The sequence below is a fragment of the Prosthecobacter sp. genome (assembly GCF_049294395.1).
Lineage (GTDB): Bacteria > Verrucomicrobiota > Verrucomicrobiia > Verrucomicrobiales > Verrucomicrobiaceae > Prosthecobacter.
Genome location: NZ_JBAQCR010000042.1, coordinates 1 through 51,221, shown reverse-complemented (window position 1 = coordinate 51,221; position 51,221 = coordinate 1). Strand labels below are relative to the sequence as shown.

The 51,221-nt window shown below is 60.0% G+C and carries 57 protein-coding genes; 27 read left to right on the top strand and 30 right to left on the bottom strand.

Annotation, left to right across the window (positions count from 1 at the left end; all coding sequences use genetic code 11):
• Both WAW39_RS02870 and WAW39_RS02865 read right to left on the bottom strand, forming a co-directional pair.
• On the bottom strand, positions 1–3,206 hold a 3,206-nt coding region (locus WAW39_RS02870; RefSeq protein WP_422315579.1), incomplete at its 3' end, for a beta strand repeat-containing protein.
• Between the two features lie 9 nt (positions 3,207–3,215).
• The gene (locus WAW39_RS02865; protein ID WP_422315577.1) at positions 3,216–3,938 is read right to left on the bottom strand and encodes a PEP-CTERM sorting domain-containing protein; all 723 of its coding nucleotides are present in this window, start codon (positions 3,936–3,938) and stop codon (positions 3,216–3,218) included.
• A 353-nt stretch (positions 3,939–4,291) separates the two neighbouring features.
• Here WAW39_RS02865 and WAW39_RS02860 point away from each other — a divergent pair, with 353 nt between their 5' ends.
• A complete protein-coding gene (locus WAW39_RS02860) occupies positions 4,292–4,957 on the top strand; it encodes a hypothetical protein (RefSeq protein ID WP_422315575.1) in 666 nt (221 codons plus the stop codon).
• Between the two features lie 3 nt (positions 4,958–4,960).
• Here WAW39_RS02860 and WAW39_RS02855 read toward each other — a convergent pair whose 3' ends face one another.
• The 5 genes from WAW39_RS02855 to WAW39_RS02835 all read right to left on the bottom strand — a co-directional run bounded on the left by WAW39_RS02855 (position 4,961) and on the right by WAW39_RS02835 (position 9,478).
• Positions 4,961–6,043 (bottom strand): SAM-dependent methyltransferase, encoded by a 1,083-nt coding sequence (locus WAW39_RS02855; protein ID WP_422315573.1) that lies wholly within the window; start codon positions 6,041–6,043, stop codon positions 4,961–4,963.
• Between the two features lie 61 nt (positions 6,044–6,104).
• Entirely contained in the window at positions 6,105–6,806 is a 702-nt protein-coding gene (locus WAW39_RS02850; protein WP_422315571.1) for a response regulator transcription factor, read from the bottom strand.
• Positions 6,803–8,212: a PAS domain-containing sensor histidine kinase gene (locus tag WAW39_RS02845; protein WP_422315569.1), complete on the bottom strand. Its 1,410-nt coding sequence runs from the start codon at positions 8,210–8,212 to the stop codon at positions 6,803–6,805. Before WAW39_RS02845 ends, WAW39_RS02850 begins: the two co-directional genes overlap by 4 nt.
• A gap of 9 nt (positions 8,213–8,221) precedes the next feature.
• A complete protein-coding gene (locus WAW39_RS02840) occupies positions 8,222–8,818 on the bottom strand; it encodes a hypothetical protein (protein WP_422315567.1) in 597 nt (198 codons plus the stop codon).
• A 360-nt stretch (positions 8,819–9,178) separates the two neighbouring features.
• Entirely contained in the window at positions 9,179–9,478 is a 300-nt protein-coding gene (locus WAW39_RS02835) for a DUF2934 domain-containing protein (protein WP_422315565.1), read from the bottom strand.
• Between the two features lie 254 nt (positions 9,479–9,732).
• Between WAW39_RS02835 and WAW39_RS02830 the strand changes: the two genes are divergently transcribed.
• Positions 9,733–10,800, top strand: coding sequence for a nucleoid-associated protein (locus tag WAW39_RS02830; RefSeq protein WP_422315563.1), 1,068 nt, complete (start codon positions 9,733–9,735; stop codon positions 10,798–10,800).
• 30 nt (positions 10,801–10,830) lie between these two features.
• Here the strand turns inward: WAW39_RS02830 and WAW39_RS02825 are convergent, their stop codons facing one another.
• Both WAW39_RS02825 and WAW39_RS02820 read right to left on the bottom strand, forming a co-directional pair.
• Positions 10,831–11,160: a type II toxin-antitoxin system RelE/ParE family toxin gene (locus WAW39_RS02825; protein WP_422315561.1), complete on the bottom strand. Its 330-nt coding sequence runs from the start codon at positions 11,158–11,160 to the stop codon at positions 10,831–10,833.
• Positions 11,157–11,387 carry a type II toxin-antitoxin system ParD family antitoxin gene (locus tag WAW39_RS02820; protein ID WP_422315559.1) on the bottom strand — a complete coding sequence of 77 codons (231 nt, stop codon included), beginning with the start codon at positions 11,385–11,387 and terminating at the stop codon, positions 11,157–11,159. Before WAW39_RS02820 ends, WAW39_RS02825 begins: the two co-directional genes overlap by 4 nt.
• Before the next feature lie 118 nt (positions 11,388–11,505).
• Between WAW39_RS02820 and WAW39_RS02815 the strand changes: the two genes are divergently transcribed.
• Positions 11,506–11,793, top strand: a complete 288-nt coding sequence (locus WAW39_RS02815; RefSeq protein ID WP_422315557.1) for a translation initiation factor — start codon at positions 11,506–11,508, stop codon at positions 11,791–11,793.
• On the opposite strand, the gene WAW39_RS02810 is transcribed toward WAW39_RS02815, so the two are convergent.
• Positions 11,794–12,558, bottom strand: coding sequence for a class I SAM-dependent methyltransferase (locus tag WAW39_RS02810; RefSeq protein WP_422315555.1), 765 nt, complete (start codon positions 12,556–12,558; stop codon positions 11,794–11,796).
• A 79-nt stretch (positions 12,559–12,637) separates the two neighbouring features.
• Here WAW39_RS02810 and fabV point away from each other — a divergent pair, with 79 nt between their 5' ends.
• Together fabV and WAW39_RS02800 are read left to right on the top strand one after the other, a co-directional pair.
• Positions 12,638–13,831, top strand: a complete 1,194-nt coding sequence (gene fabV, locus WAW39_RS02805) for an enoyl-ACP reductase FabV (protein ID WP_422315553.1) — start codon at positions 12,638–12,640, stop codon at positions 13,829–13,831.
• A 9-nt stretch (positions 13,832–13,840) separates the two neighbouring features.
• The gene (locus tag WAW39_RS02800) at positions 13,841–14,428 is read left to right on the top strand and encodes a TMEM175 family protein (RefSeq protein ID WP_422315551.1); all 588 of its coding nucleotides are present in this window, start codon (positions 13,841–13,843) and stop codon (positions 14,426–14,428) included.
• Positions 14,429–14,437: 9 nt separating this feature from the next.
• On the opposite strand, the gene WAW39_RS02795 is transcribed toward WAW39_RS02800, so the two are convergent.
• The 3 genes from WAW39_RS02795 to WAW39_RS02785 all read right to left on the bottom strand — a co-directional run bounded on the left by WAW39_RS02795 (position 14,438) and on the right by WAW39_RS02785 (position 18,815).
• A complete protein-coding gene (locus tag WAW39_RS02795) occupies positions 14,438–15,691 on the bottom strand; it encodes a lactonase family protein (RefSeq protein WP_422315549.1) in 1,254 nt (417 codons plus the stop codon).
• A 12-nt stretch (positions 15,692–15,703) separates the two neighbouring features.
• Positions 15,704–17,350 (bottom strand): CocE/NonD family hydrolase, encoded by a 1,647-nt coding sequence (locus WAW39_RS02790; protein ID WP_422315547.1) that lies wholly within the window; start codon positions 17,348–17,350, stop codon positions 15,704–15,706.
• Positions 17,351–17,420: 70 nt separating this feature from the next.
• Positions 17,421–18,815, bottom strand: a complete 1,395-nt coding sequence (locus WAW39_RS02785) for a sugar transferase (protein WP_422315545.1) — start codon at positions 18,813–18,815, stop codon at positions 17,421–17,423.
• Positions 18,816–18,875: 60 nt separating this feature from the next.
• Between WAW39_RS02785 and WAW39_RS02780 the strand changes: the two genes are divergently transcribed.
• Genes WAW39_RS02780 through WAW39_RS02765 form a run of 4 tightly spaced genes read left to right on the top strand, consistent with a single transcriptional unit; the run spans position 18,876 to position 23,972 of the window.
• Positions 18,876–19,586, top strand: a complete 711-nt coding sequence (locus WAW39_RS02780; protein WP_422315543.1) for a type I 3-dehydroquinate dehydratase — start codon at positions 18,876–18,878, stop codon at positions 19,584–19,586.
• 1 nt (position 19,587) lies between these two features.
• Complete coding sequence (locus tag WAW39_RS02775; protein WP_422315541.1) at positions 19,588–20,655, top strand: D-alanyl-D-alanine carboxypeptidase family protein; 1,068 nt, start codon at positions 19,588–19,590, stop codon at positions 20,653–20,655.
• A 58-nt stretch (positions 20,656–20,713) separates the two neighbouring features.
• Entirely contained in the window at positions 20,714–21,457 is a 744-nt protein-coding gene (locus WAW39_RS02770; protein ID WP_422315539.1) for a platelet-activating factor acetylhydrolase IB subunit, read from the top strand.
• 37 nt (positions 21,458–21,494) lie between these two features.
• A complete protein-coding gene (locus WAW39_RS02765; protein WP_422315537.1) occupies positions 21,495–23,972 on the top strand; it encodes a c-type cytochrome in 2,478 nt (825 codons plus the stop codon).
• Between the two features lie 98 nt (positions 23,973–24,070).
• Here the strand turns inward: WAW39_RS02765 and WAW39_RS02760 are convergent, their stop codons facing one another.
• The 5 genes from WAW39_RS02760 to WAW39_RS02740 all read right to left on the bottom strand — a co-directional run bounded on the left by WAW39_RS02760 (position 24,071) and on the right by WAW39_RS02740 (position 29,040).
• The gene (locus WAW39_RS02760) at positions 24,071–24,325 is read right to left on the bottom strand and encodes a hypothetical protein (protein ID WP_422315535.1); all 255 of its coding nucleotides are present in this window, start codon (positions 24,323–24,325) and stop codon (positions 24,071–24,073) included.
• A gap of 91 nt (positions 24,326–24,416) precedes the next feature.
• Entirely contained in the window at positions 24,417–25,685 is a 1,269-nt protein-coding gene (locus tag WAW39_RS02755) for a Gfo/Idh/MocA family protein (RefSeq protein ID WP_422315533.1), read from the bottom strand.
• 194 nt (positions 25,686–25,879) lie between these two features.
• Positions 25,880–26,365: a 50S ribosomal protein L17 gene (gene rplQ, locus WAW39_RS02750; RefSeq protein WP_422315531.1), complete on the bottom strand. Its 486-nt coding sequence runs from the start codon at positions 26,363–26,365 to the stop codon at positions 25,880–25,882.
• A gap of 36 nt (positions 26,366–26,401) precedes the next feature.
• Positions 26,402–27,523 (bottom strand): DNA-directed RNA polymerase subunit alpha, encoded by a 1,122-nt coding sequence (locus WAW39_RS02745; RefSeq protein WP_395734463.1) that lies wholly within the window; start codon positions 27,521–27,523, stop codon positions 26,402–26,404.
• A 200-nt stretch (positions 27,524–27,723) separates the two neighbouring features.
• Entirely contained in the window at positions 27,724–29,040 is a 1,317-nt protein-coding gene (locus tag WAW39_RS02740) for a Trx7/PDZ domain-containing (seleno)protein (protein ID WP_422315528.1), read from the bottom strand.
• Positions 29,041–29,163: 123 nt separating this feature from the next.
• Here WAW39_RS02740 and WAW39_RS02735 point away from each other — a divergent pair, with 123 nt between their 5' ends.
• The 8 genes from WAW39_RS02735 (at position 29,164) to WAW39_RS02700 (ending at position 35,366) form a co-directional block, all read left to right on the top strand.
• Positions 29,164–30,234, top strand: a complete 1,071-nt coding sequence (locus WAW39_RS02735) for a zinc ribbon domain-containing protein (protein WP_422315526.1) — start codon at positions 29,164–29,166, stop codon at positions 30,232–30,234.
• A gap of 6 nt (positions 30,235–30,240) precedes the next feature.
• Positions 30,241–31,365: a sugar ABC transporter permease gene (locus WAW39_RS02730; RefSeq protein ID WP_422315524.1), complete on the top strand. Its 1,125-nt coding sequence runs from the start codon at positions 30,241–30,243 to the stop codon at positions 31,363–31,365.
• 80 nt (positions 31,366–31,445) lie between these two features.
• Positions 31,446–31,685 (top strand): hypothetical protein, encoded by a 240-nt coding sequence (locus tag WAW39_RS02725; protein ID WP_422315522.1) that lies wholly within the window; start codon positions 31,446–31,448, stop codon positions 31,683–31,685.
• Positions 31,685–32,095 (top strand): type II toxin-antitoxin system VapC family toxin, encoded by a 411-nt coding sequence (locus tag WAW39_RS02720; protein ID WP_422315520.1) that lies wholly within the window; start codon positions 31,685–31,687, stop codon positions 32,093–32,095. Before WAW39_RS02725 ends, WAW39_RS02720 begins: the two co-directional genes overlap by 1 nt.
• 80 nt (positions 32,096–32,175) lie before the next feature.
• Complete coding sequence (locus tag WAW39_RS02715; RefSeq protein ID WP_422315518.1) at positions 32,176–33,057, top strand: uracil-DNA glycosylase; 882 nt, start codon at positions 32,176–32,178, stop codon at positions 33,055–33,057.
• A gap of 15 nt (positions 33,058–33,072) precedes the next feature.
• On the top strand, positions 33,073–33,696 hold the full coding sequence (locus WAW39_RS02710; protein WP_422315516.1) for a hypothetical protein: 624 nt from the start codon (positions 33,073–33,075) through the stop codon (positions 33,694–33,696).
• Positions 33,697–33,737: 41 nt separating this feature from the next.
• Positions 33,738–34,961, top strand: coding sequence for a molybdopterin-dependent oxidoreductase (locus WAW39_RS02705; RefSeq protein WP_422315514.1), 1,224 nt, complete (start codon positions 33,738–33,740; stop codon positions 34,959–34,961).
• 78 nt (positions 34,962–35,039) lie between these two features.
• Entirely contained in the window at positions 35,040–35,366 is a 327-nt protein-coding gene (locus WAW39_RS02700; protein ID WP_422315512.1) for an H-type lectin domain-containing protein, read from the top strand.
• Here WAW39_RS02700 and WAW39_RS02695 read toward each other — a convergent pair whose 3' ends face one another.
• A complete protein-coding gene (locus WAW39_RS02695) occupies positions 35,367–36,164 on the bottom strand; it encodes a phthiotriol/phenolphthiotriol dimycocerosates methyltransferase (RefSeq protein WP_422315510.1) in 798 nt (265 codons plus the stop codon).
• Between the two features lie 117 nt (positions 36,165–36,281).
• Here WAW39_RS02695 and msrP point away from each other — a divergent pair, with 117 nt between their 5' ends.
• Both msrP and WAW39_RS02685 read left to right on the top strand, forming a co-directional pair.
• Positions 36,282–37,247 carry a protein-methionine-sulfoxide reductase catalytic subunit MsrP gene (msrP, locus tag WAW39_RS02690; RefSeq protein WP_422315508.1) on the top strand — a complete coding sequence of 322 codons (966 nt, stop codon included), beginning with the start codon at positions 36,282–36,284 and terminating at the stop codon, positions 37,245–37,247.
• Positions 37,248–37,252: 5 nt separating this feature from the next.
• Positions 37,253–37,870 carry a sulfite oxidase heme-binding subunit YedZ gene (locus WAW39_RS02685; RefSeq protein WP_422315506.1) on the top strand — a complete coding sequence of 206 codons (618 nt, stop codon included), beginning with the start codon at positions 37,253–37,255 and terminating at the stop codon, positions 37,868–37,870.
• Positions 37,871–37,886: 16 nt separating this feature from the next.
• On the opposite strand, the gene WAW39_RS02680 is transcribed toward WAW39_RS02685, so the two are convergent.
• Positions 37,887–38,636 carry a hypothetical protein gene (locus WAW39_RS02680; RefSeq protein ID WP_422315504.1) on the bottom strand — a complete coding sequence of 250 codons (750 nt, stop codon included), beginning with the start codon at positions 38,634–38,636 and terminating at the stop codon, positions 37,887–37,889.
• Between the two features lie 102 nt (positions 38,637–38,738).
• Here WAW39_RS02680 and WAW39_RS02675 point away from each other — a divergent pair, with 102 nt between their 5' ends.
• Complete coding sequence (locus tag WAW39_RS02675) at positions 38,739–39,080, top strand: zinc ribbon domain-containing protein YjdM (RefSeq protein WP_422315502.1); 342 nt, start codon at positions 38,739–38,741, stop codon at positions 39,078–39,080.
• Here the strand turns inward: WAW39_RS02675 and WAW39_RS02670 are convergent.
• A complete protein-coding gene (locus WAW39_RS02670; protein ID WP_422315500.1) occupies positions 39,077–40,144 on the bottom strand; it encodes a fatty acid desaturase in 1,068 nt (355 codons plus the stop codon). The genes WAW39_RS02675 and WAW39_RS02670 overlap by 4 nt on opposite strands.
• A gap of 210 nt (positions 40,145–40,354) precedes the next feature.
• Between WAW39_RS02670 and WAW39_RS02665 the strand changes: the two genes are divergently transcribed.
• Positions 40,355–41,371, top strand: coding sequence for a methyltransferase (locus WAW39_RS02665; RefSeq protein ID WP_422315498.1), 1,017 nt, complete (start codon positions 40,355–40,357; stop codon positions 41,369–41,371).
• A 6-nt stretch (positions 41,372–41,377) separates the two neighbouring features.
• On the opposite strand, the gene WAW39_RS02660 is transcribed toward WAW39_RS02665, so the two are convergent.
• On the bottom strand, positions 41,378–41,836 hold the full coding sequence (locus tag WAW39_RS02660; RefSeq protein ID WP_422315496.1) for a DUF5069 domain-containing protein: 459 nt from the start codon (positions 41,834–41,836) through the stop codon (positions 41,378–41,380).
• 108 nt (positions 41,837–41,944) lie between these two features.
• Between WAW39_RS02660 and WAW39_RS02655 the strand changes: the two genes are divergently transcribed.
• The 4 genes from WAW39_RS02655 to WAW39_RS02640 are packed head-to-tail and all read left to right on the top strand — an operon-like array spanning position 41,945 to position 43,318.
• The gene (locus WAW39_RS02655; RefSeq protein ID WP_422315494.1) at positions 41,945–42,121 is read left to right on the top strand and encodes a hypothetical protein; all 177 of its coding nucleotides are present in this window, start codon (positions 41,945–41,947) and stop codon (positions 42,119–42,121) included.
• Between the two features lie 12 nt (positions 42,122–42,133).
• A complete protein-coding gene (locus WAW39_RS02650) occupies positions 42,134–42,382 on the top strand; it encodes a hypothetical protein (RefSeq protein ID WP_422315492.1) in 249 nt (82 codons plus the stop codon).
• 60 nt (positions 42,383–42,442) lie between these two features.
• The gene (locus WAW39_RS02645) at positions 42,443–42,655 is read left to right on the top strand and encodes a hypothetical protein (protein WP_422315490.1); all 213 of its coding nucleotides are present in this window, start codon (positions 42,443–42,445) and stop codon (positions 42,653–42,655) included.
• 12 nt (positions 42,656–42,667) lie between these two features.
• On the top strand, positions 42,668–43,318 hold the full coding sequence (locus tag WAW39_RS02640; protein WP_422315488.1) for an SGNH/GDSL hydrolase family protein: 651 nt from the start codon (positions 42,668–42,670) through the stop codon (positions 43,316–43,318).
• A gap of 227 nt (positions 43,319–43,545) precedes the next feature.
• On the opposite strand, the gene WAW39_RS02635 is transcribed toward WAW39_RS02640, so the two are convergent.
• A complete protein-coding gene (locus WAW39_RS02635; RefSeq protein WP_422315486.1) occupies positions 43,546–44,442 on the bottom strand; it encodes a class I SAM-dependent methyltransferase in 897 nt (298 codons plus the stop codon).
• A gap of 239 nt (positions 44,443–44,681) precedes the next feature.
• On the opposite strand from WAW39_RS02635, the gene WAW39_RS02630 reads away from it, so the two are divergent.
• Positions 44,682–45,320 (top strand): SMI1/KNR4 family protein, encoded by a 639-nt coding sequence (locus WAW39_RS02630; RefSeq protein WP_422315484.1) that lies wholly within the window; start codon positions 44,682–44,684, stop codon positions 45,318–45,320.
• Positions 45,321–45,376: 56 nt separating this feature from the next.
• On the opposite strand, the gene WAW39_RS02625 is transcribed toward WAW39_RS02630, so the two are convergent.
• From WAW39_RS02625 to WAW39_RS02600, 6 genes are read right to left on the bottom strand one after another with little or no spacing between them, the layout of a single operon-like run.
• Complete coding sequence (locus tag WAW39_RS02625; RefSeq protein WP_422315482.1) at positions 45,377–45,838, bottom strand: cupin domain-containing protein; 462 nt, start codon at positions 45,836–45,838, stop codon at positions 45,377–45,379.
• Positions 45,835–46,923 (bottom strand): 23S rRNA (adenine(2503)-C(2))-methyltransferase RlmN, encoded by a 1,089-nt coding sequence (rlmN, locus tag WAW39_RS02620; RefSeq protein WP_422315480.1) that lies wholly within the window; start codon positions 46,921–46,923, stop codon positions 45,835–45,837. Before rlmN ends, WAW39_RS02625 begins: the two co-directional genes overlap by 4 nt.
• Complete coding sequence (locus tag WAW39_RS02615) at positions 46,920–47,276, bottom strand: TfoX/Sxy family protein (protein ID WP_422315478.1); 357 nt, start codon at positions 47,274–47,276, stop codon at positions 46,920–46,922. The genes rlmN and WAW39_RS02615 overlap by 4 nt, the downstream gene beginning before the upstream one ends.
• 6 nt (positions 47,277–47,282) lie before the next feature.
• Positions 47,283–47,897, bottom strand: coding sequence for a DNA-3-methyladenine glycosylase I (locus tag WAW39_RS02610; protein WP_422315476.1), 615 nt, complete (start codon positions 47,895–47,897; stop codon positions 47,283–47,285).
• A gap of 6 nt (positions 47,898–47,903) precedes the next feature.
• A complete protein-coding gene (locus tag WAW39_RS02605; RefSeq protein ID WP_422315474.1) occupies positions 47,904–48,191 on the bottom strand; it encodes a YciI family protein in 288 nt (95 codons plus the stop codon).
• A gap of 38 nt (positions 48,192–48,229) precedes the next feature.
• A complete protein-coding gene (locus WAW39_RS02600; RefSeq protein WP_422315472.1) occupies positions 48,230–48,820 on the bottom strand; it encodes a TetR/AcrR family transcriptional regulator in 591 nt (196 codons plus the stop codon).
• A 97-nt stretch (positions 48,821–48,917) separates the two neighbouring features.
• On the opposite strand from WAW39_RS02600, the gene WAW39_RS02595 reads away from it, so the two are divergent.
• The gene (locus WAW39_RS02595; protein WP_422315470.1) at positions 48,918–49,589 is read left to right on the top strand and encodes a hypothetical protein; all 672 of its coding nucleotides are present in this window, start codon (positions 48,918–48,920) and stop codon (positions 49,587–49,589) included.
• A gap of 77 nt (positions 49,590–49,666) precedes the next feature.
• On the opposite strand, the gene WAW39_RS02590 is transcribed toward WAW39_RS02595, so the two are convergent.
• A complete protein-coding gene (locus tag WAW39_RS02590) occupies positions 49,667–50,155 on the bottom strand; it encodes an FKBP-type peptidyl-prolyl cis-trans isomerase (RefSeq protein ID WP_422315468.1) in 489 nt (162 codons plus the stop codon).
• Positions 50,156–51,221: the final 1,066 nt, after the last annotated feature.

Here is a 51,221-nt window from a genome sequence, read left to right as displayed (position 1 = left end):
TAGTCCCCGCTGGTGCCATCATCCACCACGACATCAGAGATCACCTGCTCGCCCGCGTCAGTGACCACGCCATTGTTGTTGAAGTCCACCCATCCATTCAGATACGCCGGCGCACCGGTCGTGTTGTTGAGTTTGACGGTCACCGCCACACCCGCCTGCCCCTGCACAAGAATGGCCTGCAAGGTCACGCCGTCTTCGTCATTGAAGTTGGTGATGTCATCGCCCGTGGCTGCCAGATTGGTGACCGCGGTGATTTCCGTGTCCTCCAGATCGCCGATGCCCAGGGCGCTTGAGTTGTAGCTGCTGGCATCTGCAAAGCGTGAGAAGTCGCCGTGATCGGACGGGGACTGGACAGTGATGTTGTAATCCTCCACCTCGCCTGTTCCGGACATTCCGGTGTCACCGGGCGTGGCGATGGAGCTCAATCTGAAACGCGCCCCGATGGCTCCGGTCGCTGCCGCGCTTGGCACCGTGAAGCTGTAGCTGCGGCTGCTGCCACTGGTGCCGGTGGTCACGACGTCATTGATGATGATCTGCTCACCCGCGTCCGTGAGGAGGCCGTTGTTGTTGAAGTCGATCCAGCCGTTGAGGAAAGCGTCCGCCCCGCTGGTGTTCGTGAGGTTGACCGTCACACTCACACCGGACTGTCCTTGAATGACGGTGGCAGGCAGCGTCACACCGTCTTCGTCATCACTGCCGTTGGTGTCATCACCCGTCGCAGCGGCATTGGCGAGCCCGGAGCTTTCACTGTCCACCAGCGCGCCCATCCTTACCGAGGTCGAAGTGGTGCTGCCGGCGATCCCGAATGAAGAATCGTCCCCGAAGTCCGATGGCGGCAGGATATTGACCACATAGTCTTCCACTTCTCCGTTGCCGCTCGCTCCGGTGGAGCCCGGGCTGCTGGTGGATGTCAGTCGTACTCGCACACCCACGCTCCCCGCGCTGGCACCGCCCGGCACCGTGAAGCTGAGAGTCCTGTTGCTGTTCGATGTGCCCGTCGCGATCAAGGTGTTGGCCGCAATCTGCTCACCGGAATCGGTGAGCACGCCGGTGTTGTTGTAGTCGATCCAGGCGTTCAAATAAGCCGTCGCACCCGTGGTGTTGGTGGTGTTCACGGTCATGCTGCCGGAAGTTCCCTGCACGATGAAGGCTGGCAGAGTCACGCCGTCTTCGTCATCAGCGCCGGAGAGATCATCGCCCGTGGCGGTTGCATCGGTGGTCGCGGCAGACTCCGTATCAAACAACGCGCCGAGTTTGAGGTTGGCGTTGTAGTTGCTGCTGACGCTGCCAAAGCTGGCGTAGTCGCCGAAGTCCGTTGCTGCAGGAGTGAGCGTGTAGCTGCGGGTGGCCTGGCAGCCGTTGGCGTCCGTGGCGCTCACGGTAAAGGATGCTGCGGTTGTACTGGTAGGAGTGCCCGAGATGACCCCGGTGCTGGAGTTCAGCGTCAGACCCGCCGGCAATGTGCCGCTGATCAGCGCAAATCCATAGGGCTGCGTGCCACCCGTCGCGCTGAAGGTCTGGCTGTAGGCGGAGTTCACCATGCTGGCGGCCAGACTGGACGGGCTCAGAGTGATGGCTGAACACGGCTTCACAGTGTAAGCCTGGGTGCCATAGTAGCCAAGGTTGTCAGTGGCGCGGAGCGTGAAATTGAAGGTCGATGAGCTGGTGGGCGTACCGCTGATCACTCCCGTGCTGGCATTCAACGTGAGCCCGGTCGGCAGGGAACCACTGGCAACGCTCCACGTGAAGGTTGGCGATGTACGCGCGACACTGAGGCCGTCATCAGCTCCAATCAGTTTGAAGGAGGAGTTGAACGAGGTCTGCGTCCCGGGGGCTGCGAAGAGTTCAATGGCCTCCCCTCCGCCTTGTTCGAAGAACACGAGTTCGATCACGTGGATTCCCGCCGTGAGTGTGACCGTGCCTAATCTGTCTGAAGTCGCGTGCAGCGTGTCGTCGTTGATCACCGCCGATCCGTCGATCTTGACGCGTGCACCGTCGTCGGAGTTCGTGAGAAAGGTCCATTCACCGGCGGTCGGGATGGTGATGATGCCCGTGGCTTTCAGGGCAAAATTATCACCCGACCCTCCTGGGAAGCCGGTGTCTGTGACGTGCCCTCCACCGGCACTGCTGCCATTGTAGGCGATGGTTGAAGCGGTGCCGGTCCAGTTGCTGATGCGGTTCGTTCCGGCCAGCACGGCATCTGCTGCGGCGAGAGTGCCGACCGATGTCGATGAGAATGCCTGCTGAACGTCAAATCCAGACTCCAGGCCGGTCATCGTCTGGGAGTAAGCGGTGCTAACAGTCGGCGGTGGAAGTGTTGTGGGAGTGATGGTGATGAAATTGAAAACCTGCAGCAGCAGAGTGGCGGATCCCTGGCAGCCGTTCGCATCCGTGGCGGTGAAGGTGAGGCTTGCTCCGCTCTCAGTGCTCACCGTTGGCGTGCCCGAAATCACTCCGGTGGATGAATTGAAACTCAGGCCCGCAGGCAATGTCCCTGAAGTCAGCGCCCAGGTGTAGCTTCCGTTTCCGCCGCTGGCCCCCAGTGTCTGTGAGTAAGGCCAGCTCACCGCACCATCTGACAGGGAGGAAGTGCTGAGCGTGATGCTGGGACAGGAGATCGTCGTGACGTAGTCTTCCACCTCACCGTTGCCTTTGAGACCAGTGGGGCCGGGCGTGCTGGTCGAGGTCAGTCGCACACGCAGCCCGGCGGTGCCCATGGAGGCCGTGGCGGGCACGGTGAAACTCACCGTTCTGTTCGAATTCGAGGTGCCCGTGACGATCAGGGTGTTGGTGGCAATCTGTTCACCAGAATCAGTGAGCACTCCGTTGCGATTGTAGTCGATCCAGGCGTTGAGATACACCGTGGAACCGCTGGTGTTGGTGACGTTGACTGTGAGGCTGCCGGTGGTTCCCGTCATTATGCTTGCGGGCACGGTCACGCCGTCCTCGTCATCGCTGCCCGTGGTGTCGTCACCCGTGGCAGTCGCGTTCGCGGTGATGGCCGTTTCGCTGTCCGTCGTGGCACCGATTTTGATGCTGCTGACCGTGGTGCTGCTGGCGCTGGTGAAAACGGAGTAGTCACTGAAGTCGGTCGCCGCAGTGGCTGCCGTCGCTGCGGCAAGCAAAACGCAGCACATTGAAACGAGGAGACGTGTCGCTTTCAGGCGACACGTCAGACCAAAGAACCGTGATGCGTTTTCCCTCATGGGGTGGCGTTAGAGCAGGGAGGGGCGTGTCATGCGGCGGGCGCGGCGTGTCAGATGGGCGGCAGTCGCAGCGAGCAGCAGGAAGGCCGAGCCGGGCTCTGGCACCACGGCTGTTTGCAGGCTGAACGCTCCAGGGGTCGTGGAATACGTTCCTGGGCCCTGCACGTTATTAGCACCGCCAATGATGGTGCTGTTCGCATCGGTCAGCTGCCAGTAGTAAGAATTGCTGTCAGCTGTATTGGGTATGACCCAGTCATCGGTCTGATCTCCCACGGGGGAGCCGTCGGTCACCAGCGCCCACTCGCTGCCTGGCACAATGGATTTGGAATTGTAGGCCCAGAGATAAACCGTATCCCCCATGGTGAAGATATCGGCAGGACTGGCATCAGGTGAATTCGAGGAGCCATCCGGGTTGAAGTCGAAGCCCCCTAAAAAATACCGCCCGACCGGAATCGGCTCTGGATTCCAGCCGTTCGCATCCGGATAATACGCACGATCAAGCACGTGCCAGTTGGCCTGCCATTGATCAACGTTCTGATACGTGGGGGTGAAACCGCCGGTAAAAGTCCCAATCTCAAACGAATAAGTGGCATCCAGAGCGTTGCCGGAACTGTCGAACAAATTGTCGCCGAAGCTGCTGTTCCAGTAGACCGAGCTGGCCTGGGCACCGTGGGTCCACGCCAGCGCCACAGCGAGGCAGAGGAGTCTGGGTAGTGTGGAGGTTTTTTTCATCGGGGTTTTGGGCTGTTGGCGGCGGGGGAAATCGGAGAAACGAGCGTGTCAGGAAGCTTCCGGGCAGGGATGTAATTGAGATTTAGGCACTTACGTATCACATATATTATAATTATAATAACAACAATGCCAGCAAACAAGTCTGAATTCGGATTTATTTGGAAATCTTGACTGTTCGGGCTTGTCGTTAGTTATGCCCCGCTATGGGAAGGGGCATCTGCTGGCAGACCACGATCCCAGCCTAGGCTCTTGGGGGGCGCATGACCGGCGACCTTGTTCTGCAGTCCCGCGCCTGTTCTTCCCTTAAGTGCAGAATCTCATGGCGCTGGCTCATGTCGCGGCTAATGGAGCCGATGAAGTTGGAACAAGGCCAGATTTGGAAGCAGGGAGAGAATTACATCCGCATTGTGGAATGGGCGCGTCTGTCCATCGAGTACAAGGTGATGAAGGACCCCATCTCCAAGCTGGGAACGCTGCATAAAGTCACGAAGAAGGAATTCTGCCGCCTCCTCAAAGGAGCCGTGCTGCTGAAGCCGGACGATCTGCCTTCCTCAGAGGCGCCAGCGGACGAAGTGGACGAGGAAGAATTCTCCGCCGAGCTTGAAAAGGCCATCAGCCAGAGCATTGCAGCGGACCTCCGCTGCATCCTCGATGGAGCCAATGACGGTGATAGCGATTCGGTGCTGGAAGCTCACGCCCGCCTCAAGGACGCTGTCAGCACCACCGATCTCCCATTGCTGCTGGATGCGCTGAAGTCACCTGACAATAATTTCTGGTCCCGGGAACTCATCGGCGAACTGGTGGCGAAAACGGGCGGTTCAGACTGTCTGGCAGAACTGCTCGAAGCTCTTGCCGCAGGTTTTGCCGAAGGCCATGACAACGATGGCCTGCAGAGCAGCCTCATCATGCTGGCCGAGGGCGAGCCGGAAAAATGCCGCCGGAAGCTGAGCGAACTGCTGGCCGGGCCAAATTTTAAAAATCAAGAGGCTGCCGAGTGGCTCCTGACATTCATCCCATAACCTTCACACCGTTTCAAAGAACAGAGTGAACTCGTGCCGGTTGTACGTCAGGTGCGTCTGCGCAAACAAACGCAGCCCAGCAGCCTTGGACATCGCAACGATGAGGCGGAACAGCTCGTTGGGTTCATCCAGTGAATCAACCCGCGGCACCTTGAGTGTGAAAACAACGAGGCCCCCCGGCTTGAGAAACCGTGACAGCCGGATCACTTGCTCGATGGATTCCTCCGGCGGTCCGTTCATGTCGCACAGCAGCGCGTCATAGGCCGTCCCGGCCTTTGGCTGAAAGGCGGCCACGTCCTCCAGGAAAAACTTCAGTCCGGGCCGGCCATCGAGTCGTTTGTCCAGCGGCGCACGATCAATCGCCGTCACCCGCTGGTTGCGCGCGAGCAGTTCCGACGTCATGCCACCGGGGCAGGCCCCCAGTTCGATCCAGTGCGCTCCCTCCCTCATTGGCGGTCGGTACAGCAGCAAATAATGCAGCGCCTCCGCGATCTTGGCACCCGCGCGGCTGATCGTGTCCGGTGCATCCTGATCAATGTACTTGCTGCCACCTGCGTAAAGACCGTTTGAGGCACGCGGACTCTGCATGCCGCAAAACAGGCCTTCTTTTCCCACAAGGCAAAACAGGGTTTCCGCCGTCGGGTCCTGTTCCTCCACCGTCGCCGCAGCCAGCTTGGGAAACAGTTGCAGCACCCTGCCGCGTAGATTGGAGGCCAGCCCTTTGTAATACTTGTCAGGGGACGTGGGCTGCAGCGTGCCGATGAAAATCCCCTGCGGTTTGCGTTCACCAAACTTCTTCAGCAGTGTCTGTGCCGCCTTCTCAATGAAGCCGTCCATTTTCTGCGCATTGCACGGCCAGGTGTGGTCCATTGGCAGATTCCAGCGCGCAAACTTCGCGGCTTCAGACTGGCGGATTGCCGCCGGGGTCGCTGTCTTGATAAGATAATAATCCTGCCCCAGCCGTGTGTTCGATACCGCTCCCATTTGCTTCAGCACAGTTTCGGCGATTCCCTCGAAAATTTCGGGGATGCGCACCAGCCAGGGGCGCTGAGCTGGGGGAGTGGCGGTCGTTTCGCTGTCGGTCATGTCCTCCTGCACTCGCGCCACATTGTCCTGTCTGCAAGCAGAGGAGTGCGGCAGGCTGCTCTCAATCGCCGCCTTCGGTGCGGCGCGTCACCCATTCCACCGCTGCACGCACCAGCTCGGGGGCCGTGTGGATGCCGAGCTTCGTTTTGATATGGGAACGGTGGGCCTCAACGGTTTTGACGCTGAGCCGCAGATCATGGGCGATCATGCTCGTGCCGCGGCCTTGGCCGAGAAGTTCGAAAATCTCCAGCTCCCGGTCGCTGAGTTTCTCCACAGAGCTTTTGCTGTTGCTCTCCCGGCCCGTCACAAAGCTGTTCAGCATCAGCAGGTTCGCCGCAGCACTGAGATACAATTCGCCACTGAGCACATGCCGGATGGCCGCCACCACCTGGTCCGGCGGGGCTTGCTTCATCAGGTAGCCGCGCGCTCCGGCACGCAGCGCCCGTTCGGCGTAGAGAGATTCATCGTGCATGGACAGCACCAGCACTGGCAGGTGGGGTTTGAGCACCTTGAGAGATTTCACCAGCTCGATGCCATTGATGTCCTTCAGGGAAATGTCAGCGATCACAAGGTCGAACTCATGGCGCTCCACCAGTCCCAGGGCTTCCGTAGCTGTCTCGGCCTCGCCACAGATGATGATGTCATCCTCATGATCGAGAAGCATCGCGATGCCTTTGCGGAAAATGGGATGGTCATCCACGATGAGAATGCGGTGCCGGCAAACTTCCAAAGGAACGGGGTGCTTGGAAGGAGAGGCATTCATCCGGGGTTCAAAGTAGGAGATGGGATGGATGCCGGCGGTGGCTGCTGCCCGACAGCAATCATTGGCAGCACGCAGGATACCCGCGTCCCGTGATTCTTGCGTCTGCCGATGCTGAAATCCGCCCCGATCACATCCGCACGGTACTTCATCAGGCGCACTCCCATGCCGTCGCCCACATGAATGACCTCCGGCATGCCGCACCCGTCATCTGCCACGCTCAAGGACAGAAGATTATACCGCAGCCTCAGGCTCAGGGTGATCGAGCGCGCCCCCGAATGCTTCAGCGCATTGGTCACCGCCTCCTGGGCGATGCGATATAAATGCAGCGCCACACTGTTGTCCGTGATGGGGATCATTCGCTCGCAGCGCAGCCGGCATGAGATGCTGCCGTTGCTGCGTGCCGCCAGTTCATGCAGGGCGGAGACCAGGCCTTCGGCATCCATGACCACGGGATGCAGTCCTTTGGCGATGTCGCGTGAGGCCTCCACGGATTGATGGATCAAAGCCGCCAGCCGTGAGGCCTCCGCCGCCGGTCCAGCGAGCTCCTGCGCCTCCAGGGTTTTTGCCAATGACCGCGCCATCAAGGCCAGCCCGGAGAGCGACTGGCACAGCCCGTCGTGCAGATCCTGGCCCATCCGGCGCTGCTCCTGTTCGGAGATGTCGATCAGCGCGTTTTCCAGCCTGTTCCGTTCCTCGATCTGCGCCGTCAGTTTCTCATTGGCGGACACCAGCTCCGCCGTGCGTTCCGCCACGCGCTGCTCCAGCTCTTTCTGTGTCTGCCGCTGTTCGGTGATGTCCGTGGCCACACCCAGTACCTTGTCGCAAACCCCGGCCTCGTTGAACAGCGGCACCTTCCCCGTGCTGAACCAGCGCACCTGCCCGTCTGCCTGGGTGATTTCTTCCTCTGGAATCTGCAGGGCCTTGCCACTCGACATGACGTCGTGGTCGATTTGCTGAAAATGCGCGATCTGCTCCGGCGTGCGGTTGAAGTCAGCATCAGTCTTTCCCGCAAGCTTCTCCGCCGTGGTGCCGCAGCTGCGTGCGAGTGCGGCGTTGCCCAGCAAGAATTTCCCGTGCTTGTCCTTCACAAAGATCATGCTCGGAGTCGCGTCGATCACCTGACGCAGAAAAACGCGCTCGCGGTGCAGTTCATCCTCGATCAGGCGAAAATTCCTTTCGCTCGCAGTCAGCACTTCGTTGCGCGCTTCGAGCTGCGTGCGGGTTGGTTTCGTCTTCGGCGTTTTTTGTGGTCGCGGCTCGACGGGTTTGCCATCGTTCCGCGTGCTGGCACGTGGCGTTGTCGGTGTTCCTGGTTGAGTCTCGCGTGTGTGGGGCACAGCCCTGCTCCGGCGTTTTGCCTGGGCGGGGCCATCCGGCGCGGACTGCCTTGAGGAGGAACGAGGCATGGCAGGAGCCTACTGACTCAGGATTCCGTCTTCAATCTGAATCGCACGATGCAGGGGGACCGCATTGGACGCATGGCTGCTGCGGGGCAGGTGCATTTCCAGCAGCCGTTCCAGTCGCTCCGTTTCCCTGCCCTCCTCCATCAACATGGTCCAGTGCCGTTCGCATCCGCACCAGCGGCAGCAGATTTGCAGCCTCGCCCCGGGTTTGGCATGCGTGCTGATTTTGATCCCATGCTGCAAAGACCAGTCCAGGATCTGCTGCGCCTTGAGTGTGCCCAGGCCGGAGATGCGCAGCCGCCCCTGCGCAAAGCAGATGCCACGCGGGGCCGCCAGGCAGGTGAAAAGGGCCAGTCGGGCCATTGAGACGATAAACCAGCCGGACAGCAGGCCGCACAGCCAGCGCTCGGGGGAAACGTACTCACCGCCTGCGGCCCGCCACCCCAGCACGAGCAAAACCATGCAGGTCAGCAGTGCGGCGGCCTGATTGAACTTTCCATGCAGGAGGCGCGTCAGATGTTCATACCGCGCCCGATGGTAAAGCAGTGGCTCCTCAATCCAAAGGCTGGTCTCGTCGTTGCGCAGCACAGCGGCCGGAGGTGTCAGCATGGGCCTGGGCGTCGCCAGAAGCGGGGCGGCATCCTGCTTCAGGAGACCTGACCGGGGCGCGCTGGAAAACGTAACTCCGGCCAAAAGCCGGGTTGCTGGTAGGGGTTTGTTCATGCCGACCTCCCGCCATCCTAGGCATGCCTTATTCGTTGATGCCGCAGTGGTGCCAGTGATGGGCGGACCGGGAGACCAGGCGCACGCTTCCGGTCAGCCTCAAGACCTTTTGGGCCAGTTCCGAACTCGAAATTCTGCCGCTTTCCCGCAGCCGTTGCGTGACTGACGTGTCCCCGGTGCGCGTAGCCGAGGCCAGGTCTGGGCGGGCAGGCTCCACCGCCATTTCCTCGATTGTGTAAGTTGCGTTCATGACCATCCTTTCGTTGAGAGTGAGAATTCATTGTCCATGGTATAGCAGGAGATGGCTTCCATCTCCTGCTCCCAAAATTCCTCCAGCCGTTCGGATTCGGCGGGAACAAAGACCTGCCCCTGCGCGGCATAAACGGACATCAGTTCTTTCTCCGCATTCAGCCAGTGCTCGGGTCGCAGATGTGAACAGCCTTCTTTCTTCCAATGTTTGAAAGCAAGCAGGGCGATTTCTTTGTCGGAGGGATGTGAGCCTTGACGGGAGGTCTCGCTTGATGGGGTGTACACAGGGGCATTCATGGCTTTGAGGGGTAAACGTGAATGAAATGCAAACTGGCGGGTGGCTCCGGCCATTCTGACCACTTCTAAATTTCCCGCAATCGGCTCTGCCCTGCTCTTGGCATCGGGGAAACCCTCAACCATCTGTCATGGCCCAAGGTTGTCCCTTTTGGCAGGTTTGCAGCGGCCTCAAACTTCAATTGCAGGTTTCTTTAATCTGCAGGTTTCTTTAATCCTTTGCGAATCGCATTCCCTTTCTACTCTCCGCGCCCCGCATGTCCGTCAAACTTCGTCTCAATACCGCCACCGCCACCAAAGTCGTCCTCGCCAAGATCGGCAATCCTCTGCGTGAGGAGCCGCTGCAAACCTCCAAGGAGGTGTTCCAGATCGCCGAGGGAGATCAGGAAGCTCTTACCGCACTGTTCCTGAAGCCTTTCAAGGCCTGCATCGCCCACCGCTTCACCCATCATGCCTCGCTCAAGCAGCATGAGGTGAACAACTGCGCCAAAGCCATCTTTGAAGACGAGGATCAGCTGCTGGCCAAGGGCGTCGAGATCGCCCAGCGCCTCTACGCCAAGTCCAACCATCCCAACATCAAGGCCGGTGATCTTTGCATCTCCCTGCTCAAGGAAATCCACATCGAGGGCGAGCTCGTCAACGGCCTCTGCATCCTGAAGAGCGACAGCGTCGTGCCCTTCCTCACCATCACCCCGCGCAACGGTGACCTCCAGCTCAGCACCGAGCACGGCATCAATCCCGACAAGATCGACAAAGGCTGCCTCATCCTCAATTTCTGGGAGGAGAAAGGCTACTACGTCCTCACCTTCGACCGCAGCGGCGGCGACACCCGCTTCTGGGTGCGCGAGTTCCTCGGCGTGGAGGCCGTGCCAGACGCCGCCTTCCTCACCAACGCCTACGCCAAGATGGCCGTGTCCTTCCTCGAAGAGCAGCAGCCTGCCAATGACGACACGCCCCCCTGGGAAACCGCCACCGCCGCCAAGGACGCCCTCGAGTACTTCGAAGAACGCGAAAATTTCGACCTCGAAGAGTTCGGTCAAACCGTCCTCAAAAACCCCGAAGTCATCGCCAAGTTCGACGAACACCGCGCCCGCATGGAGGAAGAGCAGGGCCAGCCGCTGGAGACCAACTTCGAGATCTCCAAGAAGGACCTCACCAAAGCCAAGAAACGCATCGCCGCCGTCCTCAAGCTCGACACCGGCGTCGAAATCCACTTCAAGCCCGGCAAGAGCGAAAACGATCCCCAGCTCGAACGCGGCTTCGACGACGACAAGGGCATGAAGTACGTGAAGGTGTTTTACAACAAAGACGTCAGCGCGGGGTGAAATAAGGACGAATGGAATTTTCGTCCACGATCAACTCTCGGGATCTTCCAGCAGGCACCGCGGAAGGTCTCGGGAGCCATGCATGATGCGCTCGATGCTTAGCTGTTCTCCTTTTTGATAAAAAACGAGATGCTTGTCGAAAGGGCGCGATGCCTGGAAGCTACGGATGCCCGCGAGTTCCATGGATTTAAAATGACGGCGCAGCCCGAGTTCAGGATGGGCTGCGAGATGTTGAATCGTTTGGTCAATGGCCAGCAAGTAACGCTCGGCCACTTCAGGGTCGGCATTTTCAAGATACCATCGGTGTTGCAGAGCAATGTCCTGTTCTGCCCGCAGGGCAATGACAACTGTCAGGCTCATGCGCGGGCATTTTGACGAATGCGGTCCAGTGTCGAAGCATCGTAAACATGATGAGGCGAACGAACACCTTCGAGAAGGGCCGCTTCCAGAGCGGGTGATTCATCAAATTCCTGATGTTCCAGCACGCGCAAGGCCTCCCGCACGACTTCTCCTTCGTCGGCATAACGACCAGTGTGAACGAGTCGCTCAACAAGCTGGCTCAGGGCAGGTGGAAGAGCAATATTCATGACTAAGGGTATCCAATGCGCTGAATTTGTCTAGGAGTTGCCTTTCGGGTTCATCCGGAGGTGGCAAAAAGTCGCTTCAGCGGATACAGCAACCGCATCAAGTTCAGCCTCTTCTCTCATGAACCCCAGTTCCGATCCTACCTCTCCCCAGCGTCTCTGGAAAATGGGCCGCGTTGTTCTGCAACGTGAAACCGCTCATCGCGGTGGCAAGACGGTCATTGTGATCAAGGACTTCGCCACGCATCTGCCGCTTTCCGTCATCGAAACCATCGCCAAACGTGTTCGCGCTGCCTGCGGCTGTGGCGGCACGGTGCGTGACAAACGCATCGAGATTCAAGGCGATCAAGCCGCCAAGGTCAGAGCGGTGCTGGAAGCCGAAGGCTTCGAAGTGCGCGGCGTGAAGTGATCACCGCCCTAAGTGCACCCGCGTGTCATACTCAAAGCAGACCTGGCCTGACTCCTGATAAACGTCAAAGATGCGGCGCAGTTCGGCGATCATCTCGTCATGGCGTGGCTGGCCCTCAGCCGGTGCATAAGAACTGGAAAGCAGGCGCCCCTTGAGTCCTTCGAAATCAAAGCGCTGCTCATAGGGAAAGGTGTGCGTGGCATAGTCAACGCGGAAGAATGCACTGAGCGCAGCCGTGTTGACGTTTTCGTGACGAACCTTTGTGTAGTCCGTGCCGAAAGTGATGAGCAGTTGTTCGAACGCTTGCAGGAAAGGCGTGGAGTCGAGTCTCCGCTCATTCCAGATGAGCACGACGTGGCCGCCCGGTTTGAGGATGCGAGTGAACTCTGCGCGAGTCTCCGGCGTGTTGAACCAATGAAAAGCCTGCGCGGCGACGATGAAGTCCACACTGTGCTTCGCCAGCGTGGTGGTCTGCGCACTGGCGCTCACACTGTGGAAATTGGGAAAATGCGCAAGCAGTCGCTCAGCGGCCTCACGCATCTCGCGATTCGGCTCCACGGCATAAACGGCATTGCCAGCGCGCAAAAAGAGCTCTGCAGAAATGCCGGTGCCCGAACCCACATCGGCGATCACGTGTTGAGGTATAAGTCCTGTCTCACGTTGCAGCAGCGGAATGATTTCCGGCGGGTAGCTCGGACGGTAGCGCACGTAGTTCTCCACACGGTCGGAGAAGCGCTGCTCAGGTGCCGATGACGGGGTGTGCATAAGGCCATAATGCCGGAGGTGGGGCGGGAAAACAAGTTGCCAGCACCCTCGCGACTGCTAACGCTGAACTTATCCCACTATGATCGTCGCTCCTAAAATTCGCGGATTCATCTGCACCACCGCACATCCGACCGGTTGTGCCAAACACATCGCTGACCAGATCGCCGTCGTTAAGTCGCGCGGCCCCATCGCCAACGGCCCGAAGAAGGTGCTGGTGGTGGGTTCCTCGACCGGTTACGGCCTGTCCTCCCGCATCGCGGCGGCCTTTGGCTCGGGTGCGGCCACCATGGGCGTGTTTTTTGAAAAACCCGGTGAGGCTGAGCGCTGCGGCACCGCAGGCTGGTACAACTCCGCCGCGTTTGAAAATGAAGCCAAGGCTGCCGGCCTCTACGCCCGCTCTTTCAATGGCGACGCCTTCTCTGATGCGATGAAGACCACGGTCATCGAAGCGATCAAAGCGGATCTCGGCCAGGTCGATTGCGTCATTTACAGCCTTGCCTCCCCGCGCCGCACGCATCCGAAAACCGGCGAAGTTTTCAAATCCGTGCTCAAGCCGATTGGCTCTGCTTCCTACACCAACAAAAACCTCAACACCGGCACCGGCGTGGTCAATGAAGTGACCATCGACCCTGCCAACGAAGACGAGATCGCACAGACCGTGGCGGTCATGGGCGGTGAAGACTGGGAAATGTGGATCGACGCGCTGCAAAGCGCCGGGGTGCTCGCTGAAGGCGTGCAGACCGTGGCCTACAGCTACATCGGGCCGGAAGTGACCTGGCCGATCTACAAGAACGGCACCATCGGTCGTGCGAAGGAAGATCTGGAGCGCGTGCAGCGCGTGCTGGACGGCAAGCTGGCCCCGCTGAAGGGCAAGGCCTGGGTTTCGGTGAACAAGGCCTTGGTCACGCAGGCCAGCTCCGCGATTCCCGTGGTGCCGCTTTACATCTCGCTGCTCTACAAGGCGATGAAGGCCGAAGGCACGCATGAGGATTGCATCGAGCAGATGGACCGCCTCTTCCGCGAGCGCCTCTACAATGGCAATCCGCAGCCGGATGAAGCCGGACGCATCCGCGTGGACGACTGGGAAATGAAGCCTGCACTGCAGGAACTTGTGGGCAAACGCTGGGCCGAGGTGAACACCGAGAACCTTGCGGAGCTGGGTGATTTCGAAGGCTACCAGACCAGTTTCCTGCGCCTCTTCGGCTTCGGCCTCGAAGGCGTGGACTACAATGCCGAGGTGGACGTCAGCATCGGTGTGCCGTCACTGGCATAAAACATTCTCATGGAATCGAACCGGCTTGAAGCTTTCAGTGATGGCGTGCTGGCCATCATCATCACCATCATGGTGCTGGAGTTGAAGGTGCCGCATGGCGCCGATCTGGAAGCTCTCAAGCCGCTGCTGCCGGTGTTTCTCAGCTACGTGCTGAGCTTCATCTACGTGGGCATTTACTGGAACAATCACCACCATCTGCTGAAGGCCTGCCGCAAGGTCACGGGCCCCATCATGTGGGCGAATCTGCATCTGCTCTTCTGGCTCTCGCTGTTTCCCTTTGCCACAGGATGGATGGGGGAAAACCACATCGCTGCGCTGCCGACAGCGCTGTATGGCGGGGTGCTGCTCTGTGCTGCCATCGCCTACTTCATTTTGCAAAACTGCATCCTGAAGAATGAAGGCAGCAACTCGAAACTCGCCATAGCATTGGGAAACGATTACAAAGGCAAGCTGTCGCCTTTGTTCTACCTCGCGGCCATTCCAGCCGCGTTTTACCACTCGTGGATTTCCGCCTGCCTTTACGTTTGCGTGGCTCTCATGTGGCTGATCCCCGACCGCCGCATTGAACGTGCGGTGGCCGAGGATGGTGCAGCGTGATTGTCTGAATCAGCCGCCTTTTGCCAGATCCAGAAACACAATGCTCGAAGGATTGCCAACGGCTGCGTAGTGGCCGGTGAAGTTTAAGGCACCGGTTTTGCGATCGACGCGGAACACTGCCACGTTGTCGCCGCGCTGGTTGAGGCTGTAGAAGAACTCGCCGGTGGGGTCGAAGTTGAAGCTGCGCGGGTAGTCGCCGTGGGTCCACTCCTCGGTGACGAAGGTGAGGGTGCCGTCTTTGCCGACGGCGAAAATGCCGATGCTGTCGTGCAGACGATTGCCGGCATAGACGAAGCGGCCATCGGCAGAGACGAGGATCTCGGAGCAGAAGTTGCTGCCGGCAAATCCGGGTGGCAGGCTTGAGATCGTCTGGCGTGAGGTGAGGCGGCCTTTCTCAGGGTCGTAATCCAGCAGCACGATGTTGGAGCCCTCTTCCTGCAGGGAATAGAGCCAGCGGTTGTTGGGATGAAAGGCAAAGTGGCGTGGGCCATCTCCCGGAGGAAAGGTGACATGGGGAGGATCGTTCGGCGTCAGCGTGCCTTTTTGGTCGTCAAACTTCCACACGAGGATTTGATCCAGGCCGAGATCCACAGACAGCACAAAGCGTCCTGAAGCATCAGACGCGATCATGTGCGAATGCGTCCCATCATGGCCGCTGAAGGCGAAGCTGCCGGGAGGCGCATTCGTGGCTTTCTTGGGTCCGATGGTTCCAGCATCCTGCTTGAAGTCTGTGGCTTCTCCGAGGCTGCCATCAGGCTTGATTGGCAGCACGGACATCGAGCCACCAAAGTAATTCGCCACCAGCAGAAAGCGTCCGGAGGGATGAAGGCTCACATAGGTGGGTCCTTTGCCGCCGGAACTGACGGTGTTCATCAGCGTCAGCTGACCGTCCTTGGGATTGATGGCAAAGGCGCTGACGGAGCCTGCTTCGTTGTCACCCTGATGGTCGGTTTCATTCGTTGAATACATGACTGTCCTGGCGGCATTGAAGGTGAGGCAGTTGGGACTCACGCCAGTTTTGTACAGACCGCAGGGTGTCATGGCACCGGTGCTGCGGTTCACTTCAAAGATATGGATGCCCTGGCCGTTTCCCGGTGGCAGATCCACCTGGGTGGCCTTCATGTTTTGCAGCGGTGAAGTGAAGGTGCCGACGTAGGCGATCAGCGGTGCCTGATCTTTGGCCTGAACGGAGAGAGCCGCACCAGCAGCGAGTGCGGTGCTCAGAAATGAACGGCGTGAAATGGATTGGAGGTGGGATTGCATGAGAAATGGGAATTACTTGAGGACCGGCAGAATCACACGTGAGGCATGTGTGGCATCATGCCAGATGGTGTTGATGGCAGGCACACCGGGTTCGGTGATGAAATGGCTGATGGGGGCGCCGGTCTGCGGATTCGGCTCATAATAGGGGGCACCAGTGCTGGCGATGGTGATGCGGATGCGGTGGCCTTTGTTGAAGATGATGCTGGTCCAGCCGATGTCCCAGGAGAGCTTGGCGACCTCACCCGGCACGAGCAGCTTCTGATGATCAAAGCCCTCGCGATAGCGTGCGCGCAACGGGTAGTCCACGAGCAGGATGGAGCGGCCATCGGGATATACATCGGTCACGCGCAGGAAGAAGTCGGTGTCCTTGGCGGTGGATGACACGAAGACTTCGGCCTTGATGCGTCCGGTGACTTCGAGCGGCTTGGTCAGCACCTCACTGGTCCAGGTGCGCACTTCGGCCTGTTCTTCAAAGGCTCGCGCATCCTTGGCACCGGGAAAGCCAGCGTAAGGCAGGCTCATGGGATGCGCAGGATCGCTGAGATACGAGGTGCTGGCTTTCTCATTCGAGGGTTTCGCGGCGGCGAGTTTGCCGTCGGGTTGCAGGAACCAGTCGGCGGCTTTACTGGCGGGCGGGAAGTCTTTTTCCTCACGCCATACATTGCCGGGAGCGCCTTCCTCACCGACTGCGCCCATCACGTAGTATTTCACGGTGGTGTCTTTCTCGACGCCGTTGTCTTCGCCCTTGAGGTAATGATTGAACCACTTCGTCATGTGCGCATAGACATCGAACATGGCGTTCTCGGGGAAGAGAAGGTCGCCGATCTTGTTCGACTTTGGATAGCCGCCGTGCAGCCAGGGGCCGATGATGAGCTGCTGATGGCCGCGTGAATTGGGACCGCCATGCTGGTTGCGCCCGATGAAGCTGGCCACGCTGCCCTGGCACATGAAATCAAACCAGCTGCCGATGGTGAAGCAGGGGTAGTTCATCTTGTCGAAGTGCAGGGAGGCGTCTTCGTCCTTCCAGAAATCGTCATAGTCCGGGTGCTGGTCCCATTCACGCAGCATGGCTTCGTTGTCTTTGATGTCGCGTGCCACAGAGCCGCCCTTGATGAAGCGCTGCGGTTTGGTGGCACCGCCGATGCGGTAGCCTTCCTGATACAGGCTCAGGCCCGTGTCGGTCATGTACTGCGCTACGAGATGCGGCGGTTGGGTGACGGCGAGGTAGTTCTGGGCATAACCCGCCTGCGAGCCGCCATAGGTGCCGATTTTGCCGGTGCACCAAGGTTGGGCGGCCAGCCACTCACACACGTCATAGCCATCGCGCAGCGGCCCCCATTGCAGGCCACGGTAGCCACGATAAACGCCTTCGCTCTCATGGGTGCCGCGGTAATTTACGAGAGCGATTACAAAGCCGCCTTCCGCGAACTTGGCGGCAGCCTTGCGCGATCCGGCGCTGCTGATGTCTGCATAGCGCTGCTCAAAGATGGCGGGAAATTTGCCCTCGCCCGGCGGGAAGAACACATAGGCCGAGAGGCGCTTGCCATCGCGCATCGGAATCATGAGATGCTCTTCACGGACGGGGCCGAAATCGAGCTTGGCGGGAGTGGCGGCGTGCAAAGACGCACAGGCGGCGAAGAATAGGAGAACGTGGCGCATCAGTCCATTACGGGGGGCATGGACGGCACGTTTCAATCACATGCGGTGCGAAAGGCACGTATCCTGATACTTAGCTCGCGCCGATGCCGCGAATCACGGCGGGCAGGGTCTGGGCCAGGATTTTCAGATCGAGCCAGAAGGACCAGTTATCGATGTACTTGAGATCCAGCGCGACCCACTCCTCGAAGTTCTTGATGCCGTTGCGGCCGGTGACCTGCCACAGGCAGGTCAGACCGGGCTTCACGCTGAGGCGGCGGCGCTGCGCGTGCTTTTCGATGCGCTGAATTTCATAGACGGGCAGGGGACGGGGGCCGACGAGGCTCATGTCTCCGCGCAACACGTTGATGAGCTGGGGCAGTTCATCAATGCTGGTGCGGCGCAGCCAGCGGCCAAAGGCGAAGATGCGTGGGTCGTTGGTGATCTTGAAGACGGGGCCGTCCATCTCATTGTGCGCCTCCAGTTCCTGGCGCTGAGCTTCCGCGCCCTGGTGCATGGTGCGGAATTTCCACATGGTGAAGGGCTTGCCGTAGTGCCCGGCGCGCTCCTGCTTGAAGAATACCGGCCCGCGTGAACCGAAACGAATGCCAACGACCGCCACGAGCCACAAGGGCAGTGAGAGCAGAAGCAGTATCAATGCGCCGACATGATCGACGATGGCTTTGAACAGCAGCTCCCATGAGGCCTGCGGTGTGGAATGGAACACCAGCATCAAGCGCCCGCCGAGCACGTCGAAGGTCGGACGAGCGATGGCGGTCTGGAAGAAGTCAGCCGCGATCCAGGCCTCCACGCCTTCGGTTTCGCAGGCCTGCACCGCTTCTTCGATCTTGCTGAAATGCACATGCTGCGCGGCAAAGAGCACACGGCTGATGGAATGCTCATGCAATGCGGCGACGAGATCTGAAATCGGGCTCTGCATGATGTCGATCTGGCCCACGACTTCGATCTCGGCGCGCTGCTCGGTGGTCATGTTGGCCAGGAAGGCTGCCAGATCTGCCTGCGCGCCGGCGATGATGACACGCTCACGGCCTTTACCAGAGGCCATCTGCCTGCGCAGGATTTCACGCTGCCAGGCCTCGCGCAGCAGCAAGGAGAGCGCACCGAGAGCCACGGAGAAAACGACCACGGCACGGCTTTCGACCGACCATTTGAAGAAGACGATGCAAAAGGCGATGCACATGCCGATGACAGCAAGTGCCTCCGCGAGCTGACGGATCGAGCGCCCGGGTGTCTTGTTGTAGATGTTGGAGTAAAACCCGCGGGCCTCCAGCACGATGGGCGTGAACGGGGCCACGACCGCAATCACCCAGTAGAACTTCTCCATGGGCGGGATCTCAACCGCATCGGGAAAGAAGACCGGAACCAGATCTGCACGCAGGAAATGCCCAAACCAAAGGCAGAACGCCAGGAGCGCGCTGTCGAGCAGTTCGGTGAGCTGCAAATTGATTTCTTGCTTCCGGCCCAGCATAGTGACGAGTAAGATACTGAATCTTATTCAGACTTATTAAAATTATACTCCGCCTAGCCAATGGCTCAACTTGTTTCCTCTAAAAACCTGCTTTTCTCCTCCCGCCCTCTTGCGGTGGGGGTGGTGGCGGATTCTGCTGCCCTTGAGCACTTTATCTCCCTGGATGCGGCCTCCCGCGCGAACCTTTGTGACGTGGCGGAGCTGAGGCTGGACCAGCTGCAGATACCTGCGGCGGATCTGCGTGCCAGGCTGGCTGGCAACACCCTGCCGCTGCTGCTGACGGCACGGCATCCTGCGGAAGGCGGGCAGGGGCCTGAGGACCCGGCAGCCCGTGCGGCGATGATCGAGCCGCTGCTGGATCTCGCCACGTTGATCGACATTGAACTGCGCAGCGCAGCGCAGATGCAGGGCACGATCCAGAAAGCGCGTGCCGCAGGCGTGCCGGTGGTGGGTTCATTCCATGATTTTCAGGCCACCCCGGCGGAGGAGGTGCTGCGTGGCGCGGTGAATTTCGCCCAGCAGGCGGGATTGGATGCCGTGAAGATCGCCACCTACCTGAACACGCAGGGGGATCTGGCGAGCCTCATGAAACTGGCCGGGGAGACGCATCGGCTGCGGCTTTCTGTGATGGGCATGGGGCCCTGGGGACGTGTTTCGCGTCTGGTGCTGGCTAAATGTGGCAGCCTGCTGAATTACGGCTTTATTGGTGCTTCGAATGCTCCTGGCCAGTGGCCCGTCGCCCGCCTGAAAGAACTCCTCTCTGAACTCTGAAATGATCCCCCCTCGTCAGTCTCCCCCCTTCCGCCGCGCCCTGCTGGCCAGTCTTCTTTGCGTCTCCATCTCCGGCTGCGGTGACCCCAAGCGTGAGCAGCAGCTGCAATGGAGGGAGGAGGAGATCGAAGCGAAGGCCGCGGCCATCGCCAAGCGCGAGCAGGATTTCGCTGGAGAGAAGCAGATGATCGCACAGGCGAAGGCGGACATCGCCGCGCGTGAGGCGGCGGTGGCACAGCTGAAGAAGAAGCTGGAGACTCAGCTCGCCGATGAGATCGAGAAAACGAAGAAGGTGCGCCGTGAGATTGAGATCAAAAATCTGCGTGGCTCCATTCCACAGATCACTGCCGGGCGCTGCATCGTCATTGATCCTGAGAATGATGATGTGCTGTTTGAAAAGAGCCCGGACCTGCGTGGAGCGATCGCCAGCACGACGAAAATCATGACCGGCCTGCTCGTGGTGGAGGCGGGAGACCTCGACAAGGTGGTCACCATTGAACTGGCGGACACCCAGTGCGCTCCGGTGCGCATCGGCCTCAAGGTGGGGGAGCAGTACACCCGCCGCATGCTGCTGACCGCCATGATGGTGAAGAGCTCCAACGACATCGCGCAGGCGCTGGCGCGTGACAATGCCGGCAGCGTGGCCGCCTTTGCGGAAAAAATGGACGCGCGTGCGCAGGCGCTCGGCCTGAAGAACACGCACTTCGTCAATCCGCACGGCCTGCCATCCCTCACAGATGAAGACCCGTACTCCACGGCGCGTGATCTGGCGATGATCGCCAAGGCGGCGGACAAGCTGCCGGACATCCGAGCGATCGTGAAGCTGCAGAGCTTCAAGTTTACCAAGCCTGATGGTAAGATCATCGAACTGGCCAACACCAACCGCGTGCTGCGCACCGCCAGCTACTGTGATGGCATGAAAACCGGCTACACCGAGGCTGCGGGCTACTGCCTGGTGGCCACCGGCGAGCGCAATGGCCGCCGCCGCATCGTGGTCATCCTCAACGACAGCCACGAAGGTGTCTGGCGTGACGCGCAGGCGCTGCTCGACTGGGCGCTGAAGGCGTGAAATAACATTCGCGGCTTGCCTGTTTCATGGCTTCCCGGCATCATCGCCGCCTCTGACCATGAAACTCCATACCCTCCTGCTCGCCTCCCTCTGTGTCGCCGCCACCAGCTTTGCTGAAACGGCCAAAAATCTTGCCATCGACCCCAAGCCGCGTGACGCCGGCTGGATGAAACGCCACGAGAGCTTCAACGCCATTTCCAAAAAGGGCGAGGCGCAGCTGGTGTTTCTGGGCGACTCGATCACCCAAGGCTGGGAAAAAAATGGCAAGGACGTCTGGGCCAAAACGTGGGAACCGCTCAAGGCGGCGAATTTCGGCATTGGCGGTGACCGCACCGAACACGTGATCTGGCGCCTGCAAAACGGCAACTTTGACGGTATCAAGCCGAAGCTCGTGGTGCTCATGATCGGCACCAACAACACCGGTCATCAAGGCCGCCCGGCTGCCGAGCATGGCGGTGTGGCGTACGCCAGCAGCGCCGAACAGACCGCCGAGGGCGTGAAGATGATCCTCGACATCCTGGGCAAAAAACTCCCGGAGGCGAAGGTGCTGCTGCTGGGCATCTTTCCACGAGGTGCCACCAAGGAGGATGCGATGCGCAAGCAGAACGTGGCCACCAACAACCTCATCTCCGGCTTCGCAGACAACAAACGCGTCTTCTACATGGACATCGGCAACACCTTCCTGAACCCCGATGGCACCCTGCCGAAGGAAATCATGCCGGACCTGCTGCACCTTAGCGCCCATGGGTATCAGATGTGGGCCGACGCCATTGAAGGCAAGGTCAAGGAGCTTATGAAGTAGTTCGGAGCAAGGCAGACAGTTTCATCACCATCCAAGCATGAAAACCATTCTCATTCCTCTTCTGCTCGGCGCGACGGCAGCGTTCGCGCAGCTGGCCGACCAAGCAACGCCGGCTGACAAGGTCAAGATCGCCAAAGGCTTCAAAGTGGAGCTGCTGTATTCCGTGCCGAAGGCGCAGGAAGGCTCCTGGGTGTCCATGACGCAGGACGACAAAGGCCGCATGCTTTGCAGCGACCAGTATGGAGCGCTGTATCGCATCACACCGCCGGCGCTGAATGGCAGCCCGGGTGAGACGAAGGTGGAAAAGCTCAGCATCGACTTCGGTCACTGCCAGGGCCTGCTGTATCATGCGGGTGCGCTCTATGGGGTGGTGAATGACGACGCCTATCAGGGCCGCGGCCTCTACCGCTGCAAGGACACTAATGGCGATGATCAATTCGACACTGTGGAGCTGCTGCGCTCTTTCCCAGGCAAGGCTGGTGAGCATGGGCCGCATGGTGTGATCGCCTCCCAGGATGGCAAGAGCCTGTATGTGATGTGTGGCAACCAGACGCCAGAGCCAAGCTGTGAGACCAGCCTGGTGCCGCGCCATTGGTCGGAAGACCAGCTTTATCCCATGCTGCTGGGCCGTGGCTTCATGCGCGATGTGCTGGCCCCCGGCGGCTGGCTGGCGCACACGGATCTGGATGGCAGGAAGTGGGAGCTGGTGAACACCGGCACGCGCAACACCTACGACATCGCCATGAATCGCAGTGGTGACATCTTCGGCTTTGACGCGGACATGGAGTGGGACACCGGCATGCCGTGGTACCGCCCCACTCGCGTGTGCTTCATGCAGAGTGGTGGCGAGTTCGGCTGGCGCACCTGCAGCAAGAAATGGCCTGCACGCTGGGAGGACAGCCTGCCAGCCGTGGTGGACATCGGCCCCGGCTCACCAACGGGCGTGGCCTTTGGCTACGGCGCAAAGTTCCCGGCGAAGTATCAGGACGCGCTCTTCATCTGTGACTGGAGCTATGGCAAAATGTATGCCGTTCATCTCTCGCCCAATGGTGCTGGTTACACAGGCGTGACCGAGGAGTTCATGAGCGCCTCGCCGCTGCCGCTGACGGACATTGAAGTCTCGAAGAAGGATGGAGCGATGTATGTGAGCGTCGGCGGCCGCAAGGTGCAGTCGGGACTTTATCGGGTGACTTACACGGGAGCGGATTCCGTGCAGCCATCCCCGCAGCCTGAAGTAAAGCCGCTGGCACGACGCACACTGGAAACCTTTCATGGCAAGCAAGATCCCAAAGCGGTTGATGCGGCATGGCCTTATCTCGGAGATGCTGACCGCCAAACACGCTTTGCAGCCCGCATCGCGCTGGAGCATCAGCCTATCGCGTCTTGGAAGGACAAGGCGCTCAATGAGTCCAATCCCCGCGCTGCCTTGACGGCACTGATGGGCCTCATCCGCAGCAGCGGAGGTGACAAAGCAATGCAGCAGCCGGTTTTGGCTGCGCTGAACAAGATCGACTTCAAGGCGCTCAAAGGTCTGGATCGTGTCACACTGGTCCGCGATTACATGCTCGCTTTCACCCGCATGGGAGAGCCGGATGCGGCGACGAAGGAGGCGGTGATCAAGCATCTTGCGCCGTTGTTTCCCACGAATGATCCGGCCTTGAACCGTGATCTCTGCGAAGTGCTGGTCTATCTGGGAGACGCCAGCGTTGTCGCCAAGGCTGAGCCATGGGTCAATGGCTCGCCGACACAGGAGGAGCAAATCGACTACGCCCGCATCCTGCGCTTTGCGAAGACCGGCTGGACGAAGGAAGTGCGGGCTGACTATTTCAGCTGGTTCCTGCGCGCCGCGAACTACAAGGGTGGGGCGTCGTTTGATCTCTTCATCGGCGAGATCAAGCAGAATGCACTATCGACCATGACCGAAGAGGAAAAGCTGGCCATCAAGGATGTGCTGGATGCGAAGCCGGAGGTGAAAGCACCATCGTTTACCGCAAAGCCCATGCAGTTCGTCAAAGCTTGGACGCTGGCTGAACTCAGCAAGTCGCTGGGGGTTGGGCTGGAGGGCAACCGTAACTTTGCCAATGGCCGCAACATGTTCGGCGCCGCCACCTGCTTCGCCTGCCACCGCTTCAACAACGAAGGTGGTGCCGTGGGTCCGGACCTGACCAGTGTGGCCGGCAAGTACAGCCCGCGTGATTTGCTGGAGCATATCTTGGAGCCCAGCAAGGAGATCAGCGACCAGTATGGCAGCACCGTCTTCACACTGCAGGATGGCAGCACGGTCATAGGTCGCATCGCCAACATGAAGGAGAACATCATGATGGTCTGCACCAACATGATGGACCCCAACAACTTCACCAATGTGGATGCCCGCAAAGTTGTGAAAACGGAGGAGAGCAAGATCAGCATGATGCCTCCCGGCCTGCTCTTCATGCTCAAGGAGGACGACATTCTCGACCTCATGGCCTATCTGCTGAGCAAGGGCAATCCGGACGATCCCATGTTTGTTAAGTAAGTAATTCCTTGCCTAAGCGGCAGCTTCAAAAACAAAGGCCCCAGTTCTTGCGAACTGGGGCCTTCTTATTATCGCGGGGTTAGCCGTGAACTAGGAGCTTACTTGGCTTTCTTTTCAGCAGCAGGCGTTTCGCCTTTCTGCTTGGCCCAGCGCTTGCGCTGAGCATCAGCGATTTTCTTGCGGGCAGCAGCGGACATGACGCGCTTCTTTTTGGCCGGCTTCTCACCTGCAGTTGTTGATGCGGCGGACGACTTGGAAGAGCCGCCAAGAAGCTGTGCCAGTTCCTGCTGGAAGCCTTCGATTTTTTCTTGAAGAGCAGCGGCGCGGCGGAGTTGGGATGAGGATAGAGTCATTTGTTTTATTTATGGGGGTACAATCCTTTGTTTATGAAAAACTTAGGCCAAAGTCAAGCTTGGAACTCTAAGTCTATTCCCCATTTTGCACTTAAAGAGCCTGATCGTAGATGCTCTGGAATACCTCGGCGGCATTTGGGTCTATGATCGTTATGCCGTTTTGGTCAAAACGTGCTGTAACTGTCGCCCCTTTTCCCTCCTGCATGTATTTCCAGTTGAGGTCTCGGACACGTGCGGCGGCATCCACGATGGCGCAGGTAATGCGCGCATCTTCGGCGGTCGGATAGAGTCCGGCCACGGCATCCCGGGACTCTTTGGCAAACTTGACGCGGCAGACGGCGACCAAGCCTACAGTCAGACTATCCACTCCGTAACCTATGTAGCCTTTGGTGCCGTCAGGGCGGGTTACTTCGCGGGTAAAGTGATTGTTGCTCGTGCGCGAGCCGCCGCCCTGATTCCACCAGCGGAAACCACGATACTGCTGGTCGCTTTCGACTTTGCCATCAGCGCCGACGATTTCGTGCCCCTGGTTCACCGGACCTTCGAAATCGGCTGGAGTTACCCAGTTGTTATTAAAGTTGATCGACATGCCGTTGTCGAAATCCACGCGCACCTGCACGGCGTCGAAGGCATTGATGCCATCGCGGATCAGGCGTTTCTTCTGGCCCACGGCGGTCAAAGAGACCGGCTTGCTGTGGTAGTAGCTCCAGATCAGATCGGTCCAATGCGGGCCGACGTAGCTGAAGGGGTCGCTGCTTTCCACCCACTTGAAGGTGCTGGTGCTGACTTCGAGCGGTTCTTCCAGATAGGCGGTGCCGTAGAGCGGCGCGCCGATGCGGTTCTGAATGTCATCGCGGATGCGCAGGTGGTCGGGGTCGTAGCGTTTGTGCATGTCCACAGCGACGATGAGGTTCTGGGCCTTGGCAGCTGCGATGATTTCGTCCGACTCCTGAATGGAGAGGCACATGGGTTTCTCGGTCAAGACGTGCACTCCTTTGGCCAGCGCTGCGAGAATGGGCTGGGTGTGCAGGTGATCCGGGGTGGCGACGGCCATCACATCGAGATCAGGGAAGGCGGCCAGGATGTCATCCCAGGGGGCGTCACCATGGAAGGCACGCGGCTCGTGGCCGGTGAGGTCTTTGAAAGCCGCTGCGGCTTTGAGCGCGGACTTTTCGCTGCGGGTGGCGACGGCGACGAGGTCGAATTTGACCCCGGCGAGTTCGCGTGAGTATTTGTCGAGGCCGACGCGGGCAAGCTGTCCGGCGATGCCGAAGCGCTGCAGGTCCGCGTAAGCACGCGCGTGAACATCTCCGCCGAACATGCCGGCGCCAACGAGGGCGATCTTGATGGTGGATTCCATGGTGGGCTCATGGAACGCGAACTCAGGCGGCATGCAAGAGGTCAAGCTGATACCGGTATGCCGGGTTCTCATGTTTTGGTGAGGCCTGCGCTGCAAGAAGACGGAGTGCTGCTGCAGCCGCACCAAGAGGGCACAAAAAACGCGGGAGTCTTGCGACTCCCGCGTTGGATGGTTTCTCGATGAGAGACGCCTGCTTATTCAGCAGCGGCGGCTTTCTTCTTCGGAGCTGCCTTCTTCTTGGCAGGAGCTTTGGCTGGCGCTGCTTCTTCGGCCACAGGCTCGGCTGCGACTTCAGGCTCAGGGGCTGCGGCGGCTTTTGGCACGTAGGCGTCCACCCACTCGATGTAGGCCATCGGAGCGGAGTCGCTGCGGCGCTGGCCGAGCTTGGTGATGCGGGTGTAGCCACCGACGCGGTCCTTGGAGGCCACGGCGATCTCTTCGAAGAGCTTCTTCACCATGTCTTTGTGACGGAGTGAGGAAAGGGCGGTGCGGCGAGCATGCAGGGTGCCGCGCTTGCCGAGGGTGACGAGCTTCTCTGCGTAAGGGCGGAGGGCTTTGGCCTTGGCCAGTGTGGTGCGAATCCGGCGGTGCTCGATGAGGGAGCAGGTGAGATTCATGAGCAGCGCGTCGCGGTGATCCTGCTTGCGCTGAAGTTTGACGATTTTTCTTCCGTGTTTCATGTCCTAAAATGAGTCTAAAATTCTGTCTGTGATTGATTACTCGTCTTCGTCGTCTGCGTCTGGCAGATGGCTGTCCACGAGCTTGGTGAAGTCGAGGGAGTCGGCTTCTTCATCGTCGTCGCCGATCATGCTGCTGCGGGCGAGGAGGGACACACCGCCAGGGGTGGCCTCAAGCAGCGCTGGATCGAACTTCATGCCGAGAGACAGACCAAGCTCTGCGAGCTTTTCCTTGATCTCGGTGAGGGACTTCTTGCCGAAGTTGCGGTAACGAAGCATTTCGCCTTCGGTTTTCATGGCCAGCTGGCCGACGCTCGTGATGTTGGCGTTGTTGAGGCAGTTGGCGGCGCGGACGGAGAGTTCGATCTCGTTGACGCTCATGTTCAGGAGCTTGCGCAGCTCGCTGTTTTCTTCGCTCTGGGCTTCCGGTGCGGCTTCGAATTCGATGGCCTTGTCGTCATAGTTGACGAAGACGTCGAGGTGGTGGCGCAGGATGGCGGCGGACTGCAGGAGGGCGTCCTGCGGGGTGATGCGGCCGTCGGTCCAGATGTCGAGCACCAGCTTGTCATAGTCAGTGTTCTGACCGACGCGGGTGTTTTCCACGCCGTACTTCACGCGGGTGACAGGGCTGTAGATGGAGTCGATCGGGATGACACCGATGGGGGTGTCAACGCGCTTGTTTTCTTCCCAGGTGGAGAAACCACGGCCGACGCGCACTTCGAATTCGCATTCGAACTTCGTTTTGCGGTCCAGCGTGCAGATCACGAGGTCCTTGTTGATGACTTCGTAGTGGTTGTCGTCCTTGATGTCACCGGCAGTGACGGCGCCTTCCTTGTCAGCAATGATGGAAAGCAGGCGGGGCTCCTTGGCATCGCTGTGATGCTTGAAGCGGACCTTCTTGAGGTTCAGGATGATCTGAACGACGTCTTCGAGCACGCCCGGGAGGGTGGTGAATTCGTGTTCCGCACCGCGGATTTTCACGGAGGTGATGGATGCGCCTTCAAGGGAGGAGAGAAGGACGCGGCGGAGGGAGTTGCCAATTGTGTGACCGTAACCTTTGTCGAAGGGTTCGGCAGTGAACTGGGCGTATGTTTCGGTTGCCGTGGCCTCGTTTTTCACAAGGCGGGAAGGCATCTCGAATCGGGCAAGACGTACTGACATAGGATTTGTGTTAACACTAACGGCCGGGTTACCTCCGGGCGAGAACCCTGCACATCTCGAAGAGAGGCAGGCGCGGAGACCAACGGCGAATGGATGACGACTCGCAGGGGGCGGGGAGTATGGAAGCCGGTCTTTAGAATGCAACCGGGAATTTTCGGGGGGAAATGGGCCGGAAACGCCCGGAAAAGGGCTGGTTTCGGCTACTGCTGCGGCAGATTCAGCTCCACCCGCTCCTGGCCTCTCAGCACGACGGCGGGGATTTTCTCTCCGGGAAGGTGGTGCAGGAGCAGATCGCCGATGAGGGCGCTTTCCGTGAGGCGCTGTTTCTGGTCGCTGATCTGAATGATGATGTCGTCCTTCTTAAACCCCGCCTTTTTGGCGGCGGCATGCTGGCCGAACTCGCCCACGTGGAAGATGCGCAGGGCCATCTGGGTCTTGTCCAGGCCGAGGGCGGTGCGCTCCTCATCGGGGATGTCGTCCATTTTCATGCCGCCAAAGGCCATGGCGCGCATGGGCCAGGTGCCGACGCGCTTGCCAATGTCGGATTTCAAGCGCCAGCCAGCGGGGAGATCGAGGGTGACGGTGGTTTCCTTGCCGCCGCGCAGGACTGTGGCGGGGAGGGAACCCGAGTCCGGCGAGCGATGCAGCACCCAGCTCACGTCGGCGATGGAAACCAGGGGCTGGCCGTTGAGACGGGTGAAAATGTCGCCCGCCTGGATTCCGGCGGCATTGGCGGCGGAACCGTCTGCCACGGCCTCCACTTTGGCGACCTCGTCGGTGGCAAGGGTGATGCCGAGGGTCTCGATCGAGGGCTGAGGGTAGATCCATTCCACCGGCACGGGCTTGTTCTGGCCCCGGTAGTAGGCCCGAAAGGCATCGCCCACCATGTGGCAGTGGACGCAACTGGCCACGACCTTGCCGTTCCAGTCGAGCTTGCTCTGGTACTTGCCCGCGAGTGCGGGGAATTCGATGGGCGTCTGGTAAGGTGTGGGACCGCCCTGCTTGCCACTGAGTGCGGCTTTGTTGGCGGGGTAGCCTTGGTGAATGGCCAGGGCGGCTTCGAGCGCTTTTTTGAAACCGGCGGTGGTTTTGTTCAGCGGATCCTTTTGATGCAGCCAGGAGCCGTAGCGGCCGTAGATGGTGCCGTCGCCATTGAAGAGGATCGCGGAGAAGGAGAGGTCGTAGTCAAACTGGAAGCGGGAGAGGTCGAGTGCGTTGGCATTGATGATGCGGACGCAGACAAATTGATCCAGCAAAGGCACGAGTTCCTGTTCCTCCAGCACACTTGCATCAATGCCAGCGCAGGACATGCAGGGAAGGCAGCGCAGCACCACGAGCAGCGGTTTGCCGGTGGTCTTGGCCAGACGGAAGCCGCCATCGACGTCATTCCAGTTCCAGCGTGGATCGTTTTCCAGCCGGGCCTTGTCACCGCGTACTGCGCCCTCGCGGTCTTTGACGGTGGCGGCGGGTACTGATTGAATCAGGAGCAGGAAGGCGAGCAGCAGGAGTTGCTTCATGCCCGCATTCTGAGGAGTCGGCGGGGGCCAAGGCAAGCCGGGATTTATTTTCTGCCGGTTTTTGGAATGGACAGGCTTTGGTTTTCTCCGGTTAATCGGGCAGCTTTCACCCACGCGCCTTTTATGTCTGAAGTCACCGCCATTTCCAAGTTTGCCTGTCCCGCCTGCGGTGCCGAGGCAGTCTGGACACCAGCGAAGCATGCCCTGGTCTGTCCGTATTGCGGCACGGTGTCTCCGGCGGAGCTGAAAAACGACGGCACCCTGGTGGAAGAGAATGATCTCGTGGCCATGCTGCGGGCCATTCCAGACGACCAGCGCGGCTGGGCGGCGGTACGCAAGACGGTGAAGTGCCAGAGCTGCCATGCCATTTCCGTCTTCGATGAAAAGCGGGTGGCGCAGAACTGCGACTTCTGCGGCTCACCGGCCATCATCGCCGTGGATGATGTCGGCACGCCGATCCGGCCTGGAAGCCAGCTGCCATTCAAAATTTCCGAAAGCCAGGTGCGGGAGGACATCCGCCGCTGGTATGCCAGCCACTTCTGGGCGCCCAACGCCCTCGGGCAGAAGGCCATGACGGACACGCTGCATGGCATGTATCTGCCGTATTGGACCTTTGATGCGCATGCGGAATGCCCGTGGGAGGCAGAGGCCGGCTATTATTACTACACGACCGACAGCAAAGGGAACCGCACTCAGCACACGCGATGGGAGTACGCTTCTGGTCACGTCAGCAGCGACTTCGATGATGTGCTGGTTCCAGCTTCGAAAGGCGTGCACACGGCGCTTCTCGAAAAGCTGCAGCCGTTTCCCACCACTACTGATCTGCTGCCCTATGATCCGGGTTATCTCTCCGGCTGGGTGGTGGAGCAGTATCAGATTGATCTTGTGCAGGCGGCGCAGGATTCACGAAACCGCATGGATAACATCCTGCGCAGCCAGTGCACCGAGCAGATTCCCGGAGATACCAGCCGAAACCTGCAAATCTCCCCGGACTACAGCGCGCAAACCTTCAAGCATGTGCTGCTGCCGGTCTGGCTGCTGACTTACACCTATGGCACGAAGACTTATCAAGTCACCGTGAATGGAGCCACGGGCAAGATCGGTGGTGAATACCCGCTGAGCTGGGTGAAGATCACCATCGCGGTCATCATCGCCCTGATCATCCTTGGCATCTTTATGTCTTCGCAGAACTAAGCCCGCGTGAACTTCCGCTTTCGAGAACTGCCCATCGCCATCGCGCTTCTCGCGATCTGTGCGTTCTTTGCCATCAAGGAGCCGGCTTTTCTGGGAGCGCGCAATTTATCGATGCTTGTGACCGAGCTTTCGATCACCGCCACGCTGGCGATGGGCATGCTGCTCATTCTGCTGCCGGGGCACATTGATCTGTCCGCGGGCAGCGGGGTCGGATTGCTCGGCGGCATTGCGAGTGTGCTGGTGTTTCATTATCACCTGCCGGCGCCTGCTGCACTGGGGGTGGGATTTCTCTGCGGGGTCTTGATCTGGATGGCGATGGGGGCCTTCATCGTGTGCGAGCGCATGCCTGCCTTCATTGTCACGCTCGGGGCGCTGCTGATTTTCAAAGGTCTTTTCTGGCTGGTGATCGACAACGCCACTGTGCCGGTGGCACCGGGCGGACAGAGCAATCTCTACTCGCTGCTCACCACTTACTACCTGCCCGTGCAGCTGGGCTGGTTGCTGGCGGCGGGGCTTGTGCTCGCGCTGGTGTTCACCACGCTCGGTGCGCGCAAACGCCGCCTGGAGCATGGCTTTGCGGTGGAGGACAAGGAGATGGCGTTCATGCGCCTGTTCATCACGGCGCAGGCCATCGCGCTGTTTGTGCTCGTTACAGGGCAGTTTCGTGGCATTCCGCTGCCCTCGCTCATTCTCGGCGGGGTGACGCTGATCGTGTATGCGGTGACGCAGCATACCGCGCTGGGGCGGCACCTATATGCCATCGGCGGCAGTGCGGAGGCTGCCCTGATTTCCGGGGTGCCGATGAAACGCAGCGTGATCGCCGCCTACAGCGGCATGGGGGCCATCGTGGCCCTCACGGGCTTCATGCAGACGGCCTACGCTGGCTCATCCACAACAACCGTGGGAGATTTGATGGAGCTCGATGCCGTGGCCGCCTGTGTGATCGGCGGTGTCAGCCTGCGTGGCGGGCGTGGCAATGTGCTGGGTGTGCTGCTGGGCGCTCTCATCATCGCCTGCCTGCTGAATGGCATGACGCTGATGTCCGTGCCGCCGGAGCGGAAGTTCATCGCGCGCGGCGTGGTGCTGATTCTCGCCGTGTGGATGGACATGCGGATTAGCCGCCGTGCGTGAGGCGAAAGGTGTGGGGCATGGGCAGCCGTGGCGACGAGAAACCCTCTTTGACTTGTCCAACAGGCGTGAGACTTTAGGGCATGAATGCGCCTGCAACCATCCCCGCCAGCCTGCTGAAATGGTTCAAGCCGGAGGCTGTCAACCATTTGCGCTGCTCCCAAGTTTCCGATCATGAATTTCGCGTGGAAATCATGGATGAGCCGACTGCGGTCGTGCCGGGCCCCGTGGCGATGATCGGATACGCCCGCCAGTTTCATGAGGGTGCCGTGCCCAGCACGGAGGAAGCGATGCGTGAACTGCGCGCGGGGGATGACGACTGATGGCCTGGGTGGTCGACAGCTGCATCCTGCTGGACATCGCCCTGGCTGATGTTCAATTTGGCGTGGCATCAGCACGGTGCGTGGCCTCCAGGCTGGCAGACGGTGTCGTTGCCTGTCCGGTCAGTCAGATTGAAATTGTGCCGCAGTTTGGCGGTCAACTGGCTCAGGTGAGGCATTTTCTGAAGCAGTCCGGCATCCAGCACCATCTCGACTGGATCGATGCAGATACTGAAGCCGCAGCCGATGGCTGGGCGGCTTATGTGAAGGAGAAACGTGCCGGTCGAATATTGAAGCGTCCCATCGCCGACATTCAAATCGGCGGATTTGCCCTGCGCTTTCAGGGCATCATCACTCGCAATCCAGGGGATTTTCGCCCGTGGTTTCCCGGGTTGGTGATCATCGAGCCCTGATTCCTCATTTGCGTGGGTGAAGCATCTCTGTGTTCGACATTCCTTCGTCATTCTGCATTTTGCGTGCATCACTCCTTCCCATGTCCGCCGCCTCTCAACTCCTCAAGCAGCACCTCCAGCAGCGCCAGATGCTGGGGAAGACGCACGTCGCGCTGCGCCCGGGGACGATGGACAGGCTGAAGGGTGTCGTACGTGAGCCTGTGTCGCGTGCAGCTCCCGCGCCTGAGCCGTCCCGATCTTTGGCTGCGACACCTGCGCCTGCCGCGCGCATCCTGCGCGAGACGCCGCCGCCGGAAACGAAGAAGGCGGAGCTGCTCGAAGTGGCTGGGGAGACGGTCGAAGAAAAGCTCGCGGCATTGCGCGCGATGGCGGAGACATGGGAGCCTGCGCTTTCCATGAGCAGCCTGCGCAAGACGATGGTCTTTGCCGTGGGGAGTCCGCTGGCATCGCTGATGTTTGTTGGTGAAGCCCCCGGAGCGGAGGAAGAAAAACTGCGCGAGCCTTTCGTGGGGCCGGCGGGGCAGAAACTTACCGCCATCATCAAGGCCATGGGGCTCGAACGCCGGAAGGTGTACATCAGCAACATCTGCAAATTTCGTCCTGCCATGGACAACCAGGGCAGCGGCAATCGCAAGCCCACCGCCGAGGAGATGCGCGCCTGCCTGCCCTTCGTCCTCACAGAAATTGATCTCATCAAGCCGCTGGTCATCGTGGCCCTGGGTGCCACGGCAGCTGAGGGGCTCGGCATTCCTGGTACGGTCGGCGGTTTGCGCGGAAAGTTTCACAGCACTGGCGGCATTCCGACCATGGTCACCTACCATCCTTCCTACCTGCTGCGGGAAGAGCAAACAGGCGACGGCATTCGTGCCAAGCGCGCCGTGTGGGAGGACATGCTCAAGGTCATGGAAAAGCTGGGCCTGCCCATCAGCGCGAAGCAGCGCGGGTATTTTCAGACGAAATAATCCGCTTCACAGCTTATGAACAGGAACCTTGTGCTGCTGCTGGCCTCGGGGGTGTTCTTTGCGCTGGTGTGGCTGAACTGGCAGCCAGCCAGACCCAAGCCTTCCGTGGTGGTTGAGAAGCCGGGCCCTGTAAAGCCTGCTGCTCCTGCGGCGAGTGCGGAAACGGTTCCCAAAGAGGAAGAGCCGAAGCCCAAGCATTACCGGCCCAGGCAGGTGTCTGAAGCTGTGCGCCGCAAGGTGGATGACTTCATCCGCCGCTACAAAGACGTTCCTCCCGAGGAGCTGAACAAGAGCGGAGAGCTGGCCACGTTGATGAAGCGCTTTGAGCAGTTGATGGACACGCCCGAGTTTCAGAACGAGCTGGAAAAGCGCATGGAGGCTATCAAGGTAGCCAGAGGGCAGGAGCACGGCATGCTGAATATCGGATTTGGCAAACTTGGCGATGCTGAAAGCCGGGCTTGGCTGGAAGCGATGTTTTCTGAGGACGCCGATCTGCTGCAGGGATACTTCCTCAACAAGCTGGATGGAGCCATCTTTGAATTTGCCTTTGATCCCACCCTGGAAAACGCAGGCAACGGCGTCACGGTGAAAGGCGCTGCGCCTTCTCCCTCTCCTGAAGCTGGCAAGCTGCCAGACTGAGGGCTTGTCTTTCGCCAGTCGTCCGGGTTTAAATCATCGGCATGAAGGCCAGAGCACTCTCCCGTCGTGATCTATTCAAGCTTGGTACTGCAGGCGCTGCGGTGCTCACGACTCACGCGGAGCTGCGGGCCGCAGGCAAGAAAGCAGGACCTGTGTGTGAGGAAGGCGGTTGCTGCATCACCCCTTCGGGGGATTTTTACAATGTGGAGCGTGGCAATCCGCTGCCGTACAAGCTGCCCATCGAGAAGCAGCGGGAGATCGGCATGGTGCGAGAGACGTGGCAGCTTGAAGTCATCGCTGATGCTGCGAGCAACGCGAAGATCGAGCGGCCCATGCTGCGCAGTGACGGCGCGGCGCTGACGTTTGAAAAGCTCATGGAGATCGCGAAGACGAAGGCTGTCAGTTATTTGAAAGTCATCACCTGCAACAATCTCTCCGATCCGCTGGGCCATGGCTTGTGGGAAGGCGTGCCGCTGCGCGATGTGCTGTGGCAGTGCGGGCCGGTGGAAAACCTGCGCCACGTTTGGTATCACGGCCATCACAACGAGGACCCGAAGCAGATCTTCAAATGCTACCTGCCGATGAACCGCGTGTTTGAAGATCCGCCCGGCGAACTGCCGGTGATGCTCTGCTACAAGCTCAATGGTGAATTTCTCACCGGTGAGCGCGGCGGGCCGGTGCGCATGATTGTGCCGGAGGCCTATGGATTTAAATCGGTGAAGTGGCTGCAGCGCATCGGCTTCACGAATGCGCATCAGTCCGACGACACCTACGCAAACGGAAACAACGACATCAATTCGTGGCTCAAGACCTTCGCGCGTTTTGGCGACCTGCCGGACAAGCTCAGCACGAAGGATGAGCTGACGCTGCATGGCAATGCGCAGGTGGGCATCTCGGGTCTCAAGCGGGTGCAGTACTGGGTGCGCAATGTGAATGAGCCGCTGCCTGCAAACGATCCGCACTTCACCCAGGCGCCGTGGCAGGAGGCGCAGATCGTGCCGTTTGATGGCAGCGGCATTGCGGGCTTTCAAGGAGCGCCGCTGCATCCGGTGCAGTTTGATCCGGCGACTCGCAGGCCGCGCCAGTGGCCACTGCGCCACACGCTGTGCCGCTGGACGGCGAAGCCGGTGAAGCTGACGCCTGGAAAGTATGAGCTGCGCTGCCGGACGATTGATGAAAACGGCAATGCCCAGCCGATGCCACGACCGTTTCCGAAGTCCGGGAAGAACAACATTCAGAAAGCGCTGCTGGAAGTGGTGGCATGACGCTGCTGCGCGGCCTCATTTTCAGTGTGACAACAATGAGGGTGGTGTCCGGCCCGGATGCTGCTCTACTTTGGCCGCATGTATTCATCCACTGTTCCCTGGAAAGTCCTGTCGGCCAATGTCGGTGTCGGAATCCTCACTCCAGGCTGGACGCTTGACGTGGTTTATCCGGACTTTGCGGAACCGCGGAGTTTCGTTCTGGATGTCGTGTTTGATTCACCCTTTTCGACCATCCCTGTCGTGCATCTCGGCCTCACGGGTTTCGACATGGACCGGCGGGAAAGCTCGCGCATCACGGTGAAAGCCATGAACGTCACGGAGTTCGGCTTTCAGGCGGTCATCTCCACGTGGGATGCGTCGCGGGTGTTTTCCGTGGAGTTCAACTGGCTGGCCATCGGGGCCTGATCACGGCTTGCGAAAGCACCAGGAGCGGTAGGAGAGCTCGCCAGACTTCAGCGCTTCATACACACGCGCGCCCGGCAGTCCGGCAAAGTCGCGGCCAAGGGAGTGCAGAAACTTGGGCAGGCGCTGGCAGATGAGGGCCTCGCTGCGTGCGGCATTGATCTCCATGCCACGCAGCACCTCAGGGCGTATGTCGCGGGTCTGCACGATATCGAGCGGTGATTGGGCGATGGCCTGCTCCCACTCGGCCCATTGATCGCGGAAGCGAAAGTCGGCGTAGAGAAAATGACCGCCCGTTTTCAGCACGCGTGCAACCTTGGCCAGGAAGCCGGGGAAATCGGAATAGCAGTGTGAGGCTTCGACATTGATCACCGCATCAAACGTCTGCGGCGGGAAGGAGAGGGACTGCGCATCTCCCTGTACGAAGCGGAGGCCAGGCACCTGATGGCGCTTCTTGCAGAAGGCGATGCCGGTGGGATTGAGATCGAGCCCCGTGTAGCTCGCGGGACGCAGCGTGCGCGTGAGCCAGGAGGCGCCGCCGCCATGGCCGCAACTCACCTCCAGCACGTTCTTGTCCTGCAGATCCACCTGAGTGGCCACGTGGTGGTAGAGCTGGATGCAGGCGCGATTCGGTTCGTCAGCGGGGTCGAGCTTCAGGCCCACGGGCGGATCCGTTTCAAAGGCGTAGTTCAAAAACAGCACTTCTTCGCTGCGCAGCCGGCGTGTGAGGTAGGGATACCACAGCTGCCAGATGGCTTTGCGGACCGGGCCGATGGAGAAGAGGCGTTCGAGGAGGGACATGGAAGGACAAAGCCTGCGAGATGATGGTGGCGGATGCAACTTGCCAGTTGGCATTCGTTGTGCGGGAATAGAACCGCCGCCTGCGCCTCACACCTGGAACTGCATGCTTTGTCCGCCATGAAAGATCGTTCCCACATTCCCTCCAGCGAGATCACACCTGAGGAGACCTTTCTCAATCGGCGCTTCTTCATGAAGTCCGCCATCTGGGCGGGCTCCATGCTGGCCACGGCGGGGCTGTACCGCACCTTCAGTCCACGGCCCGAGGTGGCGAACACGGGAGCCGCCATCGCCACGGTGGCGGAGCCTGCGTTGCAGACGGCTCTGGCGGCGGATGAGAAGGTGAACTCGTTCACCGACATCGCGGGCTACAACAACTACTACGAGTTTTCGACTGACAAATCCGAGGTGGCTGCAAAGGCGAAGAATTTTGTGACTGATCCGTGGAGCGTGCAGGTCGGAGGACTGGTGCAGAAGCCGCGCACGTTTGATCTCGCGGACCTGCTCAAGTTTGAATCCGTGGAGCGCACCTATCGCTTCCGCTGCGTGGAGGGATGGTCGATGGTCATCCCATGGGTGGGGTTTCCGCTGTCCAAATTGTTGAACCTGGTGGAGCCACTGAGCGCTGCAACGCATGTGGCGTTTGAGACTTATTATGACATCAAACAGATGCCGGACTCACGCTATGCGGGCATTGATCTGCCCTATGTGGAAGGCCTGCGGCTGGATGAAGCGATGCACCCGCTGACGCTGCTGGCCACGGGATTGTATGGCAAGACGCTGCCAAATCAAAACGGGGCGCCGGTGCGGCTGGTGGTGCCATGGAAGTATGGCTTCAAGAGCATCAAGTCGGTGGTGAAGATCACACTGATGGACCGTGAGCCGCCCACGACTTGGAGTCTGGCCAATCCGGGGGAGTACGGCTTCTACTCGAATGTGAATCCCAAGGTGGATCACCCGCGCTGGTCGCAGGCGCATGAGCGGCGCATCGGCGAGATGGGCTCGCGGCCCACGCTCATGTTCAACGGCTATGCGGAGCAGGTGGCGCACTTGTACAAGGGAATGGACCTCAGCGTGGATTTTTGACCTGTATGACCTTCAGCGCAGACACACGATTTCACCGGCAGCTCTTTGTCTTCAATGGGCTGCTGCCCGCCGTGCTCATCCTGATCGACGGCTGGCGCGGCAAGCTCGGGGCCAATCCCGTGGAGTTCGTCACGCGCGCCACGGGTGTGCTGACGCTAGTCTTCCTCATGCTCACGCTGCTGGTGACCCCACTGCGCAAGATCTATGGCTGGAACTGGCTGCTCAAGCAGCGCCGCCTGCTGGGACTGTATGCGTTCTTTTACGGTCTCGCGCACCTGCTCACCTATCTGGCCTATGATCGTGACTGGCAGCTGGGAACCGTGGTGGGAGACGTGTACAAGCGGCCCTTCATTGCCATCGGCATGTTCAGCTTTCTGCTGATGGTGCCGCTGGCGGTCACCTCCACCAATGCGATGATCAAGAAGCTCGGTGGTCCGCGCTGGGCGCAGTTGCATCGCCTCACCTATTACATCACCATCGGCGGTGTGCTGCACTACTGGATCATCGTGAAGTCGGATGTGACGTATCCGTTCTTCTTCGCGGTGGTGCTGGCTGTCCTGCTTGGCTGGCGTGTGGTGGCGAGCATTAAAAAAGCGCGAGGTGCAGCACCTCGCGCTTCGTGAGAATTCCAAGGAAAGATTACTTCTTGGCAGGGGCGGCGTTCCAGACCTTGATGTCGTCAAACCAGCCGCTCTGGCCGGCGACGCCGAGTTCGATCTTGGACTTCGTTTCGTGACCAATGCCAGCCGACTTGAGGAAGGCGACGGCTTTGCCATCGATGCTCACGCGCATTTCATCGCCCACGGTTTCCACCACGACGGTGTATTCCTTGTTCTGCTCCAGCTTCACGGGGAAGGTGGCGCTCTTGCCGGCCATGAGCTTGTTCACTTCGTCCTTCTTGGCGGGGTCTTTGCGCAGTTCCTTGATGATCATGTTCTGGCTGCCTTCGCGCTCATCCATGATGGTCACCTTGTCGAGACGCACCTGGGCGCGGCAGAGGTGGCCGTAATGGGCGGCGGTGTATTTGCGGTCGTCGAATTCCACATCCATCATCGTGCAGCCGTCGAAGCGCATCTTCACCTCGATCACGGTGTCCTTGGTGGGCACTTCCAGGCCGTAAACGGCGGCATGCGCGGTGATCACGGACTTGCCATCCTTGGAGGGCTGGTCCTTCACGCGGGTTTGCGTGCCTTTGAGGGCGTTGTTTTCAAAGACGAAGGTGTCCACCACGCGGTGCCAGCGCTTGTCGTGCTCGCTGCCGTTCATGTCATCGGAGAAGAGCAGTTCCTTCTTTTCGGCGATGGGCTTGGAAGGGATCTTGGGAAGGTCAGCTGCAAAAGCCGCAGCACTGATGAGGAGGAAAGGGGCAAGGAGGGGGCGGATGTTCATGGGCGCAAGGTAACGAGTAAATTTGGCGAGTTCATGCGCTGAAATTGCCGAACTTAAGTCAGCACTTGAGTTTCATGCCCGCGAAGTGTTTGGTCATTGCCTATGAGCCAACCTGCCTGCCCGATGTGCGAGATGAATGATGTCCTGGACCACGCCGACCGCTATGAATGCATGACCTGCGGCCACGAGTGGCCGAAGGAGGCTGCGGCAGACGAGCCGGAAGCTGAACGCGTGGTGAAAGACGCCTACGGTGCGGTGCTCGCGGACGGTGACATCGTGGCGATGATCAAGGATCTGAAGCTCAAGGGCTCCAATGAAGTGCTCAAAGTCGGCACCAAATCCAAGCCCATCCGTCTGGTGGACGGCGACCACGAGATCTCCTGCAAGATGGACGGGATCGCGATCGGCCTGAAGGCCTGCTTTGTGAAGAAGGTCGTCAGCTAGGCGGCCGGCGCAGCAGCCGCTACATTCAGCTTGGGATTGATCACATGGCGCCACCATGGGGGCAGCAGCACCATGGCGATGGCCCAGAAGTAACCCACCGGAAGCTTGGGGGCCTCGGGCTCGGGGTCCAGGAGGTAGTACGGCTTCACCGCGATGTGGTGGTAGGAGTGGTGGCCGACGCGGTAGGTGATGTAGCTGGAGAAAAAGTGGTAGGTGTCCCAGGAGTGTTCCGGTCCGGTCTTTTCATATTCACCGTCCGTCTTTTGGCGCATGAGGCCGTAGTGCTGGATGTAATTGACCGACTCCAGAACGATGTGTGCGCCAAGAATGTGAGCCAGATAAAACAGCGTTCCGTTCGGTCCTGAAACCAGGAACAGGCCGGTCAGGAGCGCCACCTGGCCCAGGGCGTAGATGAGCATTTTGTTCTTCAGCAGGCCCTCACCATTGCAGCGGCGTGCCTCCATTTTCCAGCAACGGATCATGCTGCCGGGAATGGTGCGGAAGATGTAGGAGTAGATGCTTTCGTTCATCCAGGCGGTGTTCTCATCCTGATCCGTTCCGGCGTGGACGTGATGGCTGCGGATGTGAATGAGCTTGTAGTGTGGGTAGAACAAGAAGGTGGTGAGCAGCCGCTGCGTGATTTGATCAAGCGCGTCCTTCCCATGCAGCAGCTCATGCGCCGCGCCAAAACCAATGCCGCCCAGAAGGCTTGCTGAGGCGATGAGGATGCCAATTTCCATGGCATTGAAGCGATCCAGGGACATGGCCATCCAGACGACCGAGGCCATGTAGAACAAGGCGTAAAGGCGGGTGTTCCAGTGCAGCACGGCCAGATGTGCTGGGGTGAACTCGGACTTGTCAAAATGAGCGTCATCCTGCCAGCCGGTGATCCAGTCCAGCAAAGGCAGTGCGACCTGCAAAAAGACAATCGGCAGCAGCAGCCACCAGCCGCCGCCCCAAACACCCAAGGCCAGCATGACAAAGAGAGAATGGGGCAAAAGGCAGAAAAGGACGTGGCGGCTTACCGGCGGCTTGGTCTGGCTTTCAGGGGCGGGGGATTCCATGATGGCGTGATATATAAGGATGCGACTGAGCCTTGAATAGAACGGAACCAAGGCTGCAAGTTCACCTTCAGCATTTCTTGGACCCGGTCAGATAGGATGATGCGAGCGTGTGCCTTCCATGGCCACTAAAACTTTATTTAGCCGGGCGTTTTCGGGAGAAGATGGCGTTAGGGTGGCAGCCACGTACTCTCTCGTATATTGTCTTTTATTATGTCTGAAATATCCACCGCCCCCTCTCCCCAGCTCTTCTTTGAAACGATCAACGCCTTTCAGAAATCGGCGGCCTTGAAGGCCGCGATTGATCTGGGTTTGTTCGCCGCCATTGGCAATACTCCATCGACTGCTGCGGAGATCGCGACGCTCTGCCAGTGCCCGCAGCGCGGCATCCGCATCCTGGCGGACAACCTGACGATTCTCGGATTTCTCACGAAGGAGGGGGCGTCTTACACGCTCACGCCCTCGTCGGCGGTTTTCCTGGTGGAAAGTTCTCCTGCCTACATGGGAGATGCCGTGAAGTTTCTGTTCGCTCCCGGTCTGACGGAAGCCTTCACCGATCTCGCCTCCACCATTCGTCGCGGGCGGCTGCACACGACGGAGGAGGGCACCACGGCGGCCGATCATCCGGCCTGGGTGGAATTTGCCCGCGCCATGGGGCCGATGATGGCACCTACTTCACAAGGGGCGGCGGAGCTCGTGCCGCTGGACCCAGCCCGCGACACTCGCGTGCTGGACATCTCAGCCAGTCATGGGGCCTATGGCATCGCCGTTGCGCTGAAGAATCCGCGTGCGCATCTCGTCGCGCTGGACTGGGAGGCCGTGCTTGCTGTGACGGAGGAAAACGCGCAGGCAGCTGGCATTGCGGACCGCTTCAGCAAGATCATAGGCGATGCTTTCACCGTGGATCTCGGGAGCGACTACGATGTCGTGCTGGTGCCGAATTTCCTGCATCACTTCAACACCGAGGACTGCACGCGCTTTCTAAAACGTGCGCATGCCGCGCTGCGTCCGGGCGGGAAGGTGGTGATCGTGGAATTCGTGCCGAATGCAGACCGCGTGAGCCCGCCACCTGCTGCGAGCTTCAGCCTCGTCATGCTCGGCACCACGCCGGAGGGGGATGCCTACACCTTCGCCGAGTATCAGCAGATGCTCACGGCGGCAGGCTTCCGCGATGCAGAGTTTCATCCGCTGCCGCCCACGGCGCAGAGCGCGGTGATCGCGGTGGCGTGAGGAGAATCACTTCGCGCCAGGGACCAGCCGGCCTTCGTCGATCTCGATGTATTCAAACATGGTCTGCACCGTTCCGGGTGGCAGGCCGATTTCTTCCAGGCGTTCGTTCAGGCGCTGGGTGCCGGCATCGCGCCAGCCGCGCTTGGTCATGAAGGCGTTCCAGACTTCGATCTCCTGCTCGGTGGGCTGGCGGCCTGTCGCGTAGGCCCAGGCCAGCAGGCTTTCATCGCTGCCGCCTTTGAGCGTTTCGGCTTCGAGTGCGGTGTAGTCGATCTTGAGGAACTCGCAGCAGCGCCAGTCAAAGCTGCCTTTCGCAGCGCCACGCATGGGCTGCCAGCCTTCGGGCAGCTTGCCTGCGGCATTGAGGCGAATCTTGTCCAGCATGCGGCCGAAATAGACGAGGCCGTTCACTTGATCGAAAGGGCTGCGGAGTCCGGGAATGAGGGTGGGGTAGGGGAGTGCCATGATGCGGGAGCAAAGCACGGCCCGCGCAGGCCTTCAAGAAACGCCTGCGTGTGCGCAATGGCTTGAAGCGCGCATTGCAAATTGGGCTTTTTAAAAGTATCGGAAGGCATGCGCAGCCAAAAAGTCAGCAACAGAGCCCCCAGACCCTTCAAGACCAAGAATGATCGGTGGTCGGGCGTCCGCGTCCCCAAGGTGATTTTCACCGCTCCCAAGCCCGCAGTGCCTGCTGTCAAAACCGACACTGCTGCCGAGAAGGCTGCGGACAAGGCTGCTGATGGAAAGTAAATCGTGGGGGAAGTGAGCGGCGCGATCTGCAAGCAACTGCAGCGTGGGCGCATGTTGCAGTTCATGGGTCCGCGCGTGCTGTGGGCCTGGTTCAAGTCCACCGTGGCAGGCCATCTGCCAGGGCGGATCAAGGGCGATCCGCTCCAGCTTCCCGGGGCGTTTCTGCTGCATCATGGGCAGGTGATCAAAGGCCACACCTACCGCGATGCCTCGGACCGGCCGGACTACGTAAGGCTCGCGACGCCGTTACAGGCGGTGTGAGGTTTTGTATTCACGACCTTTTGGGTTGCCAGTTTGCGGTGGCTGCGGTGATCGTACTTCATGGCAACTCCTGAGAACGTCCAGATGGCAGCAAACTTCGGTCTCTTCATGCTCGGCGCCGGCGCGCTGGGACTGTTCAGCGGGACGACGCTGGGACGCGGTGGCATGGTGCGGCGTGCGGACGCACCGGGCACGTTTTACACCACCTGCGGCTCTCATCTGGCGGTGGGGGCTTTTTGTTATTTCGGGCAGTATTTTGCGCGGACGGTTTAATGTGAAGGCCTCATGCCACGCCTCCTCCTCATCCTTTTTTTCCTGAGCCTTGGGATCTTCGCTCAGAGTCCCACACCTCACACGGTGATCGTGTTTGGGGATTCCATCACCGCCGGCGGAGCTTTGCCCAAGGCGGAGCGCGGGCATCTCTGGGTGACGCAGGTGCAGCAGCAGTCGGCGGGCGCGCTGACACTGATCAATGAAGGCAAAGGCGGGCGTCCGACGAATTCGCTCCCGGAGTTTGAGGCGATGCTCACACTCCATGCGAAGGCAGACGCGCTCGTCATCGCTCTTGGCATGAATGATTCACGCGACATCACGCCGCCGTGTGTGCCCAAGGCGGTGGCGAATGTGCGGTCGATGATTGTGAAAGCGCGTGCGGCTTATGGCGAGAAACTGCCGGTGCTGCTCGTGGGGCCCTCCAATATCAACAAGGCGGCGCTGGGGCCGACGAAGCCCATCGCCAACGAACGCGAGGCCAAGCTGCGTGAACTCGGCGCTGCGTTTGAGAAGCTTGCGGTTGAAATGAAGTGCGAGTTTGTCAGCCTCTTCGGAGTCGTGCCCGATTCATCCCTGCTCAAAGATGGCGTGCATCCCGATGGCGCTGGGAATGATGCCATCGCCAAGGTGATGGGGAAGAAGTTGAAAGCGCTGCAGTGGTAGCGGTGGAGCAAAGTAGTCCTCCGCTTCGCGAGAGCGCGACAGCGTCTTGGAGTGCGTGCGGCAAGCCTGGGCGCGACGCCGCTTTCGCGGGCCGGACGACAGGCTTAGGCCGAAGAACCCATTGAACCCCGCGAAAGCGGTGTCGTCGAGGCAAGGGTATTGCCCTTGCCTCTATGCCACCGCACTCCAAGACGCTCTCGCGTTCTCAGCATGTGGCATATCCCCTCTCACCGCAGCATCATCCACAGCGTGCTGGAGCCGTGGCCGGGTGGGAAGTCCACGGGGGTGCCGAGCTTGAGGTAGTCGGCGGTGCGGCGCTTGCCCTTCGCACACCAGCGGGCGCTGCGCTCCAGGCTGGCGAGATCGAGCTTGGTGCAGTTCGTGGAAAGCAGGATGGCGCATTTCTGCGCAGCCACTTCCAGCGCGGCATCAAGCAAGTCTTCAATGTGATCTTCCACCTGCCAGCGGCGGCCGTTCTTGCTGCGGGAGAAGGTGGGCGGATCGAGGATGATGGCGTCAAAGCGCTCTCCGCGCACACAGAGCTGGGGCAGCAGCTCTGCGGCATCATCCGCCACAAAGCGGTGCTTCGTTTCTGCGACGCCATTGAGCGCGAGATTGTGCCTGCCGCGATCGAGTGACTTGCGGGACAGATCCACGCTCAGCGTTTCCGCGCCCGCGAGCGCCGCCACCAGCGAGAAGCTGCAGGTGTAGGCAAAGGTGTTGAGCACGCGCTTGGGTTTCAGCGCGTGCAGCTTGGCGCGGTTGAGGCGCTGGTCCAGAAACAGGCCGTGGCTGTAGCTGGCGCCGATGTCGAGTCCGTAACGAATGCCGGCTTCCGTGACCACGGTGGTGAGTGGCAGCGAGGCATCGCCGCTGTGCAGCACGGGCGAGACGCGGTCGGCGTTCTTCAAAGGCAGAAAGCGGTGGAAGACGCGCGCGGGCTGCCAGCCGGAATTCGTGCACCAGGTGGTGAGTCCAGCCGCGAGCAAGTCACGGGCGTCGTCGCTCTTGTAAGAAAGGATCACGTCATCTCCCAGACGCTCCACCCAGCCGCCGGGGCCTGAGGCGAGGCGATGCGCGTTGGTGCCTGCGGCTTCGATCGTTTTGCACTGGGCGGGAGTCATCCATGTCACGGATGGAGAGGCAGGACGTGGGTCGGGGGGAAGGTTCACTGCCTCACTCCTGCCGCAGGAAGGGCGGCGAGGCAATCAGAGTCGGCTGCAGACTCTCCAGGCCTTTTTGCCGGTGTCTCCAGCCTTCCATCTTGCCAAAACCTTTGCCCTTGTGGCATATAGGCCCTGGCTCTGCACAGGTGCGCAGAATCGAACCCTGTTCGCCCAATGAGCACCAAACGACTTTCAAAATGGACGCAGATCAGCTCATAGCAGGCAGTGTTGAAAAGCTGAATTCACAAGGCCGGCAACTGACGACCGGCCTCCTGTCCGTGACGGGAGGATTCATCAAGCTGGACATACCACCGCCGGTCAGTGTGACTGAATGGGCTGCAACTGTCGAGGTGATGGGACTGACTCCGCCACCGTTCATCACCCGATTATACACCGAAGTCGGGGGCGGGCGGGTCGGCCCATTCTATGGAACCTTGTCAGCCGATGATTCTGAGACTGGCCTGGCAAGAACCTATCGGGACCGTGTGGACATGAACAAGCGCTATCCGTCCTGGTTTTGGCCGCCCTCTCTGCTTCCCCTTCTTGATGCAGGCTGCGGAATTTTTTACTGTGTTGACTGCACCAGCAGCGATCTTCAGGTCATCCGTTATGATCCCAATGTGTATGAGCAGCGTCCCAAGGATATGGGGCGGTGTTTCACGACCTGCTCGTTCAATCTTTACGATGTCTGGAACTCATGGCTGACCGAAATGCCACTGCCCGATAAGACCAGGCTGCCCTGGGCCGCCTACGCTGGTTTGGTGCCTGAAGGCAAGCGTCTTCAGAACCGACGGCGGAGGCCAGGCGAGAAAGATCAACTCACCATGGACTTTTAGCTGCGGCTTCATCACCGAGTGCATTTCATGCCCGGTATTTTATATCACACCGCGCTTCACTCCTTCGGCGGCCACTGCGCGCCTGCGAGTTCCTTGGGCAGCTGTTTGGGATCGGTGGGATAAATGAGCGAGAGGTCGGGCTTGGTCGTGGCACCGGGGAGAAATTCGGTTTCCTCGGGTGCGCCGATGATGAGCCAGAGCACTTCTTCAGCGGTGTCGTTAAACACCTGGCGCAGTTGATCCGGGCCGACGTGGACGCCGCCGTGCTTGGGCACGGTGAGTGTTTCATCGCCCACGCGTATGCGGCCCGTTCCTTCGAGGACGAAATAAAACTCCTCGGCGCGGAGGTGCTTGTGCAGGGTGTTCGCGCTCATGGGCGGCATGCGCCAGAGGCGTGCGCCCATGTTTTCGCTGCCGGTGCGCTCCAGAAAGTCTGCGTTCGGGATGCGCATGAGGTTCGACAGACGCCAGGTGAGATCATCCGGCGTGATGAGATGGAAGCCTTGCACGGGGTTCATGAGCTTGCAGAAGTATGCGCCGCCTCGCGCTTCCGCAACTGCCCGCAGGCGGCATCGATGTCCGGCCCACGTGCGCGGCGCAGATGGGCCACGGTGCCATGGGCGCGGAGTTCGGTGAGGAATGCTTCCGTTTGCTCCAGGCTGCTCGGCGCATAGGTGCGGCCACGCAGGCTGAGGCCGGTGGCATTGTAGCGCAGCAAATTCACATGCATGCGCCGTCCATCCAGCAGACGCGACAGATCGCGGGCCTGCGCGAGGGAATCGTTCACGCCATCCAGCAGGCAGTACTGAATGGTGGTGATGCGGCCGCTGCTGGCCTGATAACGATCCACGGCGGCGAGCACGTCCTGCACATCAAAGCGTTTGCCCATGGGGAGCAGGTCGGCACGCGTGGCGTCATCGGGCGCGTGAAGAGACAGCGCGAGATGCACGCCGAGATCCGCCTCGCGCAGTTCATCAATGCCGGGCACAATGCCCACGGTGGAGATGGTGATCTGCCGCCAGCCGAAGGCACCGAGTGTGGGCGCGGCGATGCGCTGCACGGCGGCGAGCACGTTTTTGAGATTGAGCATCGGCTCGCCCATGCCCATGAAGACGATGGTGCGCAGCGTGCGGCCGGCGGCGCGTGCCTCGCGGCGCAGGTGGATGAACTGCTCCACGATTTCGCCGGAGGAGAGGTTGCGTTCAAAGCCCGTCTGCGTGGTGGCGCAGAAGTCACAGCCCATGGCGCAGCCCACCTGGCTGGAGATGCAGCCCGCTGCACGGTCCGGGTGGAAGTCCGGCATCAGCACGGACTCCACGGTGCGGCCGTCATGCAGGCGCAGCAGGAGCTTCGCCGTGCCATCTTCAGACACCTGACGCATGGCGAGGCTGGCGGCGGTGTTGGGAAAGGCGGTATAGAGCTGCTCCTCCAGCTTCTCGGGCCAGAGGAAATCGGTGCGGGTTTTCGGTGGCTGCGCAGCCAGCAGACTGCGGATCACGCGTGGGGCGTGCGCGGTGTTGAAGCCGTGGTCTTGCATCCACGTGCCCAGCTCCTCGGCAGAGAGGTCGGGCAGGGCGCGTGCGATGATGGCGCGGGTGCTCATTTCGATGAAGGGGCGCGTTTTTTCGAGGCCTTGGCCTTGGGATTGAAAGCGAGCGCGAGGTCCACCCAATGACGCAGATCCTGCTCGGAATCGTAGCCTTCCGGATCCACAAAGACATAGCCCTTCATGGGCCTGCCGGTGAAGTCCATCGGCCTGCAGCCAGGACGTTTCAGCGACTCGGCCTCCACGGCAGGATCCAGCCGCGCCATGAGGCGTGCCTGCGTCACGCCGAGGCACATCTTGTCATTCACCATGAAGCACAGCCCGCCCATCATCGACTTCGTAGTGAAGCGAAGGCGTCGGGCGGTGAGCAGATCGGTGATGCGATCCGCAAGTGAAGTGTCGTAAGGCATGGAGGCTCAGCTATGGGGACGGCGGAAGACTTTGCGAGCCTTTTCCACCTTGGCGCGGATGAAGCAACCTTCCGCGTGGTCATTGATGAGACCCATCGCCTGCATGAAGGCATACACCGTCGTCGGGCCGACGAATTTCCAGCCGCGCTTTTTCAGCTCCTTGGAAAGCGCGACGGATGCCGCCGAGGTGGACGCGGTCTGCGGTTCTGCGAGTGTCCGGGCATCCGGCTCATAGCGCCAGACAAAGGCGGCGAGGGAGCCTTCCTGCTTCACCAGCTCCTGCGCACGCCGTGCGTTGTTGATGACGGCCTCGATCTTGCCGCGATGGCGGATGATGCCAGCGTCTTGAAGCAGGAGCGCCACGTCCTTCTCCGTGAAGCGTGCCACGCGGTCGAAATCAAAGTCATGGAAGGCACGGCGGAAATTTTCGCGTTTCGCGAGGATGGTGCGCCAGCTCAGTCCGGACTGGAATCCCTCCAGGCAGAGCTTTTCAAATAGCCGGTGGTCATCCGCCACGGGGAAGCCCCACTCGGTGTCGTGGTAGGCGGGGAATTCCGGTGCGGAGGCGCACCAGTGGCAGCGTTGTTTGCCATCGTCGGTGGAGGTGTGGGTCAGGCTCATGGAGGTTCAGGAGACGAGAAATTGCAGACGCTCATCAGCCATGCCGGGATCGAGCTCGTGGATCTCAGCGGTCACGATGCCCTCGGCGACAAAGGGATCTTCGTTCACGCGCTGCTGCAGTGCGGCGTGCGTGGTCTGGTGCGCGAGGATGCCGCCACCGAGACCGGGCTCAAGACTGCCCGCCAGCAGGAAGACGCCTTCGGCGAAGCCGCGTTTGAGCCAGGCCTTGTGGCCGTCCATGAACTGGCCGGCCTGACTTTTCCTGTCCGTGAACTTGAGGAAGACGATGAACATGAGAGTGGAGTGAGGTGTGGGGTTTGAAGAGGGAAAGATCAGCGGTTGGTGCGGCGGGCGGGCCGTGTGCCGAGGCTGCCGAGCCACGCATGCACACGATGCACTTCCGCGCGGATGAAGGACTCATCGTGGAAGGCCTGCGCCAGAGTGGCGGTGCCCTGGCTCCAGGCCAGCAGGTGCATCGCATGCGCCCTGGATTCGCCGCCGCAGCCGAGCTGCTCGAACTGGCGCTTCAACCAGTCGCGAAAGAGGCTGAAGATCTTGTTCGCATGCGCGAGCGCCGCGTGCTCCAGCTTGGCCAGCTCCGTGCAGAGCGTGCCCACCGGGCAGCCGTGGAGCAGGATCTTCGTGCGATTCATGATGAGGATGTTGATGAAGCTGCTGATGCGCTCGGCCGCAGTGCAGCCCTCAGCCTCCCACTGCTCCAGCATGCCGCGTGTGCGCCGCAGCCGCAGGTCGATCACGGCTTCCAGAATGTCGTCCCGCGTCTTGAAGTGGAAGGTCAGATTTCCGCGCGTGATCTGCACCTCCGCCGCGATGTCCGCGACGGACGTGTATTCGAAGCCCTTCTGGTAAAACAGACGGTCTGCGGTTTCGATGATCCGGTCTCGTGTGGTCGGGGCGCTCATGCGGGCCTGATGCCGCCGAATTAGGACAAATGTCCTAATGTGTCAAGCGCGTGATGCGGCTGAAATTTTCGCCTGAGGCCCGCGTTTCAGCGCCCTCATGACCACGCCTTTTCGTCTTGCCGCCCTGTGTTTTGCCTTCTCGTGCAACGTCCTGCCATCCCATGCCCAGACGGGGGATGCTGACTACAAGCCGGAGCTGTTTCAAAGTTTGAAGCTGGTGTATTCGGACAACTTTGACGGCCCGCTGAACACGGAGCACTGGGAGGTGCGGCAGAGCACCACGTGGGTGGTGAAGGGCGGCGTGCTCACCGGCAGCCCGTCGTCCAAGGACTTTCAGGACAAGAAGAAGGCCAGCGCCGATCCCTCCCACGCGGGGCTGAAGCCCGTCATCTGGCTCAAGAAAGTGCCGGAGAGTTTCGTCTGCGCCATGCGCGTTCGCTACGATGCCACGACCTACCAGAAAGGTTTTCCGCTCTTCGACCTCGGTCACCACCTCCACACCCTGAGCTTCAGCGAGAAGGCCACGACACTGGCGATCAAAAAGAACGTGGAGATCCTGCCCGTGGCGGAGCCGCTCTTTGCGCTGAACCAATGGCATGACGTGGTCATCGAGCTGAAGAAAGGCACCATCCTTCTCAAGATCGACGGCAAGAAGCATGTCTTTGAAAGCAAGAACATCGACATGACCGGCCAGGCGCAGATCGACTTCAAAGCCGTGGATGGCGGCTCCTGCCAGATCGATTCCGTGCGGGTGTGGGAAGGGAAGTAGAAGCAGTCCAGCTGCGTCGCAACGGGGCAGGCCAAACTCCCGTTGTGGTGCAACGGGAGTCTCCTGGGCCCGCATCATTACACGCCTGCGCCGTGCACCTGGATCAGATGCACCTGGAAGATGAGGTCGCTGTTGGCCGGGATGTCGCCCATGGACTGGGGGCCGTAGCCCAGATTGGCGGGGATGTAGAGCAGCCACTGGTCGCCGGGCTTCATGAGCTGCAGCGCCTCTGTCCAGCCGGGGATCACCTGGTTCACGCCAAAGGTGGCGGGGGCACCGCGCTCGTAGGAGCTGTCAAACACGGTGCCATTGGTCAGCGTGCCCTTGTAGTGCACCGTGGCGGAGTCATAGAGCGTGGGGGAGCGCCCGTCCGCAGGCCCGGATGCCAGCACCTTGTAGCGCAGCCCGCTCGGGGTGGAGATCATGCCATCGGTGGATGGCGCGCCGCTGATGGCCGGAGTGGCGGCGGCTTGTGAAGCAGGCTCGGACTTCTTGCCGCTCTCGCAGCTGGTCATGAGAAGCAGGAGTGCGGCGGACAGGGGGAAGGACAATGAAGAGCGTTTCATGGTGACTGCGGTGGGTAGGGTGGTGCGGAGGCGTCGATTGGGATGGGCCCCGTGGTGGCGGAAGATGTGGGCGGGAAACGGCCCACGCGCAACCGGGATGCGTGGTGCTGCAATGAGCTGCGAGCAGGGGAATGGCGGAGGGCTGGGTGAGTGGCGAGATGCTTGGTGGCCTCGCGGCATGGCGTTTTGCGAAACGGATTTCTGGAAAGCGAGCGTGGCGACGCTCGCGGCGGCTTGAGGACAAGCCGCCCTACCTCGCGCTGGGCGCTCTCATATCCAGCGCAGGTAGGGCTGGCTGTCCTCAGCCAGCCGCCGTCGGAGCCCACGATCTTCGAGCAAGAAGCAGCCTGCTAAACGGAAATGAGTTTTGCGAAGCGCTGCAACCCGCTTGGGGGAGGGTTCAGTCAGTTGTGTCAGTTCTGTCAGTGCGTTTTGAAAGAGGGAGCCTTTTTTTCATCGCTCCAGGTGAAGAATTGCATGCCCCAAGTTGCCTTGTGGCTGTGCAACAACGTTCGGCTCCGCATCATCCATGCTTCTTAGGAAACCTCATGCGCCTTGCGGTTGCGGCGCGCCTCCTTGTTCCACAGGACCAGGGCAGCTTTGTCAGACGCTGCCCCCAACCGAGGGGTTTTGGAGGTTTCGGAGGTTTTGGAGGCTCATTTTGAAAGGGGGAGTGTTTTTTCTGAGCTCCCAGGCGGTTGGGGGCGGGAGGTTTTGAGGGTTTTGATGGTTTTGAGGGTTCCTTTAAAAAGGGGGAGTGTTTTTTACACGTGGGGATTCCCGTAGTGGCATGACTCAAGGGGTACTGAATGACGTGCCAGTAGATGCTATCGCATGATATTCACTGGTAATTATCACGGGCATGGCCTCACTTTGTTCCTCTGGCTGAATTCACTGCGCTACGGTTTCTGCCTGCCTACCAGGGGTGAAGGACAGCAGACTAACTAGGCAGTGTTTTAAAACTTCTTGAAAGGCTGCATCCAATCGATGACGGCGGCAAAAGCCAACAGAGAGGTGAAGTGCAAGGCAAGTTTATCGCGGCGCAATGACAAGCAGGCCCAAAGCT

Excerpts from the sequence above, each read along its gene's own strand:
- WAW39_RS02865 (WP_422315577.1), bottom strand. The coding sequence starts at position 3,938 with ATGAAAAAAACCTCCACACTACCCAGACTCCTCTGCCTCGCTGTGGCG.
- WAW39_RS02860 (WP_422315575.1), top strand. The coding sequence starts at position 4,292 with ATGAAGTTGGAACAAGGCCAGATTTGGAAGCAGGGAGAGAATTACATC.
- WAW39_RS02855 (WP_422315573.1), bottom strand. The coding sequence starts at position 6,043 with ATGACCGACAGCGAAACGACCGCCACTCCCCCAGCTCAGCGCCCCTGG.
- WAW39_RS02850 (WP_422315571.1), bottom strand. The coding sequence starts at position 6,806 with ATGAATGCCTCTCCTTCCAAGCACCCCGTTCCTTTGGAAGTTTGCCGG.
- WAW39_RS02845 (WP_422315569.1), bottom strand. The coding sequence starts at position 8,212 with ATGCCTCGTTCCTCCTCAAGGCAGTCCGCGCCGGATGGCCCCGCCCAG.
- WAW39_RS02840 (WP_422315567.1), bottom strand. The coding sequence starts at position 8,818 with ATGCTGACACCTCCGGCCGCTGTGCTGCGCAACGACGAGACCAGCCTT.
- WAW39_RS02835 (WP_422315565.1), bottom strand. The coding sequence starts at position 9,478 with ATGAATGCCCCTGTGTACACCCCATCAAGCGAGACCTCCCGTCAAGGC.
- WAW39_RS02830 (WP_422315563.1), top strand. The coding sequence starts at position 9,733 with ATGTCCGTCAAACTTCGTCTCAATACCGCCACCGCCACCAAAGTCGTC.
- WAW39_RS02825 (WP_422315561.1), bottom strand. The coding sequence starts at position 11,160 with ATGAGCCTGACAGTTGTCATTGCCCTGCGGGCAGAACAGGACATTGCT.
- WAW39_RS02820 (WP_422315559.1), bottom strand. The coding sequence starts at position 11,387 with ATGAATATTGCTCTTCCACCTGCCCTGAGCCAGCTTGTTGAGCGACTC.
- WAW39_RS02815 (WP_422315557.1), top strand. The coding sequence starts at position 11,506 with ATGAACCCCAGTTCCGATCCTACCTCTCCCCAGCGTCTCTGGAAAATG.
- WAW39_RS02810 (WP_422315555.1), bottom strand. The coding sequence starts at position 12,558 with ATGCACACCCCGTCATCGGCACCTGAGCAGCGCTTCTCCGACCGTGTG.
- fabV (WP_422315553.1), top strand. The coding sequence starts at position 12,638 with ATGATCGTCGCTCCTAAAATTCGCGGATTCATCTGCACCACCGCACAT.
- WAW39_RS02800 (WP_422315551.1), top strand. The coding sequence starts at position 13,841 with ATGGAATCGAACCGGCTTGAAGCTTTCAGTGATGGCGTGCTGGCCATC.
- WAW39_RS02795 (WP_422315549.1), bottom strand. The coding sequence starts at position 15,691 with ATGCAATCCCACCTCCAATCCATTTCACGCCGTTCATTTCTGAGCACC.
- WAW39_RS02790 (WP_422315547.1), bottom strand. The coding sequence starts at position 17,350 with ATGCGCCACGTTCTCCTATTCTTCGCCGCCTGTGCGTCTTTGCACGCC.
- WAW39_RS02785 (WP_422315545.1), bottom strand. The coding sequence starts at position 18,815 with ATGCTGGGCCGGAAGCAAGAAATCAATTTGCAGCTCACCGAACTGCTC.
- WAW39_RS02780 (WP_422315543.1), top strand. The coding sequence starts at position 18,876 with ATGGCTCAACTTGTTTCCTCTAAAAACCTGCTTTTCTCCTCCCGCCCT.
- WAW39_RS02775 (WP_422315541.1), top strand. The coding sequence starts at position 19,588 with ATGATCCCCCCTCGTCAGTCTCCCCCCTTCCGCCGCGCCCTGCTGGCC.
- WAW39_RS02770 (WP_422315539.1), top strand. The coding sequence starts at position 20,714 with ATGAAACTCCATACCCTCCTGCTCGCCTCCCTCTGTGTCGCCGCCACC.
- WAW39_RS02765 (WP_422315537.1), top strand. The coding sequence starts at position 21,495 with ATGAAAACCATTCTCATTCCTCTTCTGCTCGGCGCGACGGCAGCGTTC.
- WAW39_RS02760 (WP_422315535.1), bottom strand. The coding sequence starts at position 24,325 with ATGACTCTATCCTCATCCCAACTCCGCCGCGCCGCTGCTCTTCAAGAA.
- WAW39_RS02755 (WP_422315533.1), bottom strand. The coding sequence starts at position 25,685 with ATGGAATCCACCATCAAGATCGCCCTCGTTGGCGCCGGCATGTTCGGC.
- rplQ (WP_422315531.1), bottom strand. The coding sequence starts at position 26,365 with ATGAAACACGGAAGAAAAATCGTCAAACTTCAGCGCAAGCAGGATCAC.
- WAW39_RS02745 (WP_395734463.1), bottom strand. The coding sequence starts at position 27,523 with ATGTCAGTACGTCTTGCCCGATTCGAGATGCCTTCCCGCCTTGTGAAA.
- WAW39_RS02740 (WP_422315528.1), bottom strand. The coding sequence starts at position 29,040 with ATGAAGCAACTCCTGCTGCTCGCCTTCCTGCTCCTGATTCAATCAGTA.
- WAW39_RS02735 (WP_422315526.1), top strand. The coding sequence starts at position 29,164 with ATGTCTGAAGTCACCGCCATTTCCAAGTTTGCCTGTCCCGCCTGCGGT.
- WAW39_RS02725 (WP_422315522.1), top strand. The coding sequence starts at position 31,446 with ATGAATGCGCCTGCAACCATCCCCGCCAGCCTGCTGAAATGGTTCAAG.
- WAW39_RS02720 (WP_422315520.1), top strand. The coding sequence starts at position 31,685 with ATGGCCTGGGTGGTCGACAGCTGCATCCTGCTGGACATCGCCCTGGCT.
- WAW39_RS02715 (WP_422315518.1), top strand. The coding sequence starts at position 32,176 with ATGTCCGCCGCCTCTCAACTCCTCAAGCAGCACCTCCAGCAGCGCCAG.
- WAW39_RS02710 (WP_422315516.1), top strand. The coding sequence starts at position 33,073 with ATGAACAGGAACCTTGTGCTGCTGCTGGCCTCGGGGGTGTTCTTTGCG.
- WAW39_RS02705 (WP_422315514.1), top strand. The coding sequence starts at position 33,738 with ATGAAGGCCAGAGCACTCTCCCGTCGTGATCTATTCAAGCTTGGTACT.
- WAW39_RS02700 (WP_422315512.1), top strand. The coding sequence starts at position 35,040 with ATGTATTCATCCACTGTTCCCTGGAAAGTCCTGTCGGCCAATGTCGGT.
- WAW39_RS02695 (WP_422315510.1), bottom strand. The coding sequence starts at position 36,164 with ATGTCCCTCCTCGAACGCCTCTTCTCCATCGGCCCGGTCCGCAAAGCC.
- msrP (WP_422315508.1), top strand. The coding sequence starts at position 36,282 with ATGAAAGATCGTTCCCACATTCCCTCCAGCGAGATCACACCTGAGGAG.
- WAW39_RS02685 (WP_422315506.1), top strand. The coding sequence starts at position 37,253 with ATGACCTTCAGCGCAGACACACGATTTCACCGGCAGCTCTTTGTCTTC.
- WAW39_RS02680 (WP_422315504.1), bottom strand. The coding sequence starts at position 38,636 with ATGAACATCCGCCCCCTCCTTGCCCCTTTCCTCCTCATCAGTGCTGCG.
- WAW39_RS02675 (WP_422315502.1), top strand. The coding sequence starts at position 38,739 with ATGAGCCAACCTGCCTGCCCGATGTGCGAGATGAATGATGTCCTGGAC.
- WAW39_RS02670 (WP_422315500.1), bottom strand. The coding sequence starts at position 40,144 with ATGGAATCCCCCGCCCCTGAAAGCCAGACCAAGCCGCCGGTAAGCCGC.
- WAW39_RS02665 (WP_422315498.1), top strand. The coding sequence starts at position 40,355 with ATGTCTGAAATATCCACCGCCCCCTCTCCCCAGCTCTTCTTTGAAACG.
- WAW39_RS02660 (WP_422315496.1), bottom strand. The coding sequence starts at position 41,836 with ATGGCACTCCCCTACCCCACCCTCATTCCCGGACTCCGCAGCCCTTTC.
- WAW39_RS02655 (WP_422315494.1), top strand. The coding sequence starts at position 41,945 with ATGCGCAGCCAAAAAGTCAGCAACAGAGCCCCCAGACCCTTCAAGACC.
- WAW39_RS02645 (WP_422315490.1), top strand. The coding sequence starts at position 42,443 with ATGGCAACTCCTGAGAACGTCCAGATGGCAGCAAACTTCGGTCTCTTC.
- WAW39_RS02640 (WP_422315488.1), top strand. The coding sequence starts at position 42,668 with ATGCCACGCCTCCTCCTCATCCTTTTTTTCCTGAGCCTTGGGATCTTC.
- WAW39_RS02635 (WP_422315486.1), bottom strand. The coding sequence starts at position 44,442 with ATGACTCCCGCCCAGTGCAAAACGATCGAAGCCGCAGGCACCAACGCG.
- WAW39_RS02630 (WP_422315484.1), top strand. The coding sequence starts at position 44,682 with ATGGACGCAGATCAGCTCATAGCAGGCAGTGTTGAAAAGCTGAATTCA.
- WAW39_RS02625 (WP_422315482.1), bottom strand. The coding sequence starts at position 45,838 with ATGAACCCCGTGCAAGGCTTCCATCTCATCACGCCGGATGATCTCACC.
- rlmN (WP_422315480.1), bottom strand. The coding sequence starts at position 46,923 with ATGAGCACCCGCGCCATCATCGCACGCGCCCTGCCCGACCTCTCTGCC.
- WAW39_RS02615 (WP_422315478.1), bottom strand. The coding sequence starts at position 47,276 with ATGCCTTACGACACTTCACTTGCGGATCGCATCACCGATCTGCTCACC.
- WAW39_RS02610 (WP_422315476.1), bottom strand. The coding sequence starts at position 47,897 with ATGAGCCTGACCCACACCTCCACCGACGATGGCAAACAACGCTGCCAC.
- WAW39_RS02605 (WP_422315474.1), bottom strand. The coding sequence starts at position 48,191 with ATGTTCATCGTCTTCCTCAAGTTCACGGACAGGAAAAGTCAGGCCGGC.
- WAW39_RS02600 (WP_422315472.1), bottom strand. The coding sequence starts at position 48,820 with ATGAGCGCCCCGACCACACGAGACCGGATCATCGAAACCGCAGACCGT.
- WAW39_RS02595 (WP_422315470.1), top strand. The coding sequence starts at position 48,918 with ATGACCACGCCTTTTCGTCTTGCCGCCCTGTGTTTTGCCTTCTCGTGC.
- WAW39_RS02590 (WP_422315468.1), bottom strand. The coding sequence starts at position 50,155 with ATGAAACGCTCTTCATTGTCCTTCCCCCTGTCCGCCGCACTCCTGCTT.